Here is a 52,329-nt window from a genome sequence, read left to right as displayed (position 1 = left end):
GGGTTTACCCGCGAATGCGATGGCGCATCCCAAATCGCATTCGCGGGTAAACCCGCTCCCACAGAGCTCGCGTAGCGGCCTTATTCGATGAAGGTCACGACCCCACCTTCCAGCGACTTCACCCGAGCCAGCGATTCGACGCGATAGCCCTGGCTGTCCAGCTCGGCGCGGCCGCCCTGGAACGATTTCTCGATGACGATCCCCAGGCCCGCCACAGTGGCGCCGGCCTGCTTGATGATCGAAATCAGTGCCTGCGAAGCCTTGCCGTTGGCCAGGAAGTCATCGATCACCAGCACGCGATCACTGCTGTTGAGGTGACGCGGCGAGATGGCCACGGTGTTCTCGGTCTGCTTGGTGAAGGAATACACCGAAGCGGTCAGCAGGTTCTCGGTCAGAGTCAGCGACTGATGCTTGCGGGCGAAGATCACCGGCACGCCCAGCTTCAGGCCGGTCATCACCGCCGGGGCGATGCCCGACGCCTCGATGGTGACGATCTTGGTCACGCCCGAGTCTGCGAACAGGCGGGCGAACTCGTCACCGATCAGTTGCATCAGCGCAGGGTCGATCTGGTGGTTGAGAAACGCGTCGACTTTGAGAACCTGATCGGAAAGCACGATGCCTTCTTCGCGAATCTTCTGCTGCAGTGCTTCCACTGTGTATTCCTCGATGTAGCAAAGGTGGCCGCATCCAGAAGGTCGCGGCAAAGGTTTAAAGAGTAATGGTTGGTCAGCGTTTGAGCATGGCCCGGATGTCGGCCAGCGCGTTATTGCCTCGCGCCGCCTTCACCTCCACAGGCGCATCCTCCAGGCCTTCCCAGGCCAGGTCGTCCGGCGGCAGTTCATCCAGGAACCGGCTGGGCGTGCAGTCGATGATCTCGCCGTACTGCTTGCGCTTGGCGGCGAAGGTGAAGGCCAGGGTCTGACGGGCGCGGGTGATGCCCACGTAGGCCAGGCGGCGTTCTTCCTCGATGGTGTCGGCTTCGATGCTCGAGCGGTGGGGGAGGATTTCTTCCTCCATGCCCATGATGAATACGTAGGGGAATTCCAGGCCCTTGGAGGCGTGAAGGGTCATCATCTGCACACCCTCGGCGTTTTCTTCCTCTTCCTGCTGGCGCTCGAGCATGTCGCGCAGCACCAGCTTGCCGATGGCGTCCTCGATGGTCATGTCACCCTCTTCGTCCTTCTCGAGGGTGTTCTTCAGCGCATCGATCAGGAACCAGACGTTGCCGATGCGGAAATCCGCCGCCTTGTCGCTGGCGGTGTTCTGGCGGATCCAGTTCTCGTAGTCGATGTCCTTGACCATCTCGTGCAGCGCAGCGATCGGGTCTTCCAGGGCAACCTTGTGACGCACGCCGTCGAGCCAGTGCTTGAAGCGCTGCAGGCGCTCGGTGTAGCGCGCATCGAGGTGCTCGCCCAGGCCCAGCTCCTCGCTTGCCGCGTACATCGACACGCCGCGCTCGGTGGCGTAGTTGCCGAGCTTTTCGAGCGTGGTCGAGCCGATCTCGCGGCGCGGCACGTTGATCACCCGCAGGTAGGCGTTGTCGTCGTCCGGGTTGACCAGCAGGCGCAGGTAGGCCATGAGGTCCTTGACCTCCTGGCGACCGAAGAAGCTGTTGCCGCCCGAGAGGCGATAGGGCACCTGGTGGTGCTGCAGCTTCAGTTCGATCAGCTTGGCCTGGTAGTTGCCGCGGTAGAGGATGGCGAAGTCGCTGTACGGGCGGTTGGTGCGCAGGTGCAAGGTGAGGATTTCCATGGCCACGCGCTCGGCCTCGGCTTCCTCGTTCTTACAGCGGATCACGCGGATCTCGTCGCCTACGCCCATCTCGCTCCACAACTGCTTCTCGAAGTCGTGGGGGTTGTTGGCGATCAGTACGTTGGCGCAGCGCAGGATGCGGCTGGTGGAGCGGTAGTTCTGCTCGAGCATCACCACTTTCAGGGAGGGATAGTCCTCCTTGAGCAGCATCAGGTTTTCCGGGCGCGCGCCGCGCCAGGCGTAGATCGACTGGTCATCGTCGCCAACCACGGTGAACTGGTTGCGCATGCCGATGAGCATCTTCACCAGCAGGTACTGGCTGGCGTTGGTGTCCTGGTATTCGTCGACCAGCAGGTAGCGCACGCGGTTCTGCCAGCGTTCCAGCACGTCGGTGTGCTCCTGGAACAGCTTGACCGGCAGCAGGATCAGGTCGTCGAAGTCCACCGCGTTGTAGGCCTTGAGCGTGCGCTGGTAGTGGGTGTAGACGATGGCAGCGGTCTGCTCGCGCGGGTTGCGCGCTTTTTCCAGGGCTTCGGCGGGCAGGATCAGATCGTTCTTCCACGAGCCGATCATGTTCTTGATCTCGTCCAGCCCGTCGTCGCCGGAATATTCCTTCTGCATGATGTCCGACAGCAGCGCCTTGATGTCGGACTCGTCGAAGATCGAGAAGCCCGGCTTGTAGCCCAGACGCTGGTGTTCCCGGCGGATGATGTTCAGGCCCAGGTTGTGGAAGGTGCACACCGTCAGGCCCCGGCCTTCGCCTGGACGCAGCAGGGTGCCGACCCGCTCCTTCATCTCGCGCGCGGCCTTGTTGGTGAAGGTCATGGCGACGATGTACTGGGCACGGATGCCGCAGTTCTGGATGAGGTGGGCAATCTTGCGCGTGATCACGCTGGTCTTGCCGGAGCCTGCACCGGCGAGCACCAATAGAGGGCCGCCGACGTAGTCTCGGGCTTCCTGTTGCCGGGGATTGAGTCGGGACATGCTAGAAACCGGGAGTAACCAGAAAATAGCCGCGCATTCTAGCAGGCATGGGTCGGTTATGGCGCGACCGTCTGACAGTGTGATGCAGCGCACCATTCAGATTTGCGGGCGTTGCGACTTTCGCGCAGGATGCACGGCAAAATCCGTCGAGATGCGGGGCAGGGAACGCCACATATAAAAGTGAGAATCATTTCCACTTGTCGGTTAGGATACGGCACATCCTCGGTCACACTGTTCGAGCCCTAAGGAGCCCGCTTGTCCACGCCCGTCGAACCGTTGCGCTTGCTGCTGTTGGCCGATGAGCCGGAATGGGCTGCGTTGCTGCGCGAATGTGTCCAGCCGCTGGCTGGCAGCGCGGTACTGTTGACTGCGCCGAACTGGGAGGCGGTGGACAGCCTGTTCGTTCACGATCGCCAGGCCGTGGTACTGGCCACGCCCGACCTGCAGCCAACACCCGGGCGCTGCGACCTGCCGACCATCCTGCTGCTGGAGCACGAGCCCGAAACGCCTCCGGTGGGCGTGAGTGACTGGCTGGTGCGTGGGCAACTGAGCAGTGATGCGCTGCGCCGCTCGTTGCGTCATGTGCGTGAACGCGGTGTGCTGGTCGCCACCTTGCAACGCCTGGCCGAGCAGGACCCGCTCACCGGCATCGCCAATCGCCAGGGCTTCCAGGCACTGCTCAGCGCACGCCTGGCGGAGAACGCAGGCCGCGGCCTGGCCCTCGGTCACCTGGACCTGGACAACTTCCGTCACGTCAACGACGCCCTGGGGCACCAGGGCGGTGATCGCCTGATCCTGCAGGTGGTCAACCGACTCAAGCAGCAGCTGGAGGCCGGTGATCAGTTGGCGCGCCTGGGCAGCGATGAGTTCGCGCTGCTGATCGACACCCGCCGCGACCCCAGCCGCGCCGAGCGCACCGCCGAGCGTATCGTCGAAGCCCTGGCCGAGCCGTACTGGATCGATGGCGAAAGCCTGCTGCTTGGCTGCAGCCTGGGCCTGGCCCATGCCCGTGCGCAAGCGGGCGCCGATCCGTTGATGTGGCATGCGCACATCGCCATGCGCCAGGCCAAGGGCAGCCAAGGCTGCACGTATCACGTGTTCAACGAGCGGATAAACAGCAACGCCCGCAGCCTCGCCGATCTGGAAAGCGAGCTGCGTCGGGCCCTGCGTCGTGACGAGCTTGAACTGCACTACCAGCCACGCTTGAACCTCAAGGACGGCACCATCGTCGGCCTCGAGGCACTGGTGCGCTGGCGGCATGCCGAGCGTGGCCTGCTGCCGCCCAGCGAATTCGTGCCGCTGGCCGAGCAGAGCGGGCTGATCGTACCGCTGGGCTACTGGGTGATCTCCCGCGCCCTGCGTGACATGCAGGCCCTGGGCGAGCACGGCCTGGCGCCGCTGCACATGGCGGTGAACCTGAGCTTCCGCCAGTTCCAGGACAGCCAGCTGTTGGCGACCCTGAGCCGGCTGATCGTCGAACACGGCGTCGATGCGCGTTGGCTGGAGTTCGAGCTGACCGAGACCGCGGTGATGCGCCGCAACGAAGTGGTGCGCCAGACCATGGATGCATTGGGGCGCCTGGGTGTGCGTTTCTCGCTGGATGACTTCGGCACCGGCTTTTCGTCGTTCGTGCACCTGAACAGCCTGCCCATCACCTTGCTCAAGGTCGATCGCAGCTTCGTCGCCGGCATGGAGCAGCGCGAAGAAAACCGCAAGCTGGTGCACGCGATGATCAACCTGGCGCACAACCTCAACCTGGAAGTGGTGGCCGAAGGGGTGGAAAGCGACGAGCAACTGGGTCTGCTGCGTGATTTCGGTTGCGACCAGGTGCAAGGGTTCCTGGTGAGCCGGCCGCTGCCGATCGATGAGCTGATCGTCTACCTGTTCCAGGCGGCCAAACCGCAGTTGGTGAGTGTTTAACCTGTAGCGGCCCGCAATAGGGCCGCCACTGATTTCAGGCCGAAACCGCCGCCCCCACGGCCGCCTTGCCCAGCAACCGCTTCATCCGCCATTCGAATGCCAGCGTCAGCGCCACTGCCGCACACGCCAGCCCCAGCGCCAAGCCCCACCAGATACCCACCGCACCCCCGCCGAGCGTGAAGGCGAACACCCAGGCGCAGGGCGCGCCCACCAGCCAGTAGCACAGCAGACCGATCACGAACGTGGTCTTGGCGTCCTTCAGGCCGCGAATCGAGCCCATGGCGATGGTCTGCGTGCCGTCGAACAGCTCGAACCAGGCGGCCACCATCACCAGTTGCACGGCGAGCGCGAAGATGGCGGCGAACGCTGGGTCATTGCGGTCGACCAACAGCCCCACGAAGGTCTCCGGGAACAGCCAGAACAGCACCGCGAAGGTGAACATCACCACCGCGCCCAGGCCGATCCCGATGCGCCCGGCGCTGCGCGCGGCCAGCAGGTTGCCTGCGCCGTAGTACAGCCCGACTCGCATGGTCACCGCATAGGACAGCCCGGTCGGCACCATGAACGCTGCCGAAATGATCGGCAGGGCGATCTGGTGGGCGGCCAGCTCGGTATCGCCCAGTACACCCATGCACAGCGCGGCGAAGGCGAACAAGCCGACTTCCACGATGTAGGTACCGCCGATCGGCAGGCCCAGCCGCCACAACTCGCGCAGTGCATCGAGCGATGGATGTGACAGGCCCTTGCGCAGCGGATAGGCGTCGTATGCACGGTGCCAGTGGATGTATAGAGCCAGCGCGATGGCCATGCCCAGCGACACCACGGCCGTGACCAGGCCGATGCCCATCAGGCCCAGCTTGGGCAGGCCGAACATGCCTTCGATCAGTGCGTGGTTGAACAGGTAGTTGAGTACCGTGCCCACCAGGCTGATGACCATCACCGGCGTCGAATGGCCCAGGGCGCTGGTGAAGCCGCGCAGGGCCATGAAGGTCAGGTAGCCGGGCAGTGCCAGGGGTAGCAGGGTAAGGAACTGCATAGCCATGTCGACGTTGTCGGGACGCTGGCCGAACAGCAGCAACAAAGGTTTGAGGTTCCACAACACCAGGGCCGCGCCCAGCGCCAGGCCCCAGGCCAACCACAGGCCGTTCTGCGCCAGGCGCGTGGCACCGGCGATGTCACCTGCGCCCTTGCGGAAGGCCACCAGGGTGCCGACCGCGGCGATCACGCCCAGGCAGAAGATCGACACGAACGAGTAGCTCGCCGCGCCCAGGCCGCCCCCTGCCAGCGCCTGTGGGCTGATGCGCGCCATCATCAGGGTGTCGGTGAGCACCATCAGCATGTGCGCCAATTGCGAGGCGACCAGGGGGCCGGCCAGGCGCAGCAGAGCCTTGAGTTCGGTGGTGGGCGCGACATGCATGGGGCGAAGTCCTTGGGTGTGGGTCCTACAGAAAGAGCCCACGATTCTGAGGCTTCGGTCAACATTGCACAAAAAGATAAAAGCGATCATTGGCATGAGTTGAACTCATGGAGGTATGCTTCTGCCGAATTGCCTCATGCGCCCGTATGACAGGTGCCCCATGTCTCGTCAGCTACCACCGTTGTATGCCCTGCGCGCATTTGAAGCCGCCGCGCGGCTGAGCTCCTTCACCCGCGCCGGTGAGGAGCTGTCCATCACCCAGAGCGCGGTCAGCCGCCACATCCGCACGCTTGAAGATCACTTCGGCTGCCGCCTGTTCGTGCGCAACGGTCGTAATCTGCAGCCCACCGAGGCGGCGCGGATGCTGTTGCCCGGTGTGCGCGACGGTTTCTCGTCACTGGAGCGGGCCTGCAATACCTTGCGCGGCGAAGACGACATCCTGCGCATGAAAGCCCCCTCGACCTTGACCATGCGCTGGCTGCTGGCGCGCCTGAGCCGCTTTCGCCACCTGCAGCCGGGCAACGAGGTGCAACTGACCAGCGCCTGGATGGACGTCGACCATGTGGATTTCAATCAAGAGCCTTTCGATTGCGCCGTGCTGCTCAGCGACGGCAACTTTCCGGTGGACTGGGAGGTGCGTCGGCTGTTCGCCGAGCTGCTGATCCCGGTCGGCGCTCCGGACCTGCAGGCCGAAGCGCCGTGGGATGCGCGCAGGCTGGCCAGTGTCGAACTGTTGCACCCGACGCCCGATCGTCGCGACTGGCGCAGTTGGCTCGCGCGCATGGGCCTGAGCGAAACGGTGTCGCTCAAGGGCGGGCAGGTGTTCGATACCCTGGAGCTGGGCATGATCGCCGCTGCTCGGGGTTATGGGGTGTCGATGGGTGACCTGCTGATGGTCGCCGAAGACGTCGCCCAGGGGCGACTGAGCCTGCCATGGCCGACGGCGGTGGCCAGCGGCCTGGACTATTACCTCGTATGGCCGCGCACCCGCCCGGGCGGCGAGCGGTTGCGGCGTTTGAGTGCCTTCTTGCAGGAGGAGGCGGCGGCGATGGACTTGCCTGAGGTGGAGATCCTGGGAGCGTCTTGAGTGGGCCGATCAGGACGTATTCGTTGCAAGATTTTTCATGAAATCCGCCCGCGAACCTTGAGCAAGTCGAAGTGGAAGTGAACAATGTTCGCTTTCGTATTCTCGCCGAGATCGCCCCATGATTCCCCGTTCCCGTCCGCTCGCGTGGTTGCCGGCCTTGTTGCTCGGCCCGGTGCTGGCGCTGTGCAGCACCCTGGCGCAGGCCGAAGCCCCTGCCGACGCCACCAAGGCGTTGCACCTGCTGGACTATATCGGTGCCGACTACCCGCCGACCGTAGAGGGCGGCAAGGTGGTGGATGAAGGTGAATACCGCGAACAGCAGGAGTTCAGCGGGGTGCTGGCCGAGCTGGTCAATGGCTTGCCGGCCAACCCCGAACGCGACGCTCTCGAGCAGGGTGTGCAGGCGCTGCGCCAGGCCATCGAGCAACGCCAGGACGGCAGCGCCGTGGCGCACCAGGCTCGGCAGTTGGGCGCGCGGCTGGCGGTGGCCTACGAGGTCAGCCAGGCGCCGGTGATCACGCCGGATCCGGCACGCGGTGCTGCGTTGTACGCGCAGAACTGCTCGATCTGCCACGGTGACACCGGTGCCGGGGACGGCCCGGCGGGTGTCGGCCTGGAGCCTGCGCCGGCCAACCTGCGCGACGCCCAGCGCCTTGACCAGTTGAGCCTGTTCGACCTGTACAACACCCTCGGCCTGGGTATCGAGGGCACCGAGATGCCGTCGTTCGCCGACCAGCTCGACGAACGCCAGCGCTGGGATGTGGCCGCCTACATTGCCAGCTTCACCGCCGACCCGCAGGCGGCCAAGGGCGACAAAACCTGGAACATCGCCGACCTGGCCCGCCAGACTCCGGCCGAAGTCGCCGCCAACGAAGGCGCCGAGGCCGTTGCCGCATTCCGTGCCCAGCGCGCCCAGCCACCGCAGGTCAAGCGTGGCCCGGCACAGTTGCTCGAATACACCTCCAGCACCCTGGACAAGAGCCTGGCGGCCTACCGCGAGGGCGATCACGACCAGGCCTACGACCTGTCGGTGGCCGCATATCTCGAAGGTTTCGAGCTGGTGGAGAGCTCGCTCGACAACATCGACGCGCAGGTGCGCAAGGATACCGAGAAGTCGTTGATGGCCTACCGGCAGTCGCTGCAGGATGGTCTGCCCGCCGAGCAGGCTGCGCAGCGCCTGGCCGAGGCCAAGGTCAAGCTGGAGCAGGCGGCGAAACTGCTGGGCAGCGATGGTCTGAGTTGGTCGTTGAGCTACATCTCCGGGCTGCTGATCCTGCTGCGCGAGGGCCTGGAGGCGATCCTGGTGCTGGCCGCGATCCTCGCCTTCCTGCGCAATACCGGGCAGCAGTCGGCGGTACGCAGCGTCAACATCGGCTGGGGCCTGGCATTGGTGGCAGGTTTCGCTACCTGGGCCCTGGCGGCCTACGTGATCGATGTCGGCGGCGCCCAGCGCGAGTTGCTCGAGGGCTGCACGGCGCTGTTCGCTGCGGTCATGGTGCTGTGGCTGGGGGTCTGGATGCATGACCGGCGCCACGCCGCAGCCTGGCAGGACTACATCAAGAGCAGCCTGCTCAGTGGTGGCGGGCGCTTCGGCTTTGCCATGCTGGCGTTTTTCTCGGTGTACCGCGAGCTGTTCGAGGTGATCCTGTTCTACGAAACCCTGTGGTTGCAGGCCGGGCCTGCCGGGCACCAGGCGGTGCTGGCCGGTGGCGCTACCGCGCTGGTGTTGCTGGTGGGGTTGGCCTGGGTGATTCTGCGTGGATCGGCGAAGCTGCCACTGTCGCTGTTCTTCAGCATCAACGCTGCGTTGTTGTGCGCGCTGTCGGTGGTGTTCGCCGGGCACGGCGTCAAGGCGCTGCAGGAGGCTGGGGTACTGGGCACGCGACCGGTGCCGTTCTTCGAGTTCGATTGGCTGGGGATTCATGCCGACGCTTATTCGTTGAGTGCGCAGGCGGTGGCATTGCTGGCTATCGTGGTGCTTTACGGACGCTCGCGCATTGCCGAAAAACGCAGGGCTGCAGCGAACTGAGGCCGGGGCTGGCACACTATTTCTTTTCGAATTACGGAAACATCGTCATGCGCATATGGATCGACGCCGACGCCTGCCCCAAGGCGGCCAAGGACCTGATCGTCAAATTCGCCCTCAAGCGCAAGCTGGAAGTGGTGATGGTGGCCGGCCAGGCCGTGGCCAAACCGGCCTTCGCGATCGTGCGGCTGATCGTGGTGCCCAGCGGCATGGATGCCGCCGACGACTACCTGGTGGAGCATGCAGAGCCCGGCGAGCTGGTGATCTGCAGCGACGTACCGCTGGCAGATCGTCTGATCAAGAAGGGTGTGGCGGCGCTGGACCCGCGTGGTCGCGAGTTCGACGAGCGCAACATGGGGGATCGACTGGCGGTGCGCAACCTGTTCACCGAGTTGCGTGAACAGGGGCAGGTCGGCGGCGGGCAGGCGCCCTATGGCGAGCGGGAGAAGCAGGCGTTTGCCAATTCGCTGGATCGGATCCTCACGCGGTTGACGCGTTGACCTTTTCGCGGCGGTTCGGCGCTCCGACTTGCCCGCGAAAAGGCCTGCCCTGATGCGCTTCAGTCCTTCTCGTGAGTCAGCTCCAGCACCCGGTCCACCAGTTTGTAGATCCCACCCGCCGCTTCGCTGATCGACTTGGCCAGCATGTAGGCCGGGGTGGTCACCAGCTTGCGCTGGGTGTCTTCGACGATGTCATGCACATCGCATTCTTCATGGGTGCCGCCCATCTTCACCACGGCTGCGCTGGTGTCGGCATCGTTGCCGATGGTGCAGACCACGCCTGGGCCGTAGATCTTCGCGGCCAACGCCGGCGAGATGCAGATCAGGCCGACCGGCTTGCACGCCGCGGCGAAGGCCTCGGCCAGTGCCAGTACCTCGGGGTTCACGCTGCAACTGGTGCCTTCGACGGCGAAATTCGACAGGTTCTTGGCCGCGCCGAAACCGCCAGGGACGATGAGTGCGTCGAAGTCCTCGGCCTTGGCTTCGCGAATATCCTTCACTTCACCGCGGGCGATGCGCGCCGACTCCACCAGTACATTGCGCGACTCGGACATTTCTTCGCCGGTCAGGTGGTTGATCACGTGCATCTGCGCGATGTTCGGCGCGAAACACTGCACCTGGGCGCCGCGCTGGTCGAGGCGCAGCAGGGTGATCACGCTTTCGTGGATTTCGGCGCCGTCATACACGCCACAGCCGGAAAGAATCACCGCTACCTTTTTCGTCATGCTCATTACTCCAGTGTCGAGGCGCTAAATGTCCTCTAGTTTGGCAGATGTGGCCATAAGGGTTGTGCCCGACGCGGCCTAATCTCTGTGGATAACGCTTGGGATCGTCACCATGGACCTGATTCTGCTGGCCGTGCCGTTCTTCTTCGTGCTGATTGCCGTAGAGCTGGTCGCCGACCGGCTGCGCGGGCAGCGCAACTATCGCCTGGCCGATTCGATAAACAGCCTGAGCACCGGGGCGCTGTCGACCAGCACGGGACTGTTGACCAAGGGCGTCGGGCTTGTGAGCTACGCGCTGGCCTGGGAGCACCTGGCCCTGCTGCGCCTGCCGGACGGTGCGGTCTGGGTCTGGTTGCTGGCGTTCGTGCTCTACGACTTCTGCTACTACTGGCTGCACCGCCTCGGCCATGAGCGCAACGTGTTGTGGGCGGCGCATTCGGTGCATCACCAGAGCGAGGAGTACAACCTCACCACCGCCCTGCGCCAGACCAGCAGCGGCTTTCTCTTCTCGTGGATCTTCTATCTGCCGCTGGCCCTGGTCGGCGTGCCGCCGCTGGTATTCGTCACCGTGGCATCGCTGAACCTGCTGTACCAGTTCTGGGTGCATACCCGGCACGTGCCCAAGCTGGGCTGGCTCGAATGGGTACTGATCACGCCGTCCAACCATCGCGTCCACCATGCGCAGAATCCTTTGTACTTGGATCGCAACTACGGCGGCGTGTTCATTCTCTGGGACCGCCTGTTCGGCACTTTCCAGGAGGAGGACCCGCGCGAGCCCGTGGTGTTCGGCGTGACCACGCCGCTGGCGAGCTGGAATCCGCTGTGGGCCAACCTGCAGTTCTATGCCCAGCTCTGGCGCGATGCGCGGCGCACTCGCTGTCTGTGGGACAAGCTGCGGATCTGGTTCATGCCCACCGGATGGCGACCGGCGGATGTGGAGGCGGTTTATCCACAGGCCAAGGTTGATCTGGCGCAGTTTCGCAAGTTCGAGATACCGCTGGGGCGAGCCCAGCAGTTGTATGTGGCGCTGCAGTTCGCCGTGTACGCAGGTTTGGGGAGTTACCTGATGGAGGTGGCCGAGCGCGTGCCGCCAGCGGCGCTGGTGCTGGGCTGGACACTGATGGCGTTTGGCTTGTTCGTGCTTGGGGTGGCGCTGGAGAACCGGCCTTGGGCCGCGCGCCTTGAACTGCTGCGGCTGGCGTCCAACGGGCCGGCGCTTTATCTGGGTGGGGTGTTGGGCCTAGGGGCGGTCACGCCCTTGGCCTGGCTCCTGCTCGGGCTCTACAGCCTGTTCAGCCTGTGCGGCCTGGCTTTCTGCCGCCGCCTTGCGCTCCGCACGCAAGTTGCGGAAACGTCGGCGCAGCCAGAGCAGCCCGCCCAGCACCAGCAGGCCGCCGAGCACCCATAGCTCGTATTTCTTCACGTTGCCCAGCAGGCCTTCGAGGATGGCGCCGAAGTGATAGGCCGCCGCGCCCAGGGCCAGGGCCCAGATCGCCGCGCCAATACCGTTGAGCAGCAGGTAGCGCCGCGGGGGATAGCCCGACAGGCCGATGGCCACCGGCATCACGGTGCGCAGGCCATAGACGAAACGGAAGCTCAGTACCCAGATGTCGGGGTGGCGGCGGATATGTTCCAGCGCGCGGTCGCCCATCGCCTGCCAGCGCGGTTTGCGCGCGAGGATCTTGCGCCCGTGGCGACGGCCCATGAAATACCAGAGTTGGTCACCGGCATAGCTGCCGAAGAACGCCACCACCACGACCAGGCTGATGTCCATGTATCCACGGAACGCGAGAAATCCTGCAAGTACCAGGATGGTCTCGCCTTCGAAGAAGGTGCCTAGAAAGAGGGCGAAATAGCCGAAATCCTGCAGGAATTGTTGAAGCATTTTCTGAGGTGCTGGCGAAATGAACGCGCAGCCTACCCCTTCGCGCGCCTGGGGGAAAGTGTCCAAATGTGTCTCGACGTGAACAATTCCTACAAGGACAATGCCTGCGGCCACAAGTCGCAGGGTTGCCCTTCCCTGTAACCTAGGCGTCATAATGGGCGCTTATAACTGTCGCGCTAGCCCGCCTGCGCGGGCTCAGGAGTCTGCCGTGAGCTTTACCCCCGCCAACCGCCTGTTTCCTGCTACCCGCCTGCGTCGCAACCGCCGGGACGAATTCTCCCGTCGTCTGGTTCGCGAGAACACCCTGACCGTCGATGACCTGATCCTGCCGGTATTCGTGCTGGACGGCGAAAATCGTCGCGAGGAAGTGCCGTCGATGCCGGGCGTCGAGCGCCTGTCGATCGACCTGCTGCTCGAAGCCGCACAGGGTTGGGTCGAGCTGGGGATTCCGGCGCTGGCGCTGTTCCCGGTGACCCCGGTGGAGAAGAAATCCCTCGACGGTGCCGAAGCCTGGAACCCGGATGGCATCGCCCAGCGTGCGACCCGCGCCCTGCGTACGCGCTTCCCGGAACTGGGAGTGATCACCGACGTCGCACTCGATCCCTTCACCACTCACGGCCAGGACGGCATCCTCGACGAAGAGGGCTACGTGCAGAACGACATCACCGTCGACGCCCTGGTGCGTCAGGCGCTGTCGCATGCCGAAGCCGGTGCCCAGGTGGTGGCGCCGTCCGACATGATGGACGGTCGTCTGCAGGCCATCCGCGAGGCCCTGGAGCTGGCCGGCCACGTGAACGTGCGCATCATGGCTTACTCCGCCAAGTACGCCAGCGCCTACTACGGCCCGTTCCGCGATGCGGTCGGCTCGGCGCTGAACCTGGGCAAGGCCAACAAGGCCTCCTATCAGATGGACCCGGCCAACAGTGACGAGGCCCTGCATGAAGTGGCCACCGACCTCGCCGAGGGCGCTGACATGGTCATGGTCAAGCCGGGCATGCCGTACCTGGACATCGTTCACCGCGTCAAAACCGAATTCCGCGTGCCGACCTTCGTGTATCAGGTCAGCGGCGAATATGCCATGCACATGGCGGCCATCCAGAACGGCTGGCTGAGCGAAGCCGTGATTCTCGAATCCCTCACCGCTTTCAAACGGGCCGGCGCCGATGGCATCCTCACCTATTTCGCCGTGCGTGCCGCTCAATTGTTGAGAGGGCAGTAACGCCCTCACAGGAACGTCAGATGAATAACGAAGTGCTCACTGCTGTCGAGATCAAGGAAGCCAAGGCCCTCCCGGAGGAACTGGTCCAGACCCCACCGGACCTGCCGGCGGCACCTGAGCCGGAGCCTGCGCCTGTCGTCGAGGCCGCCGCCCCGGCGCCGGCCCCGGCGATTCCGGTGCCGGGCCTGGACGACAGCAGCCTGTACATTCATCGTGAGCTCTCGCAGCTGCAGTTCAACATCCGCGTGCTGGAGCAGGCGCTGGATGAGTCCTACCCGCTGCTTGAGCGTCTGAAGTTCCTGCTGATCTTCTCCAGCAACCTCGATGAGTTCTTCGAGATCCGCGTCGCGGGGCTGAAGAAGCAGATCAATTTCGCCCGGGAACAGGCCGGCGCCGACGGCCTGCAGCCGCATCAGGCGCTGGCGCGGATCAGCGAGCTGGTGCACCTGGAGGTGGACCGCCAGTACGCGATCCTCAACGACGTGTTGCTGCCGGAGCTGGAGAAGCATGCGATTCGCTTCATCCGCCGCCGCTACTGGACGCCCAAGCTCAAGACCTGGGTGCGTCGCTACTTCCGCGACGAGATCGCCCCGATCATCACCCCGATCGGCCTCGACCCGACCCACCCGTTCCCGCTGCTGGTGAACAAGAGCCTGAACTTCATCGTCGAGCTCGAGGGCGTCGATGCCTTCGGTCGCGACTCGGGCCTGGCGATCATCCCGGCGCCGCGCCTGCTGCCACGGGTGATCCGTGTGCCGGAAGAGGTTGGCGGCCCCGGCGACAACTATGTCTTCCTGTCGTCGATGATCCACGCCCATGCCGACGACCTGTTCCAGGGCATGAAGGTCAAGGGCTGCTACCAGTTCCGCCTGACCCGAAACGCCGACCTGGCGCTGGACTCCGAAGAGGTCGACGACCTTGCCCGTGCCCTGCGTGGCGAGCTGTTCTCGCGCCGCTACGGCGACGCCGTGCGCCTGGAGGTTGCCGACACCTGTCCGAAGCACCTCTCCGACTACCTGCTCAAGCAGTTCAGCCTGAGCGAGAGCGAGCTTTACCAGGTCAATGGCCCGGTCAACCTGACTCGTCTGTTCAGCATCACTGGCCTGGACAGCCACCCGGAGCTGCAGTACACGCCGTTCACCCCAGCGATCCCGAAGATCCTGCAGAACGCAGACAACATTTTCAGCGTCATCAGCAAGCAGGATGTGTTGCTGATGCACCCGTTCGAATCCTTCACTCCGGTGGTCGACCTGCTGCGCCAGGCCGCCAAGGACCCGCACGTGCTCGCCGTGCGCCAGACCCTGTACCGCTCCGGGGCCAACTCGGAGATCGTCGACGCGTTGGTCGATGCCGCGCGTAACGGCAAGGAGGTCACTGCGGTGATCGAGCTGCGCGCGCGTTTCGACGAAGAGTCCAACCTGCAGATGGCCAGCCGCCTGCAGGCGGCCGGTGCGGTGGTGATCTATGGCGTGGTCGGCTTCAAGACCCACGCCAAGATGATGCTGATCCTGCGCCGCGAGCAGGGCGAGATCGTCCGCTACGCGCACCTGGGTACTGGCAACTACCACGCCGGCAACGCCCGCCTGTACACCGACTACAGCCTGCTGACCTCCGATGACGCGCTCACCGAGGACGTCGGCAAACTGTTCAGCCAGTTGATCGGCATGGGCAAGACCCTGCGCATGAAGAAGCTGCTGCATGCGCCCTTCACCCTCAAGAAGGGCATGCTCGACATGATCGCCCGCGAGACGCAGTTCGCGCTCGATGGCAAGCCGGCGCACATCATCGCCAAGTTCAACTCGCTGACCGATGCCAAGGTCATCAAGGCCCTGTACAAGGCGAGCCAGTCGGGCGTGCGCATCGACCTGGTGGTGCGTGGCATGTGCTGCCTGCGTCCGGGCATCCCGGGGGTTTCGCACAACATCAATGTGCGCTCGATCATCGGCCGCTTCCTTGAGCACACGCGGGTGTTCTACTTCCTCAACGGCGGTGAGGAGCAGATCTACCTGTCCAGCGCCGACTGGATGGAGCGCAACCTCGACAAACGCGTCGAGACCTGCTTCCCGGTGGAGGGCAAGAAGTTGCTGCTGCGGGTGAAGAAGGAGCTTGAGGGCTACCTGACCGACAACACCCAGGCCTGGACCCTGCAGCCAGATGGTCGTTATGTGCGCAGTACCCCGACCGGCAACCAGAACCCGCGCAGCGCCCAGGCGACCCTGCTGGAGCGCCTGAGCAACCCGGTGCTGAACGTACGCTAGAAACGCTGTAGGCGCGGCACAAGGCCGCGCCTACATAGGGTCAGCGTCGGGGCTCAGCGCACGCTCAGCACGAACCCGACCCGCGCCAGCCACTCCGCCTCGTTGGCGAAGTCGGCCTGGGTAAGCGGATGCTGCTCGAGCCAGCCCTCAGGGAACACCACTTCCAGACTGTCGTCGGCAGCCTTGAGCTCAACCTTGGGCATTTGCTGGGTGCCGCGGATGTGGTGGAAGAGGATGGCGAAGCGCAGCAGCACGCACAGGCGGATCAGCTTGACGCCTTCGTCGCCGAACTCGGCGAACTTGTCCTTGGGGATGTTGCGGCGATGGCCGCGTACCAGCAGGGCCAGCATCTGCTGGTCCTCGCGGGAGAAGCCCGACAAGTCGGAGTGTTCGATCAGGTAGGCGCCGTGCTTGTGGTAGTGATAGTGGGCGATGTCCAGCCCGACTTCATGCACCTTAGCCGCCCAGCCCAGCAGATCGCGCCAGTTGCCGTTTTCCAGATCCCACGCCTTGGCCACCTGGTCGAAGGCGTGCAACGCCTTGCGCTCCACGCGCGCGGCCTGGCCTTGATCGACGTGATAGCGCTCCATCAACGAATTCAGTGTGCGCTCACGCACGTCCTCGTGATGATGGCGGCCGAGCAGGTCGAACAGTACGCCCTCACGCAGGGCGCCGTCACAATGGTCCATGCGCTGCAGTTCGAGGGCGTCGAAGATCGCCTCGAGAATCGCCAATCCCGCAGGGAAAATGGTGCGCCGGTCCGGTTTGACGCCGTCGAAGTCGATCTTGTCGACTTCGCCCAGCTTGAACAGCTTGCGCTTGATCACGGCCAGGCCTTCGGCATTGACCTCGCCGTTGCCATGGCCGTTGGCCTTGATCGCGGCGCCGATGGCGCGGATGGTGCCCGACGAGCCGATGGCCTCGTCCCAGGTCAGGCGGTGCAGAGCGTTCTCGATGCTCATCAGCTCAAGGCGCGCGGCAGTATAGGCCTGGGCGTAGCGTGCCGGCGTGATCTTGCCGTCGCGGAAATAGCGCTGGGTGAAGCTTACGCAGCCCATCTGCAGGCTTTCGCGCAGCAGTGGCTCGAAACGTTGACCGATGATGAACTCGGTACTGCCGCCGCCGATGTCGGCGACCAGGCGTTTGCCGGGGGTGTCGGCGAGGGTGTGCGACACGCCCAGGTAGATGAGGCGCGCCTCTTCACGACCTGAAATGACCTCGACCGGATGGCCGAGAATGGCTTCGGCACGCAGGATGAAGTCATTGCGGTTGCGAGCTTCACGCAGGGCGTTGGTGCCGACGATGCGCACAGCGCCGGCCGGCATGCCATTGATCAGCTGGGCGAAACGCTTGAGGCATTCGAGGCCCCGCTGCATGGCTTCTTCGCTGAGCTGGCGATCTTCGCTGATGCCCGCAGCCAGCTGAACCTTCTCCCCCTGCCGTTCGAGAATGCGGATCTCGGTATGGTGGGCCTTGGCCACGACCATGTGGAAACTGTTGGAGCCAAGGTCGATGGCGGCGATCAGAGACAGGTTCTTCGCGGTGGTTTGCGGCATGATCTGGATGTTCTCGGTCGATAACCCGGCAATCCTGCCATGATCGCGGGCATACGCCAACGCGCGACATGGCGAGGATTGATGCAGGGCAATGTGCGGGTGGCCTGGATGACTGATCAACAAAGGCCTCGGACAAATCCTATGACGCTTGTATGACAGTTTCGATTCGTGGCGTCTTGCACAACTATAGTTACACTCAATCGGCCGTGGCTTCCTGTAGGGCGTGGGTGCGGCTATGATGGGCAACGTTTTTTATGCTTACGACCTGGAGAACTCCATGAGCAGCGATCTGATCAAACACGTCACCGACGCCACCTTCGATGCCGAAGTGCTGCAGGCTCAAGGCCCGGTGCTGGTCGACTACTGGGCTGAATGGTGCGGTCCATGCAAGATGATCGCTCCGGTCCTGGACGATATCGCCCAAACCTACGAAGGCAAGCTGACCGTCGCCAAGCTGAACATCGACGACAACCAGGAAACCCCGGCCAAGCACGGCGTGCGTGGTATCCCGACGCTGATGCTGTTCAAGAACGGCAACGTCGAGGCGACCAAGGTCGGCGCGCTGTCCAAGTCCCAGCTGGCCGCGTTCCTCGACGCCCACCTGTGATGTGAAAGAGCCCCGCAAATGCGGGGCTTTTTTTGCCCCCGAGGCGCGATTTCCCCTGTCAAAACCACTAGACGCCGAAAAAAGCAAGTGTTACATTCGGCCTCGCACTGCTTCTCCAGTGCCCTTCGCACGCCGTCGCCGACGCACTCCCAATTCGAATCAGTACGCGATCCTGTCGCCAATCTAGCGGCGCGGCCTCATTAAGCCAGAAGCTTAATTCTCCCCCCTTCTTACATGATTACGTCACTCCCCTTATGAACCTGACAGAACTCAAGCAAAAGCCGATTACCGATCTGCTGGAAATGGCCGAACAGATGGGCATCGAAAACATGGCCCGTTCGCGCAAGCAGGACGTGATTTTCGCCCTGTTGAAAAAACACGCGAAGAGCGGCGAAGAGATCTCGGGTGACGGCGTGCTGGAGATTCTCCAGGATGGATTCGGTTTCCTGCGTTCGGCAGATGCCTCGTATCTGGCCGGCCCTGACGATATCTACGTCTCGCCCAGCCAGATCCGCCGCTTCAACCTGCGCACCGGCGACACCATCGTCGGCAAGATCCGCCCGCCGAAGGAAGGGGAGCGTTACTTCGCCCTGCTGAAGGTCGACACCATCAACTTCGACCGTCCGGAAAACGCGAAGAACAAGATCCTGTTCGAAAACCTGACGCCGCTGTTCCCGAACCATCGCCTGAAGATGGAAGCCGGTAACGGTTCCACCGAAGACCTCACCGGTCGCGTCATCGACCTGTGCGCACCTATCGGCAAGGGCCAGCGCGGCCTGATCGTCGCTCCGCCGAAAGCGGGCAAGACCATCATGCTGCAGAACATCGCGGCCAACATCACTCGCAACAACCCCGAGTGCCACCTGATCGTCCTGCTGATCGACGAGCGCCCGGAAGAAGTGACCGAGATGCAGCGCACCGTGCGCGGCGAAGTGGTCGCCTCGACCTTCGACGAGCCACCGACCCGCCACGTGCAGGTTGCCGAAATGGTGATCGAAAAGGCCAAGCGCCTGGTCGAGCACAAGAAGGACGTGGTCATCCTGCTCGACTCCATCACCCGTCTGGCGCGTGCCTACAACACCGTGATCCCGAGCTCCGGCAAGGTCCTGACCGGTGGTGTCGACGCCCACGCCCTGGAAAAGCCCAAGCGTTTCTTCGGCGCTGCCCGTAACATCGAGGAAGGCGGCTCGCTGACCATCATCGCCACCGCGCTGGTCGAGACCGGTTCGAAGATGGACGAGGTCATCTACGAAGAGTTCAAGGGTACCGGCAACATGGAGCTGCCGCTGGACCGCCGCATCGCTGAGAAGCGTGTGTTCCCGGCCATCAACATCAACAAGTCCGGTACCCGCCGCGAAGAGCTGCTGACCGCCGACGACGAGCTGCAGCGCATGTGGATCCTGCGCAAGCTGCTGCACCCGATGGATGAAGTGGCGGCCATCGAGTTCCTCATCGACAAGCTCAAGCAGACCAAGACCAACGATGAGTTCTTCCTGTCGATGAAGCGCAAGTAAGCGTTTCCGTCGGTACAGCGAATTGGGGCTGCTGCGCAGCCCATCGCGGGACAAGCCCGCTCCTACAAGGATCACGCCAGACCTGTAGGAGCGGGCTTGTCCCGCGATGGGCCGCATAGCGGCCCCAAGTCATTGATGCGCCCTACGAATGAGCGCATTGCACTCTGCCATTTGGCTATCAAAGCCCGATCGGCGCTACACTCTGCACCCCGACCGATACAGCCAACACGAGGCTCACGCATGCAGTATCGCGATTTGCGCGACTTTATCCGTGGCCTGGAGCAGCGCGGCGAACTCAAGCGCATCCAGGTTCCGATCTCGCCCGTCCTGGAAATGACCGAAGTCTGCGACCGCACCCTGCGGGCCAAGGGCCCGGCGCTGCTGTTCGAGAAGCCCACCGGCTTCGACATCCCGGTGCTGGGCAACCTGTTCGGTACCCCCGAGCGTGTGGCCATGGGCATGGGCGCCGAGTCGGTCGGCGAGCTGCGTGAAATCGGCAAGCTGCTGGCCTTCCTCAAGGAGCCCGAGCCGCCGAAGGGCCTGAAGGATGCCTGGTCGAAGCTACCGATCTTCAAGAAAGTCGTGTCCATGGCGCCCAAGGTGGTCAAGGACGCGGTGTGCCAGGAGGTGGTGGTCGAGGGTGAGGATGTCGACCTGTCCCAGTTGCCGATCCAGCACTGCTGGCCGGGTGACGTGGCGCCACTGATCACCTGGGGCCTGACGGTGACTCGCGGGCCGAACAAGGACCGCCAGAACCTCGGCATCTACCGCCAGCAGGTCATCGGTCGCAACAAGGTCATCATGCGCTGGCTGAGCCATCGTGGCGGCGCGCTGGATTACCGCGAATGGTGCGAGAAGCACCCAGGCCAGCCGTTCCCGGTGGCCGTCGCGCTGGGCGCAGACCCGGCCACCATCCTGGGCGCCGTGACGCCGGTGCCCGACACCCTCTCCGAGTACGCTTTTGCAGGGCTGCTGCGCGGCAACCGCACCGAGCTGGTCAAGTGCCGCGGCAGCGATCTGCAGGTGCCGGCCACCGCCGAAATCATCCTCGAAGGTGTGATCCATCCGGGTGAAATGGCCCCGGAAGGCCCTTACGGCGACCACACCGGCTACTACAACGAGGTGGACAGCTTCCCCGTGTTCACCATCGAACGCATCACCCATCGGCAAAAGCCGATCTACCACAGCACCTACACCGGCCGGCCGCCAGATGAGCCGGCAATCCTGGGCGTTGCGCTGAACGAAGTGTTCGTGCCGATCCTGCAGAAGCAGTTCCCCGAGATCGTTGATTTCTACCTGCCGCCGGAAGGCTGTTCCTACCGCATGGCGGTAGTGACCATGAAAAAGCAATATCCGGGGCACGCCAAGCGCGTGATGCTGGGTGTGTGGTCGTTCCTGCGACAGTTCATGTACACCAAGTTCGTTATCGTCACCGACGACGACGTCAACGCCCGCGACTGGAACGACGTGATCTGGGCCATCACCACGCGCATGGATCCCAAGCGTGATACGGTGATGATCGACAACACGCCGATCGACTACCTCGACTTCGCGTCGCCGGTATCGGGCCTGGGGTCGAAGATGGGCCTGGACGCCACGCACAAGTGGCCGGGCGAGACTACACGCGAATGGGGCCGGGTCATCGTCAAGGACGATGCCGTCACCCGCCGTATCGATGAGCTGTGGGACCAGTTGGGAATAGATTGATGCAGGTGACCTTGCAGCCGTCCGGCGCGGTGCTGTCCATCGAGGCGGGCGAGAGGATTCTGGATGCAGCGCGGCGCCTGGGCTACGAGTGCCCGAGCAGCTGTCGCAACGGCAATTGCCATGTGTGTGCGGCGTTGCTGGTGGAAGGGCGGGTGCGGCAGGACGGTGAGGTCCGCGATCACGGTGAACTGTTCACCTGCATCGCCGAACCGCTGGAAGATTGCGTGCTGCTGTGGGATGGCGTGCTGGCCTTGGGCGAGTTGCCCGTGCGCAAGCTGGCCTGCACCGTCAGCGAGTGCGTCGAGGTAGGCGGGGATGTCTGGCGCGTGCGCCTGCGCGCGCCCGCCGGCAAGCCGCCGCGCTACCACGCTGGGCAATACCTGATGATCGAGCGGGAGGGGGCCGACAAGGCTGCGTTCTCGCTGGCGTCTGCCCCGCATGCTGGTCGCGATCTCGAGCTGCATGTGCTGGCCCGTGAAAGCAGCGCGGTAAAGCTGATCGAGCAGTTGCAACGCAACGGCATGGCCCGCATCGAACTGCCATTCGGTGACGCACACCTGGCCGAGCTGCCGGACGGACCGCTGGTGCTGATCGCTGCCGGGACCGGCATGGGCCAGATGCACAGCCTGGTCGAGCATTGCCGCGCCAACGGCTTCAAGCATCCGGTGCACCTGTATTGGGGTGTACGCCGGCCCGAGGAGTTCTACACCCTCGAGCACTGGGCCGAATGGGAGCGTCTGCCCAACCTGTTCCTGCACAAGGTGGTCAGCGACCTGTGTGGCTGGGAGGGGCGTTGCGGCCTTTTGCACGAGGCCGTGTGCGAGGATATCGCCGACCTGAACAGTGTGCATGTCTATGCCAGCGGTTCACCGAACATGGTCTATGGCACGCTCGATGCGCTGGTCGAGGCGGGCATGGATGCGCACCGCATGCGCGCCGACGTGTTTGCCTACGCTCCACGCGGCTGAGTAACCAGGTATTCATGAGAGCCTGCGGCGCGCTGCAATGGCGCGCCGTGATTAATAACCAAAGTTATCGTCGTCGATTATAAGCAGTGAATTATTACCCGCCGGGTTAATAACTTTTACTATGCTTATAACAACACTTTCCAGTCGTCGGTATCGCGCGTGAAACTTTGCCAAAAGGGGTTGAGGTTTCGCCGTCATATGTCTTACGGTAGGCACATCGTCATCAACCTCTTGCGGTACAGGCCCCGCAGCATTGGGTGCGGGCTCGCAGGCGAATGCGTCGATCGCAATACAGCACTCCGGTAGTTACACAGGAAATAATGGCGGCAGCCTATGTCGGCACTTGAAAGTTCTTCGTGGCAGGTTTCTTACCCTCCGTCGCTCGACTTCGGTCAACAACTGACCCCTGAGCAATTGCAGCACTCCATGACAACGACCATGTCCCGTCATGACGGTGGGCCTGTGTGGTTGTTCGCCTACGGTTCGTTGATCTGGCGTCCGGAGTGCAACTCGGTAGAGCGTCAGCGTGCGCGGGTGCACGGTTATCATCGTGGGCTTTACCTGTGGTCCCATGAGCACCGCGGTACACCAGAATGCCCAGGGCTGGTGTTCGGCCTGGATCGTGGTGGTTCGTGCAGCGGCTTTGCCTATCGCCTGGACGAGAGCTGCCTGGACGACTCGCTGATGGCCCTGTGGCAGCGGGAGATGCCTTATCCGGCCTATCGTCCGCATTGGCTGACCTGCCGACTCGATGACGGCAGCAAGGTGCAGGCCTTGGGCTTCGTGCTGGAGCGTCACTTGCCGTGCTATGCCGGCAACCTGCCGGACACCCTGTTCAGCCAGATTCTGGCCAGCGCCAAGGGGCGTTACGGCACTACGCGCGAGTACGTGGAGCAGACGCTGAATGCCCTGCGCAGCCACCAGATGCCTGACCGGGAGCTGGAAGCGCGGTTTCAGCGCTGCCACAACCTGCGCGAGGTTTGACTGCGCCGGCCTCTTCGCGGCAAGCCCGCTCCTAAAGAGCCGGTACAGTTTGTAGGAGCGGGCTTGCCCGCGAAGAGGTCATCACCGAATCACCTGGTCAACACCACCAGCTTGCCCACCGCCTGCCGTTGCCCCAACCGTTCGATAGCCGCACCCGCTTCGCCTAGCGCGTAGGTCTGCGACACCAGCGGTTTCAACTTGCCCTCGGAATGCCACGCAAACAGCTGGCGGAAGTTGGCAGCGTTGTCTTCTGGTTGGCGCTGGGCGAACGCGCCCCAGAACACCCCCAGCACCGCCGCGCCCTTGAGCAGCACCAGATTGGCTGCCATCTGCGGGATGGTGCCACTGGCGAATCCCACCACCAGCAGCCGGCCGTTCCAGGCCAGGCCTCGTACGGCCTGGTCGAACAACTCGCCGCCGACCGGGTCGTAGATCACATCCACACCCTGGCCGTTGGTCAGGCGCTTGATCTCTTCCTTGAGGCTGGCCTGGCTGTAGTCGATCAGCTCATCCGCCCCGGCTGCCTTGGCCACGGCGAGCTTCTCGGCGCTGCTGGCCGCCGCGATGACCCGTGCACCCAGTGCCTTGCCGATTTCCACCGCTGCCAGACCCACGCCCCCTGACGCGCCGAGCACCAGCAGGGTTTCCCCTGCCTTGAGCTGGCCACGCTGGGTAAGTGCGTGCATCGAGGTGCCGTAGGTCATGCCGAAGGCGGCCGCCGTGGTGAAATCCATGCCTGCCGGGATGGGTAGCACATTGTAATAAGGCACCGCGACCTGCTCGGCGAAGGCGCCCCAGCCGGTGAGGGCCATGACCCGGTCGCCGACCTTGAAAGCCCCGGCCTTCTCGCCGACCGCCGCCACCACGCCGGCCGCTTCACCGCCGGGCGAAAAGGGTAGAGGAGGTTGAAACTGGTATTTGCCTTCGATGATCAGGGTGTCGGGGAAGTTGACCCCGGCGGCATGCACCTCGAGGAGGATCTCGTTCTTTTTCGGCACGGGGCCTGCGACCTCTTCCAGCACCAGGTCCCGTGCCGGGCCCAGGGTTTTGCACAACACAGCTTTCATCGGGCTATTCCTTTGCGGGTGATGGCCGATAAGTGTAGGAGGACGAAGGGGTGGGTCAACGAGCATGGCCTGCTCTGATGAGCCGGCATAAGCCCGGGCTTGGGTTTGAGCGATGCGCTGGGTAAGCTGGCGTCAATTGTATTGAGGAGCGATTTCGTGAAAGCGTGGATCTTGATGGTGCTGGCCCTGATGCTGCCCGTGGCGGCCATGGCCGAAGAGAGCAAGGAAGGCCAACCGAAGGTTGCCTACATCAACCTGAGCCCGCCTCTGGTCGGCAACTACGCCCTGGATGGCGGCCCCAAGCTGCGCGTCTACAAGGCCGACGTGGCCCTGCGCGTGACTGGCGATGCCGCTGCCGCGGCGGTCAAGCACCATGAGCCGCTGATCCGCAACCAACTGGTGGCGCTGTTCACCCAGCAAGGTGTGGACAACATGAGCAATGTCGAGGCCAAGGAAGCGTTGCGTCAGGAAGCCTTGAAGCAGGTCCAGCAGGTGATGGAAACCGAAGAAGGCAAGCCTATCGTCGAGGACCTGCTGTTCAACAACCTGATCGTGCAGTGAGGTCCCTGACGGGCGCCCACACATCGGCTGCCTGGATCACCTCGCCAGTGCGCAGATCGCCTGCCATTGCTCCGGGGTCACCGGCATTACCGACAAGCGGCTGCCCTTCTGTACCAGTGCAAGCGCTTCCAGCGCCGTCTGCTGCTTGAGCAAGCCGAGGCCAAGCACCTGGCCGAAAGTACGCACATGCTCGACATCCACTGCGCTCCAGGGGTTCTTCTCGGCACTGGCCTTGGCGTCGAAGTAGTGGCTTTGCGGGTCCAGCGCCGTCGGGTCGGGGTAGGCGCCGGCCTTGATCCGGGCGATCCCGGCGATGCCCGGTTGCGGGCAACTGGAGTGGTAGAAGAAGAATTCGTCGCCTACGCTCATGTTCCGCAGGAAATTGCGTGCCTGGTAGTTGCGCACCCCGTCCCAGCGCGCCTGGCCGAGACGGGCCAAGCCTTCGATGGAAAGTTCGTCGGGCTCGGATTTCATCAGCCAGTAGGCCATAGGTGCTGCTCCTGACAAGGTTTGAAATAAGATGTTGCATCAAACCGACAGCCGGTTGGCGTCAACGTTTGCGTGCCGCGTCACGTTGTCGGAAAATGCGCCGATTTTAAAGCTATACGCTCCGGTAGCACCAAGAAGGCTGCCGAGCCTGAACAGTTTGCCTAGGGGGGCAACGATGAACAAACGCAAACCGGACCTGCTGTGGATCCTGGCCTTCATCTTCGGTCTGGGTGTCGTCACCACGGGTTATGCGCAGGGTCTGTGGGAGCGAAAGCTGGACGCCGCCTATCAGGCGCCGGCCGTATCCGCCCAACAGCAACGCTGAATTTCTGCGGCGCGCGGCCTGACTTTCAGGCCGGCGCCAGGTACCAGTCACGGTCCGAGACCGTTCCGCGCAAGGGTACGTCCCAACTGGCCTGCGCCAGTCGTTCCACCTTCTGGCATTCATGTGCCAGCCCCAGCAGCAGCGGTTTCTTCCACGCCTTGCGCCGCCCCTGATAGGCCAGGCTGCGATCATAGAAGCCGCCGCCCATCCCCAGCCGTCCGCCCACTTCATCGAAACCCACCAGTGGCAGCAGGATCAGGTCGAGCGACCAGACCGGCCGCTGACGCTTGCGCTCGATGAGCGGTTCAGGAATACGGAAGCGATTACGTCGCAGTTTTTCGCCCTGTTCGAAGCGTTGGAACACCATGCGCGTGCGCGGCCATGCATGCAGCACTGGCAGGTAGGTGCGCTTGCCGCGCCGCTGGGCTTCGCGCAGTAGCAGGCTTGGGTCGATCTCGCCGTCGTTGGGCAGGTACAGGGCGATATGCCGCGCGCGGCGAAACAGCGGGTGCTGGGCCAGTTGCCGGTACAGTCCGACGGCGGCCTGGCGTTGCTGGGCGGGCGTCAACGCGCGTCGTGTGTTGCGCAGCACGCGGCGAAGTTGTGGGCGGGTGAGCGGCACGGTGTCGGTCATGGCACAGGCGATCCCGGATGCTGGCCGCCGACGGCGGCGGCACAAACGAAATGCCCGCCGGTAAAGGCGGGCATTGGGAATTCAGGCTCCCCGACAAGACCGCTATCGGTGTAGCCCTTGAACCCGAAAGTTCAAGGTGGAGATTGCAGGAGGCGTTAAGGCTTTCCGTCGAGCGGACATGCACACCTGCCCCACGTGCAACCCCCGTGGTTGTGCGTATCGGCTCAGGGACATAACCGACTGGCGCATCCCCCAGGGAGTGGCGCCAGTATACCAATCTCAATCGTTTTTGCTAACCGCGTCGTCGGACAGTGCCTGGTCGACACGCTCGAGCAGGTCGCGCACCTGCTCGCGGGTGGTGCCGCCGCTGGCGACGTCAGGGCGCTCCTGGCGGTGCAGCAGTTCATGGGTGATGTTCAGTGCTGCCATTACCGCGATGCGGTCGGCACCGATCACCTTGCCGCTGCTGCGGATCTCGCGCATCTTGCCGTCCAGGTAGCGCGCGGCACCGACCAGGTTGTTGCGTTCTTCCGGCGGGCAGATGATCGAGTATTCCTTGTCGAGAATCTGGACGGTGACGCTATTGCTTGAACTCATGAGTCTTGCTCCAGGGCCTTCAGACGCAAGATCATCGACTCGATCTTGTGCCGGGCGATCTCGTTCTTTTCGATGAGGTGGGCGCGCTCTTCGCGCCAGGATTTTTCCTGAGCTACTAGGAGTGCATTTTGCCGTTTTAGTTGCTCGACGCGCTCGATCAGCAACTCGAATCGGCTCATCAGCGCTTGCAGGTCATTGTCTTGCATGGGTTGCACTCGATCCGCTCCTTCGTCGATCGCCTGGCGATCATGCCTCTGCCCGAGCCGCGACGGCCAGCGCAGATGGTCTTGGCGCGCCTGCCGGTGCTAGGATACAAGGTCTTCATTCTAGTCATATGCGCCGTCTGGCGCCTAGCCGCCCATGCCCAATACCCAATCGCCTTACACCGCCTTCGCCATGCTGCTCTCCAGCAATGGCCATCCCGCCACCCCTGCCGAGCTGCACGGCCTGCTGATCGGCCGCAGCTGCGCCGGTGCCGGCTTCGATGCCGACGCCTGGCTGGCCGACGCCGCCCAACTGCTTGAAACCGAGCCCGGTGACAACGTCCGCAACGCCCTGATCGGCCTGCAGGAGATGGTCAAGGCCGAGCTGACCGGCGAAGACGTCGCCATCGTGCTGCTGCTGCCGACCGATGATGCCGCCCTGAGCGATCGCGCCACGGCACTGGGCCAATGGTGCCAGGGCTTCATTACCGGTTTTGGCCTGAACGCGGGCGGCAAGGACCTGTCCACCGATGCCAAGGAAGTGCTCCAGGACCTGGTCGCCATCTCGCAAGTGCAAGAAGCGCTGGAAGAGTCCGAGGACGGCGAGAGCGACTACATGGAAGTCATGGAGTACCTGCGCGTCGCACCGCTGCTGCTGTACACGGAGCTGGCCGCGCCTGTTGCGCCGGCACCAAAACCATCGCTGCATTGATCGACCCGGGGGTCGTTTGCCCATGAGCCACATACCCAAGGCAGAGTACGCCCGTCGGCGCAAGGCGCTGATGGCGCAGATGGTCCCCGACAGCATCGCCATCCTGCCGGCGGCGGCCGTCGCGATCCGTAACCGCGACGTCGAGCACGTCTATCGCCAGGACAGCGATTTCCAGTACCTGAGCGGTTTCCCGGAACCCGAGGCGGTGATCGCCCTGATCCCCGGTCGCGAGCACGGCGAGTACGTGCTGTTCTGCCGCGAGCGCAACCCCGAGCGTGAGCTCTGGGACGGCCTGCGTGCCGGCCAGGAGGGTGCGATACGCGACTTCGGCGCCGACGATGCCTTCCCGATCACCGATATCGACGAGATCCTCCCCGGCCTGATCGAAGGTCGCGAGCGGGTCTACAGCGCCATGGGCAGCAACCCCGAGTTCGACCGCCGGCTGATGGACTGGATCAATGTGATCCGTTCCAAGGCACGCCTTGGCGCGCAGCCGCCGAACGAGTTCGTTGCCCTGGATCATCTGCTGCACGACATGCGCCTGTATAAATCGGCAGCGGAAGTGAAGGTGATGCGTGAGGCCGCGGCGATTTCCGCGCGCGCCCATGTAAGAGCTATGCAGGCCTGCCGCGCCGGTCTGCACGAATACAGCCTGGAGGCCGAGCTGGACTACGAGTTCCGCAAGGGTGGCGCGAAGATGCCGGCCTACGGCTCGATCGTCGCCGCCGGGCGCAACGCCTGCATCCTGCACTATCAGCAGAACGATGCGCCGCTCAAGGACGGTGACCTCGTACTGATTGACGCCGGTTGCGAGATCGACTGCTACGCCAGCGACATCACCCGTACCTTCCCGGTCAGCGGGCGGTTCTCGCCGGAGCAGAAGGCGATCTACGAACTGGTGCTCAAGGCCCAGGAAGCCGCCTTTGCCGAGATTGCGCCAGGCAAACACTGGAATCACGCCCATGAAGCGACGGTGCGGGTGATCACCCAGGGCCTGGTCGAACTGGGGCTGCTCAAGGGTGAGGTGCAGGCGCTGATCGACAGCGAAGCCTACCGCGCGTTCTACATGCACCGTGCCGGACACTGGCTCGGCATGGATGTGCACGATGTAGGTGAATACAAGGTCGGCGGTCAGTGGCGGGTGCTCGAACCGGGCATGGCGCTGACTGTCGAACCAGGTATCTACATCGCAGCCGACAACCAGAGCGTGGCGAAGAAGTGGCGCGGCATCGGGGTGCGGATCGAGGACGACGTGGTGGTCACCAGAAAGGGCTGTGAAATTCTTACTTCGGGTGTGCCGAAGACAGTCGACGAAATCGAGGCACTGATGCTCGACGCGCGCAAGGACGTGGCATGAGCCGGGTCAACCTGGCGATCATCGGCGGCGGCCTGGTCGGTGCCAGCCTGGCGCTGGCGCTGCAGGCCGGGGCCAAGGCGCGCGGCTGGAAGATCCTGCTGATCGAGCCGTTCGCCCCCGGCGACAGCTTCCAGCCCAGCTACGATGCACGCTCCTCGGCGCTGTCCTTCGGCACTCGGCAGATCTACGACCAGCTTGGCCTGTGGCAGGGCATCGAGCGCCGCGCCGAACCGATTCGGCAGATCCAGGTGTCCGACCGCGGTCGCTTTGGCGCCACCCGCCTGGATGCCCAGGAAGAAGGTGTGCCTGCGCTGGGTTATGTGGTCGAGAACGCCTGGCTCGGCCAGTGCCTGTGGCAGGGGCTGGACAGCGAGGTGGTGAGCTGGCGCTGCCCGGCCGAAGTCAGCGCCATGCAGCCTGTCGAGGGCGGTTATCGCCTGCAACTCGACGATGACACCAGCCTTGAATGCGACCTGGCGATTCTCGCCGACGGCGGCCGCTCCGGCCTGCGCGAGCAGTTGGGCATTCATGTGCGCCGCACGCCCTATGACCAGAGCGCGCTGATCGCCAACATCTCTCCAGGCGAGGCCCATCGTGGCCAGGCCTTCGAACGATTCACCGAACAAGGCCCGATGGCCTTGCTGCCACTGCCGGAAAACCGCTGCGCGCTGGTCTGGACGCGGCAGGGCATGGACGCACGGCGTCTGGCCGATATCGACGAGCGCGCCTTCCTGCGCGAACTGCAGGACGCGTTCGGCTACCGCCTCGGCGCTCTGCGCCAGGTCGGCGCACGGCATCTCTACCCGTTGGCGCTGGTCGAAGCCGACGAGCAGGTACGCCCGCACCTGGTGGTGCTGGGCAACGCGGCGCACAGCCTGCACCCGATCGCAGGTCAGGGGTTCAACCTGTCGCTGCGCGACGTGCAGGCACTGGCCGAGGCCCTGCTCGCAGGCCCGCAGCAGCCGGGCGACCTGGCAACACTGCAGGGGTATCGCCAGCGCCAACGTCTGGACCAGAGCCTGACCATCGGCTTTTCCGACCAGGTCACCCGCCTGTTCGGCAGCGCCCAACCGCTGCTCGCTGCGGGGCGCAACCTCGGCCTGCTGGGCCTGGACCTGCTGCCACCGGCCAAGAGCTGGTTCGCCCGCCAGGCCATGGGCCTGGGAACCCGCCCCGACCCGCGGGGCCGCGCATGAAGGACGCCCGCAAGCTCGCCCGTCGGGCCCGCATGTTGCGCTGGTTGCTGAATTTCTACCCGCCCTACCTGGGGGCGGGTATCCGCGTACAGCACATCAGCCCCGACATGCGCAGCGTCAAGGTGCGCATGAACCTGACCCGCTGGAACCGCAACTATGTCGGCACCCAGTTCGGTGGCAGCCTCTACTCGATGGTCGACCCGTTCTACATGCTGTTGCTGATCGAGCAACTGGGCCGCGAGTACATCGTCTGGGACAAGGCCGCCAGCATCGACTTCATCGCACCGGGCAAGGGCCCGGTGTTCGCCGAATTCCACATAGATGACGCACTGCTGGACGACATCCGCCAGCAGACGGCCGGTGGCAAGAAGTGCCTGCCGCGTCTGCAGGTCGATATCCGCGATGGCGCCGGCGAGCTGGTGGCGCGGGTCGACAAAACCCTATACGTGCGGCTCAAGCCGCAAGCGAGGCAGGCGTAAGGCATGGACATGCGCGCGGATCTGTTGATTGTCGGTGCCGGTATGGTCGGCAGCGCCCTGGCCCTGGCGTTGCGCCACAGTGGCCTGGAGGTGCTGCTGCTCGATGGCGGGCCGCTGTCGGTCAAGCCTTTCGATGACGCCGCGCCCTTCGAGCCGCGGGTCAGTGCCCTGTCGGCGGCCAGCCAGCGCATTCTCGAGCGTCTTGGCGCCTGGGAGGGCATTGCCGGGCGCCGCGTGACGCCCTATTCGGATATGCAGGTCTGGGACGGCAGCGGTACCGGTCAGATTCATTTCTCGGCCGCCAGTGTGCATGCCCAGGTGCTTGGCCACATCGTCGAGAATCGTGTGGTGCAGGACGGCCTGCTGGACCGTCTGCACGACAGTGACGTCGGGCTGCTGCCCAATGCTCGCCTGGAGCAGTTGCGCCGCTCCGGCGATGAGTGGCTGGTGACCCTGTCCGATGGCCGTCGCCTGCGTGCGCCGCTGGTGGTCGCCGCCGACGGCGCCAATTCGGCCGTGCGGCGCCTGGCGGGCTGCGAGACGCGCGAGTGGGATTACCTGCATCACGCCATCGTCACCAGCGTGCGCTGCAGCGAGGCGCACCGCGCCACGGCCTGGCAACGCTTCACCGACGAAGGGCCGCTGGCTTTCCTGCCGTTGTCGCGGGATGACGGGCAGCACTGGTGCTCGATCGTCTGGTCCACTACCCCGGAGCAGGCCGAGCAGGCCATGGCGTTGGATGACGCGGCGTTCTGCCAGGCGCTGGAGCGCGCCTTCGAAGGCCGCCTGGGCCAGGTGCTGCATGCCGACCGCCGTGTCTGCGTACCGCTGCGCCAGCGCCATGCCAAGCGCTATGTGGATGAAGGCCTGGTGCTGATCGGCGATGCTGCCCACACCATCCACCCCCTGGCGGGGCAGGGCGTCAACCTGGGCTTTCTCGATGCGGCAGTGCTGGCCGAGGAGCTGATGCACGCGTGCGAGCGTGGCGAGCGCCTGGCGGATGTGAAGGTGCTGAGTCGCTACGAGCGTCGACGTATGCCGCACAACCTTGCCCTGATGGCGGCGATGGAGGGCTTCGAACGCCTGTTCCAGGCCAATCCTCTGCCGCTGCGCTGGCTGCGCAACACGGGCTTGAAACTGGTGGAAGGGATGCCCGAGGCCAAGGCAGTGTTCGTGCGCCAGGCCTTGGGGTTGAGCGGCGACCTTCCAGACCTGGCCAAGGCGTGAGGGCCCTATCGCGGGGCAAGCCCGCTCCTACAGGTACGCCACCTGCTTGAAGAACGGGGTGGTGCTGTAGGCGCGGGCGTGCCCCGCGATTGCTTTGCAACATCCGGTAACTGCTTCCAGGGTGAGTGGGAAAATGGGATTCACTACCATTTGCATCTCTTTAACCCCGAGGAGCATCCACCATGTCGCCCCGCAAGCCCCTACTGGCCGCCCTGGCCCTGACCCTGTTCGCCGGTTCCGTCCAGGCGGCGGATGATGAAGTGGTGGTGTACTCCTCGCGCATCGACGAACTGATCAAGCCGGTATTCGATGCCTACACCGCCAAGACCGGGGTGAAGATCAAGTTCATCACCGACAAGGAAGCGCCGCTGATGCAGCGCATCAAGGCCGAGGGCCAGAACGGCGTCGCCGACCTGCTGCTCACCGTGGATGCCGGCAACCTCTGGCAGGCCGAGCAGATGGGCATCCTGCAGCCGATCAAGTCGGACATCATCGACAAGAACATTCCGCCGCAGTACCGCGCTTCTTCCCACGACTGGACCGGCCTGAGCCTGCGTGCGCGGACCATCATCTACTCCACCGAGCGGGTCAAGCCCTCGGAACTGAGCACCTATGAAGCCCTGGCCGACAAACAGTGGGAAGGCCGCCTGTGCCTGCGCACCGCGAAGAAGGTCTACAACCAGTCGCTGACCGCCACCTTGATCGAGACCCATGGCGAGGCCGAGACCGAGAAGCTGGTCAAGGGCTGGGTCAACAACCTGTCCACCGACGTGTTCTCCGACGACAACGCAGTGATCCAGGCCGTTGCCGCGGGCCAGTGTGACGTGGGCGTGGTCAACACCTACTACTACGGGCGCCTGCACAAGGCCGACCCGAAGCTGCCGGTGAAGATTTTCTGGCCCAACCAGGGCGACCGTGGCGTGCACGTCAACCTCTCGGGTATCGGCCTGACCAAGCATGCCCCGCACCCGGAAGCGGCGAAGAAGCTGGTCGAGTGGATGACGGGCGAGGAAGCGCAGAAGCTGTTCGCCGACATCAACCAGGAATTCCCGGCCAACCCCAAGGTCAAGCCATCTGATGAAGTCGCGGCCTGGGGCAGCTTCAAGGCCGACAGCCTGCCGGTGGAAGTGGCCGGCAAGCGCCAGGCCGAAGCCATTCGCCTGATGGATCGGGCTGGCTGGAACTGAGTTTCACAGCTTATCCTCTCGGGGCCTTCCTGGGCCCCTTCGCCTGAAGCCGCTCCCACAGGTTGGAAGCGGCTTCAGCTGCGAACGACCGCACAGCGGTCGCAACCTGCAACCGAGATACCTGCCTTGCCCCACTCCCCCCAACGCCGCTGGTACCTTCCGGTCAGCCTTGTCGCCGCCCTGGTGCTTCTGCCCCTGAGCGTACTGGTGCTGTCGTGGCAGTCGATCGACACGCAGATCTGGTCGCACTTGCTCGACACCCAGATGAGCCGCCTGCTGGGTAACACCTTGACCCTGGTGCTGGGCGTGGGTGTCGGCGTCACCGTGCTGGGCGTCAGTCTGGCCTGGCTCACCAGCCTCTGTGAGTTCCCCGGCCGGCGCTGGCTCGACTGGGCGCTGATGCTGCCCTTTGCCATCCCCGCCTATGTGCTGGCCTTCGTCTTCGTCGGCCTGCTGGACTTCTCCGGCCCGGTGCAGAGTGCCTTGCGCGAGGTGTTCGGGCCGATGCGCCTGCCCCGGGTACGTTCGACCGGCGGGGTCATCATCGTGCTGGTGCTGGTGTTCTACCCCTATGTCTACCTGCTGGCGCGCACGGCGTTCCTGGCCCAGGGCAAGGGCCTGATGGAGGCCGCAAGGGTGCTGGGGTTGTCGCCGTTGCAGGCGTTCTGGCGGGTGGCGCTACCGATGGCGCGGCCGGCCATTGGCGCGGGCATCGCCCTGGCGTTGATGGAGACGCTGGCGGACTTCGGTGCGGTCTCGGTGTTCAACTTCGACACCTTCACCACCGCCATCTACAAGACCTGGTACGGATTCTTCAGCCTGTCCGGTGCGGCGCAACTGGCCAGCCTGTTGCTGCTGGCCGTGATGCTGGTGCTTTATGGAGAACGCCGCGCCCGTGGCGCCAGCCGTAGCGGCAACGAGCGTCCGCGCGGGCAGGCGCTCTATCATCTGCGCGGGCTCAAGGCGCTTGCGGCCAGTGGTTGGTGCCTGCTGGTGTTCGCCTGCGCCTTCGTCATCCCGCTGCTGCAGTTGCTGGCCTGGTTCTGGCAGCGTGGCCGACATGATCTGGACGAGCGCTATGGCGCGTTGATCCTGCACACCCTGTACCTGGGCACGATGGCGGCGTTGATCACCGTCAGTGTGGCGCTGCTGCTGGCCTTTGCCCGGCGTCAGGCGCCCACGCCATCGATTCGTGTCGGCGTCGGCTTGGCCAACCTGGGCTACGCCTTGCCTGGCTCGGTGCTCGCGGTGTCGATCATGCTGGCGTTCAGCTATCTGGACAATCAACTGGTGATTCCGCTTTCCACCTGGCTGGGCGGCGCCGGCAAGCCGCTGTTGCTGGGCAGTGTGTCTGCGCTGTTGCTGGCCTATCTGGTGCGCTTCATCGCGGTGGCCTACGGGCCGCTGGAAAGCAGCCTGGAGCGGATCCGCCCGTCGCTGCCGGAGGCTTCGCGCAGCCTCGGCGTGGCGGGGCCGAGATTGTTTTTCAAGGTGTATCTACCGCTGCTGGTGCCGGGTGCGCTCAGTGCCGCGCTACTGGTGTTTGTCGATGTGCTGAAGGAGATGCCGGCCACGCTTCTGATGCGGCCGTTCGGCTGGGACACCCTGGCCGTGCGGGTGTTCGAGATGACCAGCGAGGGCGAATGGGCGCGCGCTTCGCTGCCGGCCCTGACCCTGGTGCTGGTGGGGCTTTTGCCGGTCATCGGCCTGATCCGCCGCTCTGCCTCTCGTCCTGGGCATCCTCGCTGAGGGTGCCAGTCCCCGCCCTTGCGGCTACAATGCGCGGCATTCGTAGAGGTGGGTCCTACAAGATCAGGTGTTGATTCAACAGCACCGACCGCCTCTGCTTCGCCACGCCCGGAAGGAGAAACCCATGGGACAGCGCACGCCCCTGTACGACCTGCATCTGGCGCTTGGCGCCAAGACGGTCGATTTCGGCGGTTGGGACATGCCCCTGCATTACGGCTCTCAGGTCGAAGAACATCATCAGGTCCGCAGTGATTGCGGCGTCTTCGACGTTTCCCACATGACAGTCATCGACATCGACGGTGCCGACGCCACCCCCTGGCTACGGCGCCTGCTGGCCAACGACGTGGCCCGCCTCCAAAGCCCCGGCAAAGCCCTCTACAGCCCGTTGCTCAATGAGCAGGGCAGGGTCATCGACGACCTGATCGCCTACCGCACCGAAGACGGCTATCGACTGGTGGCCAATGCTGCCACCCGCGACAAGGTACTGGCATGGCTTGAGGCCCAGAGCGAAGGCTTTACCGTAGGCATCGAGGCTCGCCCCGAGCTTGCGATCCTCGCCATCCAGGGGCCCCACGCCCGTGAGAAGGTCGCCGCGTTGCTCAGTGTTGCGCGTGCGGCGCTGATTCGCGAGCTGCGCCCGTTCGAGGGCGTCGCCGAAGGCGACTGGTTCGTCGCCCGCACCGGCTACACCGGCGAAGATGGGCTGGAAATCATCCTGCCGGGCGATCAGGCCGCAAGCTTCTTCTACGACCTGGTCGGCGCCGGCATCGCCCCCAGCGGCCTTGGTGCTCGTGACACGCTGCGCCTGGAGGCCGGCATGAACCTGTACGGCCAGGATATCGACGAAGCCCACACACCGCTGACCTCCAACCTGGGTTGGAGCGTTGCCTGGGAGCCTGCTGAACGCGATTTCATCGGCCGCAGCGGCCTGCTGGCGGAAATCGAGCGTGGTGTGCAGGACAAACTGGTCGGCCTGGTACTGGAGGAGCGGGGTGTTCTGCGTGCCCACCAGACAGTTCGTGTTGCCGGTATTGGCGAAGGAGAGATCACCAGTGGTAGTTTCTCCCCTACGCTAAGCAAGTCCATTGCCTTGGCGCGCGTGCCCATCGCCACTGGCGACCGCGCCGAAGTAGAGATTCGTGGCAAGTGGTATCCGGTGCGGGTGGTCAAACCGACCTTCGTGCGCCACGGCAAGACCCTGATCTGAACACTCAATTACCGGCGGTAGACCGCTGAGCCAACCGAGGAATACGACACATGAGCAATATCCCCGCCGACCTGCGTTTTGCTGAAAGTCATGAATGGGCGCGCCTGGAAGCCGACGGCACCGTGACCGTGGGTATCAGCGATCACGCCCAGGAAGCTCTGGGTGATGTAGTGTTCGTCGAACTGGCCGAAGTCGGCAAGGTGTTCGCCGCGGGCGACGCTGCGGGGGTGGTCGAGTCGGTCAAGGCCGCATCCGACATCTACGCCCCGGTCGGCGGCGAAGTCATCGCCGTCAACGAGGAGCTGGCCGACAGCCCTGAGCTGCTCAATGAAGAGCCCTACGAATCGTGGATCTTCAAGCTCAAGCCGAGCGACAAGGCCGAGCTGGACAAACTGCTGGACGCGGCAGGCTACAAGGCTGCCATCGGCGAGTGATGGCGTGCGGCCGAGGCCGCACACAGGGGCTGCCTGGCAGCCCTATTCCAGCGTAACGCCCAAGGCCTGTGCACAGGCTTGCAGCGAACGTCGTTCGCTCTGGGCGTACAGCGCAAGTTCGTCCTGCACCTTGAGTCCCAGCGCTGCCTCGAAGGCGTCGCGGTTGGCATTGCTGCCATAGTCGGCCTGGGCATCGTCGCCCAGATTCGACTGGAAGATCCCTGCGGCACTGACCGGCAGGAAATCCTCGTACACCAGCGCCTCGAAATGCACATGCCCAGCGTCGATCAGGCCTTGCAGCGTGGACGGTCGATCCTGGCGACCTCGTTCGGCCAGGCCTTTTTCGGTGGCGAAGTAACGGAAGTACGCCAGCCCCTGCTCGCGCATCTGCGTCAGATCATCCGGGAATTCGGCAAAGTGTTGCGCCAGCAGCGTCTTGTAGTGCTCGGCATTGGTTTCGGCCGGTACGCCGTTGAGGGCGGCCCGGGTCGCGTCGAGCAGGCGGTCGTAGAGCGCCCGGCCTTTCGGCGTCAGCGCCGCCCCGCGTTGCTCGATCTCGCCGAAGCGCGCGGTGTGGCTGCCCTGGGCATCGCTGAACGCGACCATTTCCTGCAACGCCTTGAAGCTGGTCTGACGCAGCAGTATCGGGTGACGCCGAGTGGGCGGGCCTTCGACCACGGCCTTGGGCGGAATGCCCTTGGCCGGCATGCCGACCTGGATCGCATCGATGTCCAGCGTGCGTGGCGTCAGGTGATTGATATGCGGGCCCTTGAAGGCCACCACATCGGCGATCAGGCGGTGCTGATCGTGCAGTTGCTGGTACTGTTCGGCGGTGACCGTGGCTTGCTGGTGCCAGCGGAAAGTGTGCAACGCCTCCTGTACGAAGGTTTCGGCATCGGCTGCGTTCAGGCCGCCGTCGCGTTCGCGTTGGGCGATCAGTTCGAGCACGCGCGGGGTGAAGATCTGGCGTTTGGCCAGGATGTCCTGGGCCAATGCGCGCAGGGGCGGGTTATCGATCAGCTCCAGGCGCAGCAGCGAGGTGAACACGCGGAACGGGCTGATGTGCAGCGCCTGTTCGTGCACCGCGCGAAAGGCGGTGGAGTGCACCGGGACGCCGGCCGAGCTCAGATCGTAGTAGCCAACCGGCTGCATGCCCATGACGGCGAACAGGCGGGCGATGGTCGCCAGCTCTTCGGCGGTGCCGACGCGGATCGCGCCATGGCGCTCCTGATCCAGGCGTTCGACTTCACCGGTCCAGCGCAGGGCCTGGGCGACCTCAGGCTGCTGGGCCATGACCTGCTGGTTGATTTCGCTCACCAGCGCCAGCAGCGTGCCGTACAGCGGCACTTCCTGTTTGTACATGAGCGACATGGCGGCAGAGAACTGCGCGCGGATGCTGTCGGGGCTGACGAAATCGTGGGCGGGCATCGCTAGCTTCCTGAAGGTCAGTAGATACCCTTACATGAAAGCGGGGAATGGACTTTGTCCACAAGCGAAAAAAAGTGTGAGGGTCATTCCTTTTGCTATTGAATTTGCCGGCCCTATCGCGGGGCAAGTCGCAGCGGCGAACCGCCGCTCCCACAGGCCCCCGCCGACTCTGAGACCAGCGGGGTGCCTGTGGGAGCGGCGGTTCGCCGCTGCGACTTGTCCCGCGATTGGGCCCGCCGCGCCAGCACATCACCCTGGCAACTGTGCCCGAATCCACTCCACCAACGCCCGCACCTTGGGCACCTCCGCGGCATGTTCGGCGAACGCCAGGTAGTGCTTGCCGTTGCTCGGCATCGAATGGTTCCAGGCCACCACCAGGCTGCCCTCGGCCAACTCCTTGGCCGCCAGGTAGCGCGGCACCAGGGCCACGCCGCAGCCGGACTGTGCGGCACTGAGGGCCATGTAGAAGGTATCGAAGCGCGGACCATGGTAGCTGTTGTCGGTGTGCAGCCCCTGTTCCAGGAACCATTCATGCCAGGCCTCCGGCCGCGAAGTGCTTTGCAGCAGCACTTGCCCGGCCAGCGCGCCGGGGCTGTCCAGCACTTGTCCGGCCAGTAGCTCCGGGGCGCATACCGGCACCACTTCTTCGCCGAACAGTTCCACGCAGGTCGCACCCGGCCAGGTGCCCTGACCGAAGAAGAACACCACGTCGGCCGAGCCCTGCAGCAGGGCGAAGGGCTCCATTTCGTTGCGGATGTCCAGGTGGATGTTCGGGTGGCGTTTGCCAAAGCCCTTGAGCCGAGGAATCAACCAGCGCACGCCAAAACTCGGTTGAGTGGCTACTTTCAATACTTCGGTCTGTTCGCCATAGGTGAGGACATAGCGGCTGGACATGTCCACCTGGGTGAGGATCTTGTTGACCTCGGCCAGGTACAGCGAGCCCGCCGGCGTGAGCTGCAGGCGCCGGCGGATGCGCAGGAACAGGTGGTGACGCAGCATCTCTTCGAGCTGTGCCACCTGCTTGCTGACAGCGCTCTGGGTCAGGTGCAGCTCTTCGGCGGCGCGGGTGAAGTTCAGGTGGCGGGCGGCAGCCTCGAAGCACTGCAAGGCCGTCATCGACGGAACCAGGCGTTTGGACATGGCACTCTCTACGGCAGCGATACCATTCCGCAGGGGAATGATAAGAGGAATAAAGGTCGTTTGTTGCAGCAATGTAATCGGATTAATACTGATCCCCATCACCTTTTCAACCCTTCACCCGATGTAGGAGAAGCACAATGGTTGCTGCATTGCTCGAGCGCCTCGGCGTCGCCGCCGCGGATCACACCCAGGGCGACTACCCTGTTCACACGCCGATCGACGGCAGCCAGATCGCCTCGGTGAAATTGCTCGGCAAGGCCGAGACCATCGCCCGCATCGACCAGGCGCAAACAGCCTTCGAAGCCTGGCGCAACGTACCGGCCCCGCGTCGCGGCGAGCTGGTACGTCTGTTTGGTGAAGTGCTGCGTGCGCACAAGGCTGACCTTGGCGAGCTGGTGTCCATCGAAGCCGGCAAGATCACCCAGGAAGGCCTGGGCGAAGTGCAGGAGATGATCGACATCTGCGACTTCGCCGTCGGCCTGTCGCGTCAGCTCTACGGCCTGACCATCGCCTCCGAGCGTCCGGGCCACCACATGCGTGAATCCTGGCACCCGCTGGGCGTGGTTGGGGTGATCAGCGCCTTCAACTTCCCGGTTGCGGTATGGGCATGGAACACCACGCTGGCGCTGGTAGCTGGCAACTCGGTGGTGTGGAAACCGTCGGAAAAGACCCCGCTGACCGCACTGGCCTGCCAGGCGCTGTTCGAGAAGGCCCTGAAAGCCTTTGGTGAGGCGCCGCAGGGCCTCAGCCAACTGGTGATCGGCGGGCGTGAAGCCGGTGAAGCCTTGGTCGATGATCCGCGCGTACCGCTGGTCAGCGCCACCGGTAGCACCCGCATGGGCCGCGAAGTAGGCCCACGGGTTGCGGCGCGCTTCGGCCGCAGCATCCTCGAACTGGGCGGTAACAACGCCATGATCCTTGCCCCGAGCGCCGACCTCGACCTGGCCGTGCGCGGCATCCTGTTCTCGGCCGTGGGTACTGCTGGCCAACGCTGCACCACGCTGCGCCGCCTGATCGTCCACCGTTCGATCAAGGACGAAGTGGTCGCCCGCGTCAAAGCCGCCTACGGCAAGGTGCGCATCGGCGACCCGCGCAAGGACAACCTGGTCGGCCCACTGATCGACAAGCTGTCGTTCGACGCCATGCAGGGCGCGCTGGCCAAGGCACGCGACGAGGGTGGGCAGGTCTTCGGTGGCGAGCGCCAATTGGCCGACCAGTACCCCAATGCCTATTACGTATCGCCTGCCATCGCCGAGATGCCTGCGCAGAGCGAGGTGGTGCGCCACGAAACCTTCGCGCCGATTCTCTACGTGCTGGCCTACGATGACTTCGAAGAGGCCCTGCGCCTGAACAACGAAGTGCCACAGGGCCTGTCGTCGTGCATCTTCACCACCGACATCCGTGAGGCCGAGCGCTTCCAGAGCGCCTCGGGCAGTGATTGCGGTATCGCCAACGTCAACATCGGCACCAGCGGCGCGGAAATCGGCGGCGCCTTCGGTGGCGAGAAGGAGACGGGTGGTGGCCGTGAGTCCGGTTCGGATGCGTGGAAGGGCTACATGCGCCGTCAGACCAATACCGTGAACTACTCGCGTGAGCTGCCGCTGGCGCAGGGGATCGTGTTCGACTGATGTAATGGCCGGGGGCCTTGGCCCCCGGTTCGCGGGACAAGTCGGGGCGCCGAACCGCCGCTCCTACAAGGATCGCGCAGGCGATGGGGATCCCTGTATGAGCGGGCTTGTCCCGCGATTGGGCGGCATGCCGCCCCAACTGCAACAAGAACAATATTGCTGGAGCCGGGCCATGTCCGAACTGCGTCAAGAATGTCTGTGGGAATCGATCACCCAACCGACCGTTGCTTCACAGGCCCTGGCCGGTGAATACAAGGCCGATGTCTGCGTGATCGGCGCAGGAATCACCGGGCTGTCGGCGGCGATCCACCTGCTCGAACAAGGCAAGTCGGTCGTCCTGCTGGAGGCGTGGAAGGTTGGGCATGGCGGTTCCGGGCGCAATGTCGGGCTGGTCAACGCCGGGACCTGGATTCGCCCTGACGACGTCGAGGCAACCCTGGGCGTCGAGCAGGGCGGGCGCCTGAACAAGGTGCTGGGCGAGGCGCCCGGTGAAGTCTTCGCCATGATCGAACGCCTGGGCATCGACTGCCAGGCTCAGCACAAAGGCAACCTGCACATGGCGCACAACGCCACGGGCCTCGCCGACCTCGAAGCACGCCACGAGCAATGGCGCCGCCGTGGTGCCGACGTGGAACTGCTGCGGGGGGCCGAGTGCCAGGAATACTGCGGTACCGACAAGATTTCCGCCGCGCTGCTCGACCGCCGCGCTGGCACCATCAACCCCATGGGCTACACCCAGGGTCTGGCCGCCGCGGTGCAGCGTCTGGGGGGTAAGCTGTTCCAGCAATCGCCGGTCGAAGGCCTGACACGTGATGGCGACGGCTGGCGAGTCGCCACCGACCGTGGCAGCGTGCGCGCGGACAAGGTGGTGATTTCCACGGGCGCCTACACCGAGGGCGACTGGAGCCATTTGCAGAAGCACTTCTTCCGCGGCTACTACTACCAGGTCGCCTCCAAGCCACTGCAGGGGGCGGCGGCCGACAGGATCCTGCCCCATGGCCAGGGCTCGTGGGATACCCGCACCGTACTCAGCAGCATCCGCCGCGATGATCAAGGTCGCCTGCTGCTCGGCAGCCTGGGCCGGGTCGACAACAAGCCGGCGTGGTTCGTGCGCAGTTGGGCCGATCGAATCCAGAGCCATTACTTCCCTGAACTGGGCAAGGTCGAGTGGGAGGTGCACTGGACCGGTTGCATCGACTTCACCCCCGACCACCTGATGCGCCTGTTCGAGCCAGCGTCGGGGGTGGTGGCGGTGACGGGCTACAACGGTCGTGGCAATACCACGGGCACGGTGATTGGGCGGGCCCTTGCGGAGTTTCTGCTCAAGGATGATCCCGACCACCTGCCGATCCCGTTCTCGCCGATGAAACCGGTGAGTGCGCCTTCGTTGCGCACGGCCTTCTACGAGTCGGGCTTCTCGCTGTATCACGCTGGGCAGTGCTTGCGCGTGGTGTTGTGATTGCGCTGGCCCTTCCGCGGATAAGCCCGCGAAAGGGCCCGTTTATTTGTGCAGCCAGCTCAGGAAGCCACCCTTCTTCACCGCTGCCGGTTTCTGCAGCAGCAGTGACTCCCGGCTCTGCAGCCTGAAGCGCTGCAGCTTGTTCAACGCCTGTACCACTTCGCCGCGCTCGGCCAGGCAACTGCGCACCTGCTCCTTGTCGATCCGGTACAGCAGGCAGCCAGTCAGGGTGCGGAACTCGGCGAACGAGCTGTCCTCGTCCATGATGCCCTCGATCCCCAGCACTTCCCCCGGCCCCATGCGCCCGGCCTCCACCTGCTTGTCGCCATTGCGGATCGATGCCTGGACCACGCCGCTGCCGATCACCAGCAGGTGATCGGACTGTTCGCCGACATCCAGGATCACCTGGTCGGCCAGATACTCCACCGCCATCATGCGCTGGCTGAGGGCATCGCGCTCCTCGCTGCTCAGCGAACGGAACACCCGCACTTCGTCGAGCAGCTCACGCTGTCGGCTGCGTGGGGTCACGGCGAGGTCGAGGTTCCACATCACGCCGCTGGCCTCGAGATGGCGGTGGGCGAGGTCGAACAGCTGGTTGCGTACTTCGGTCTTGTGCGCCGCGTCGGCGATGAAGCCGCTGGCCTCGTATTCCACCGATTCCAGTGTCGAGGCTTTCACCGACACCTTCGCTGCGGGTGACGGGAGCAGGGCGCTGGTGCCTTGCAGGGCTTTTTCCAGCGCATCGAACACCCGCTTGGGGCGGATTCTGGCGGGTACCACCACACTGATCGAAACTCCGTGGCGGTCGGCAGGCCGGCTGTGGTTGAGCAGGCGCGCCTTGGCTGCCACCGAGTTGGGAATCACCGCCAGGCTGCCGGTGCCGGTGATCAGCCGCGTGGCGCGCCAGTCGATATCCACCACCTTGCCCTCGGTGCCGTCGATCGAGATCGAGTCACCGATCTGGTAGGGCCGCGTGGTGTTGAGCACGATGCCGGAAAACACGTCGGCCAGGGTGCTCTGCAGCGCCAGGCCGATGACGATGGCCATCACCCCGGAGGTCGCCAGTAGCCCCTTGACCGGCAGTTGCAGGACATAGGCTGCCGCTGCCACGGCCGCGGCGAGAAAGATCAGCGCTCCCACGACATCCTGCAGCAGGCGTCCGCCGTGACTGCCGCGGGCGATCATCAGTAGACCGAACACCACCGTCACCGTGCGCGCGCCGAACAGCCACCAGCCGATGGTCAGCACCGTCGCGATCAGGTTGCGCGCGACATCGTCCGCCCATGGCGGCGGTTGCAGCGGGCTCATGCCGGCAGCCAGCAGAACCGCGCTGAAGATGACGAAGATGCCCAGGCGCGTGACGATACGCCAGGCGCGACGCTCCAGCGGGATCAGTTGCCAGAGCAGCAGGTCGAGGAAGATCAGGCAGGTACCCAGCAGCAGGGGATAAGACTGGATGAAGGCCAGCATGGTGGTCTCGGGGGGCTAGGGGAGGGCTGAGGGGTAGTAAAGAGCAGGTTGGTTGCCCAGGCAATGGGGCATCTGTGGGAGAGGGTTTGCCCGCGAACAGGACTGCACCGATTTGATCGTTCCAAAAAAGGAACGCTAAGGCTGTTTTTCACTATCTACCGCAAGAAATGCAATGTTTTTAATCTGTGCCCATGCAGTCGAGACAACAACCCAACCCATCCGAAGGAGCACGACCATGAGCCAATTCACCTACAACCGCCTGAACAAAGACGACGCCGCCGTACTGCTGGTCGACCACCAGGCAGGCCTGCTGTCGCTGGTTCGCGACATCGAGCCGGACAAGTTCAAGAACAACGTGCTGGCGCTGGCCGACCTGGCCAAGTTCTTCAACCTGCCGACCATCCTCACCACCAGCTTCGAGCAAGGCCCCAACGGCCCGCTGGTGCCAGAGCTCAAGGCGCTGTTCCCGGACGCGCCCTACATCGCCCGCCCTGGCCAGATCAATGCCTGGGACAACGAAGATTTCGTCAAGGCGGTGAAGGCCACCGGCAAGAAGCAGCTGATCATCGCCGGTGTCGTGACTGAAGTGTGCGTGGCCTTCCCGGCACTGTCGGCCCTGGCCGAGGACTTCGAAGTGTTCGTGGTGGCCGATGCCTCCGGCACCTTCAACGAGATGACCCGCGATGCCGCCTGGCGCCGGATGGAAGCTGCCGGTGCGCAACTGATGACCTGGTTCGGCGTGGCCTGCGAGCTGCACCGTGACTGGCGCAACGACGTCGAAGGCCTGGCCGCGCTGTGCTCCAACCACATCCCCGACTACCGCAACCTGATCACCAGCTACAACGCCCTCACCGCGGGCAAGTGAGCCGCCCCGCCAGGCGCCCTCTGCGGCGCCTGGTCAACTTTTGCTCAGGTATTCAGCAATGAACAACAGCAGCGTGGTCACCCTGGTGATCCAGCACAAGGTCCGGGCCGATGCCCTGGCGCACTACGAGACCTGGTTGCGTCATACCGTCGGGGTTGCCCGCCGCCAACCGGGTCATCTGGACGTGAACGTGATCCGCCCGGACGACAATGGTGGTCAGTTCACCACCGTGGTGCGTTTTGCCGATGCAGGACAACTGCGTGCCTGGGTCGATTCACCGGAGCGCCAGCGCCTGGTCGCCGAAGTGCTGCCGCTGCTGGAGGAGGGTGACCAGACCCGTATCCACGATGACCCGGAGTTCTGGTTCACCCCATCCAGCACGGCAGCTACACAGCCTGCGCGCTGGAAGCAGGCGGTGCTGACTTATCTGGTTATCTGCCCGATGACCTTGCTGGTGCCCCTGTTGCTGGCGCCGCTGTTCGCAAAGGTGCCGCCGCTGGGCGGGCCGTTGGCGAGCAACTTGCTGGTCAACCTGTGCGTCATCCTCCCGGTGGTGTTCTTCATCATGCCGTGGGTGACGCGCCGCTGCGCCGGATGGCTGCGCCGTTGAGCGCACGCCTGACGATCCACTGCTAGCGTTCAATCGCCCGATCACCCCACCGGACGGAGAGCACCATGAATCAGGACCCCACCGACAAGAGCCGCCGCCGTTTCCTCGCCAGCAGCACCCTGCTCGGTGCGGCTGGCGCGCTCTGGTCCGCACTGCCCTTCACCGATTCCGCCCATGCCGACATTTCAGGAGATCCCATGACCGCCGACCTCATTCTGTTCAACGGCAAGCTGCACACCGTCGACCGTGAAAAACCGACCGCCACTGCCGTGGCCATCAAGGACGGGCGCTTCGTCGCCGTGGGCAGCGATGCCGAAGCCATGGCCCACAAGGGCAACAGCACGCAGATCATCGACCTGAAGCAGCGCACGGTGATCCCGGGTCTGAACGACTCGCACCTGCACCTGATCCGCGGCGGCCTTAACTACAACCTTGAACTGCGCTGGGAAGGCGTGCCATCGCTGGCCGATGCCCTGCGCATGCTCAAGGAGCAGGCCCTGCGCACACCAACGCCGCAATGGGTGCGAGTGGTGGGTGGCTGGAACGAATTCCAGTTCGCCGAAAAACGCATGCCTACCCTTGAAGAAATCAACCAGGCTGCGCCTGACACGCCGGTGTTCATCCTTCACCTGTACGATCGGGCGCTGCTCAACCGCGCGGCGTTGCGTGCTGTCGGCTACACCAAGGACACACCCAACCCGCCCGGTGGCGAAATCCAGCGCGACAAGTTCGGCAACCCGACCGGCATGCTCATCGCCCGTCCCAACGCGACCATCCTCTACGCCACCCTGGCCAAGGGGCCGAAGTTGCCGTTGGAGTACCAGGTCAACTCGACCCGTCAGTTCATGCGTGAGCTCAACCGCCTCGGCCTGACCAGCGCCATCGACGCAGGTGGCGGCTACCAGAACTTCCCGGACGACTATTCGGTGATCCAGCAACTGGCCGACAACGACCAGCTGACCGTGCGCATCGCCTACAACCTGTTCACCCAGAAACCCAAGGAAGAGCTGGACGACTTCAAGAAGTGGACCTCCAGCGTGAAAGTTCACAGCGGCACCGACTTCCTGCGCCACAACGGCGCTGGCGAGATGCTGGTGTTCTCCGCTGCCGACTTCGAGGACTTCCTCGAGCCGCGTCCGGACCTGCCGCAGACCATGGAAGAAGAGCTGGAGCCGGTGATCCGTCACCTGGTCGAGCAGCGCTGGCCGTTCCGCCTGCATGCCACCTACGACGAGTCCATCTCGCGCATGCTCGATGTGTTCGAGAAGGTCAACCGCGACATCCCGTTCAACAACCTGCCGTGGTTCTTCGACCACGCCGAAACCATCTCGCCGAAGAACATCGAGCGGGTGCGGGCGTTGAATGGCGGGATTGCCATCCAGGACCGCATGGCCTTCCAGGGTGAGTATTTCGTCGACCGCTACGGCGCCAAGGCCGCCGAGAAGACCCCGCCGATCCAGCGCATGCTCGCCGAGGGTGTGCCGGTCGGTGCCGGCACCGATGCCACCCGAGTATCGAGCTACAACCCGTGGACGTCGCTGTACTGGATGGTCAGCGGCAAGACCGTTGGCGGCCTGGAGCTGTATCCGGAAGGCCTGAGTCGCGCCACGGCGCTCGAGCTGTTCACCCATGGCAGCGCCTGGTTCTCCAGCGAGCAGGGCAAGAAGGGGCAGATCAAGGTCGGGCAATTGGCTGACCTGGCGGCGCTGTCGCTGGACTTCTTCAGCGTCGAGGAAGAGGCGATCAAGAGCATCGAGTCGGTGCTGACGGTGGTGGATGGCAAGGTGGTGTACGGCGCGGCGGAGTTCGACAAGCTCGGCCCGGCGCAGATTCCGGTGGTGCCCGAGTGGTCGCCGGTGGCCAAGGTGCCGGGCCACTGGCAGGCCGGTGCGCCGCTGGCTGCGACGGTACACCAGTGCGTCGGGCCGTGCGGGGTGCATGCGCACAGCCATGAGAAGGCACGCCATTCCAGCGTGCCGGTGAGCGACTATCAGGGCTTCTGGGGAGCGCTGGGCTGTTCCTGCTTCGCGTTCTGAAACTCAAGCCATATCACTGACCGCAAACTCCTCGGCCAGATGGTCGATCAGCGAGCGTACCGAAGGCAGCAGCCCGCGCCGCGACGGGAAGATCGCATGGACGATCCCGCAGCGCGGCTGCCACGCCGGCAACATCTCCACCAGGCGCCCCTGGGCCAGGTCCTCGCGCACCGCCACCCGCGGCAAGTGCGCGATGCCCACCCCCGCCACCACGAAATGCCGCAGCGCGAACAGATCATCGGTGACCATGCGCGGCGTGTGCGTGATCACCAGCTTGCGCGCCATGTCCTCCCCCTGGAACAACTCCCATTGATACTTCTGCTGCGCCGCGCCCCAGTGCAGGCTTGGCAGCGAGCTCAGTACCTGCGGTTCGAAACCTTCGGGCAGTTGGGCGAGAAACGATGGATGGCCCACCAGGCATTGGGTGCTGTTGCTCAGCACCTTCATCACCATGTCGGTGTTCTCCAGCGGCGGGAAGCGCACCCGTAGCGCCACATCGAAGCCTTCATGCAACAGGTCGACGCGACGGTTGGTGCTCTCGATGAACAGCTCCACCTGCGGGTACTTGAGCATGTAGCGGGTGAGCATCGGCCCGACCCAGGAGTTGAGCAGGGTGGTGGGGCAACTGATTCGCACCAGACCACGTGGTTCGCTGCGGTTGCGCTCGATGATCTCTGCCGCGCCCTCGGCTTCCACACGCATGGCCAGGCAACGGTTGTAGTAGGCCTGGCCGATCTCGGTCAGCGAACAGTGGCGGCTGGTACGGTGCAGCAGGCGAACGCCAAGACGGTCTTCCAGGTCGGCGATGCGCCGACTGAGTTTCGACTTGGGCATGTCCAGCGCCCGGCCCGCCGGGGCAAAGCCGCCATGCTCGACGACCTGGGTGAAGAAATAGAGGGAATTCAGGTCTTCCAAGATCGTTCTCCAAACAGAACGCTACAGACAATTTTTGCAGTCTACCGCATCAAAGGTGATGTTTTTAATCTGTACTCATCAACGCGCAACACCCCACTTACCGCACATCGAAGACACATTGGGAGTACAGACCATGAGCCAATTCACCTACAACCGCCTGAACAAAGACGACGCCGCCGTACTGCTGGTCGACCACCAGGCAGGCCTGCTGTCGCTGGTTCGCGACATCGAGCCGGACAAGTTCAAGAACAACGTGCTGGCGCTGGCCGACCTGGCCAAGTTCTTCAACCTGCCGACCATCCTCACCACCAGCTTCGAGCAAGGCCCCAACGGCCCGCTGGTGCCAGAGCTCAAGGCGCTGTTCCCGGACGCGCCCTACATCGCCCGCCCTGGCCAGATCAATGCCTGGGACAACGAAGATTTCGTCAAGGCGGTGAAGGCCACCGGCAAGAAGCAGCTGATCATCGCCGGTGTCGTGACTGAAGTGTGCGTGGCCTTCCCGGCACTGTCGGCCCTGGCCGAGGACTTCGAAGTGTTCGTGGTGGCCGATGCCTCCGGCACCTTCAACGAGATGACCCGCGATGCCGCCTGGCGCCGGATGGAAGCTGCCGGTGCGCAACTGATGACCTGGTTCGGCGTGGCCTGCGAGCTGCACCGTGACTGGCGCAACGACGTCGAAGGCCTGGCCGCGCTGTGCTCCAACCACATCCCCGACTACCGCAACCTGATCACCAGCTACAACGCCCTCACCGCAGGCAAGTGACCCAGCCAAAGGCCGGTCGTTACGCCTCGTGACCGACCGGCCAGCCGCGCGATGGAATGTTCCTCGCGCCCCGCACTCAAGATCCAGACCTACCCGACTTTCAGGAGATTCCGACATGAGCACACTAGTTACCCGCGATGGCACCGCGATCTATTACAAGGACTGGGGCAGCGGCAAGCCCGTGCTGTTCAGCCACGGCTGGCCGCTGGACGCCGACATGTGGGATGGCCAGATGGAGTTCCTGGCCAGCCGCGGCTATCGCACTATCGCCTTCGACCGCCGCGGCTTCGGGCGTTCCAGCCAGCCGTGGAACGGTTACGACTACGACACCTTTGCTGATGACATCGCCCAGTTGATCGAGCACCTGGACCTGCGTGACGTCACCCTGGTCGGCTTCTCCATGGGCGGTGGCGATGTCACCCGCTACATCGCCAAGCAGGGTAGCGAGCGCGTGGCCGGGCTGGTGCTGCTGGGTGCGGTGACGCCCCTGTTCATCAAGACCGCCGACAACCCCGAGGGTGTCGACAAGTCGGTATTCGACGGTATTCGCGACGGCCTGCGTGCCGACCGTGCGCAGTTCATTTCCGACTTCGCCGCGCCGTTCTATGGCATCAACCATGGGCAGAAAGTCTCCCAGGGCGTGCAGGCCCAGACCCTGAACATTGCCCTGCTGGCCTCGCTCAAAGGCACCATCGACTGCGTGACGGCGTTTTCCGAAACGGATTTCCGCCCGGACATGGCCAGGATCGATGTACCGACACTGGTGATCCACGGCGATGACGACCAGATCGTGCCGTTCGAGACCACCGGCAAGAAAGCCGCCGAGATGATCGAGGGGGCGCAGTTGAAGGTGTATCAGGGTGCACCACACGGCTTTGCCGTGACCCACGCGCAGCAATTGAACGACGACTTGCTGGCGTTTCTGGCGAAGTGACTGGCTGAGGCCGGGCCTGCGCAACTGCGGGATTGAGGGCGACTGGAGACAGTCGCCCTTTTTGCTGTTTGTGTGGTGGGTTTTCGTAGGTATCAGATCACGCCAGTGGATCGGAAGGCTCTCACGCCTTAGGCGGAAAGCTGAAACTCCCCTCCGGAACGCCTTCCCTCCAGAATTGTGCAGTCTGTGTAGAGGGGCTGGTGTTTCGCTTTGTCGGCACTGATGCAGAGCTTGTGGACTATCTGGACTATCACTAGGAGGCACTGTCATGCCCATGCATAACCCCCCCCATCCAGGTGAAGCGTTGCGCGAGGATGTCCTGCCGGCGATTGGCCTGAGTGTCTCTGCGCTTGCTCGTCATCTCGGTTATTCCCGAGGTCAACTGTCCACTGTGATGAACGGGCGCGCAGCTATCTCCGCCGATCTTGCGTACCGGCTTGAATTGGCTGGTCTGGGCCGTGCCCGCCAATATCTGGCAGAGCAGGCGGCGTATGATCTATGGCAGGCTGCTCATCGTGAGCACCCGCCTATCGTGCGGCTGGGATTTGCTTGAGCCTAAGCTGATTTTGATCCTTCCTGGCACGGCGTCGAGCAGGTGCCGTGTCGCCGCAGGGGCGGCATGGAGGCCCCTGCGGCATACAGCTCAGTCGCTATCCGATTCGAACAACCGCTCCAGCTCCACCCTGGCCTCCTTGGCCGTCTGCATCACCTTCGCCCGGTCATCGCGAACCCGCCCCTGTGCTTCCAGCACCTGCTGGTCATGCTCGGTGAAGCGCTGAATGCGGTCTGCCGCCTGGGCCTCGCTCAGGCCAAGGCCGATCAGGGTCAGGCGGGTCATCTCCAGGCTCGAGTAGAAGGTCTCGCGAATCGGCTCGGCGCCGACGTCGAGCAACTTGTGCACGTGCTGGCGGTTACGCGCCCGGGCGATCACCTTCAGGTGCGGATACTCATGCTTGACCCGCTCGGCGATGCGGATGGTCGCTTCCGGATCGTCGGTGGTGATGACGAAGTACTCGGCCTCGCCGACCTTGGCCGCATGCAGCACCTCGGGGCGCATCGGGTCGCCGTAGAACACCGGGGCCTGTTCGAAGGTGCGGGTCATCTCGATGGCATCGACCGAGGTGTCCAGGGCGATGAAGGAGACTTTCTGGGCCCGCAGGATACGCGCCACGATCTGCCCCATGCGGCCCATGCCGATGATCACCACGCGCGGGGCGTCGGCCTGGATCGTGCGGTATTGCTCTGGCACTTCGCGGGCTGGCGCCGGGCGCTTGATCAGGCGCGAGCTGGCCAGCAGCAACACCGGCGTCAGGGCCATCGACAGGGTGATTGTCATCAGCAGCAGATCGTAGGTGTAGGTGTCGAACAGGTTCTGGTCCTTGCCCAGCTTGAACACCACGAAAGCGAACTCACCGCCCGCCGCCAGCACCAGCCCCAGGCGCAGCGCGCTCAGGTTGCTCAGGCCGCCCACCGCACGGCCGACCAGCATCAGCAGTGGCAGTTTCACCGCTACCAGCAGCAAGGTCAGGCCCAGCAACAGCGCGGGTGCCTCCAGCAGCAGGCCAAGGTTGGCGCCCATGCCAACGCTGATGAAGAACAGCCCCAGCAGCAGGCCCTTGAATGGCTCGATCTGCGACTCCAGCTCGTGCCGGTATTCCGAGTCGGCCAGCAGCAGGCCCGCGAGGAACGCGCCCAGTGCCATGGAAATGCCGGCTTCCTCCATCAGCCAGGCGGTGCCGATCACCACCAGCAGCGCGGTGGCCGTGGACACCTCCGGCAGGCCGGTACGGGCGACGATGCGGAACAGCGGGCGCAGCAGGTAGCGCCCGCCGACGATGACGATGGCGATGCTGCCGAACACCCGCAGGCCATGTTCGATGCTGTCGCCGTGGCTGGTGTCCGGGCCGCTGGCCGCCAGCAGCGGCACCAGCGCGATCAGCGGGATTGCCGCGATGTCCTGGAACAACAGGATGGCAAAGGCCAGGCGCCCATGGGGGGCGTTCAGTTGCTTGCTTTCGGCCAGACTCTGCAGGCCCAGCGCGGTAGATGACAACGCCAGGCCCAGGCCGAGCACCACGGCTGCTGGCAGGGACTGGGCAAAGCCGAACAGGGCGATGGCACCGATGATCGCGCCAGTCAGCACCACTTGTGCCAGGCCTACGCCGAACACCGCCTTGCGCATCAGCCACAGACGTCGTGGGGAAAGTTCGAGGCCGATGATGAACAGCAGCAGGACTACGCCCAGTTCAGAAATGTGCGCCACGCTCTCGGTGTCGCGGATCAGGCCCAACGCTTGTGGTCCGATGGCCACGCCGGCGAGCAGGTAGCCGATGACGGCACCCAGTTGCAGGCGCTTGGCAAGGGGCACGGCGACGACGGCGGCAAGCAGGAAGATCACTGCGGTCTGCAGGATGCTGCCTTCATGTGGCATGGGTAGAACTCCAGGAGGCTTGGATGAAGCGCTGTGTGAGCAGGCGCCGGGGACGGTAGGCATTTTCGTCTCGGCGGGGGGAGGGGGCAGCGGGGCGAGCGGGGGGGGGGGGGGGGG

General features: G+C 64.1%; 46 protein-coding genes, 1 other RNA gene and 1 pseudogene. 31 read left to right on the top strand and 17 right to left on the bottom strand.

The window, feature by feature from the left end; translation table 11 throughout:
* Window positions 1-80 precede the first annotated feature (80 nt).
* Both IAE40_RS22185 and rep read right to left on the bottom strand, forming a co-directional pair.
* The gene (locus IAE40_RS22185; protein ID WP_011536381.1) at window positions 81-653 is read right to left on the bottom strand and encodes a xanthine phosphoribosyltransferase; all 573 of its coding nucleotides are present in this window, start codon (window positions 651-653) and stop codon (window positions 81-83) included.
* A 73-nt stretch (window positions 654-726) separates the two neighbouring features.
* Window positions 727-2,736 (bottom strand): DNA helicase Rep, encoded by a 2,010-nt coding sequence (rep, locus tag IAE40_RS22180; protein WP_054894105.1) that lies wholly within the window; start codon window positions 2,734-2,736, stop codon window positions 727-729.
* Window positions 2,737-2,991: 255 nt separating this feature from the next.
* On the opposite strand from rep, the gene IAE40_RS22175 reads away from it, so the two are divergent.
* The gene (locus IAE40_RS22175) at window positions 2,992-4,656 is read left to right on the top strand and encodes a putative bifunctional diguanylate cyclase/phosphodiesterase (RefSeq protein ID WP_054894104.1); all 1,665 of its coding nucleotides are present in this window, start codon (window positions 2,992-2,994) and stop codon (window positions 4,654-4,656) included.
* A 34-nt stretch (window positions 4,657-4,690) separates the two neighbouring features.
* Here IAE40_RS22175 and IAE40_RS22170 read toward each other — a convergent pair whose 3' ends face one another.
* Window positions 4,691-6,073, bottom strand: coding sequence for a NorM family multidrug efflux MATE transporter (locus IAE40_RS22170; RefSeq protein ID WP_054894103.1), 1,383 nt, complete (start codon window positions 6,071-6,073; stop codon window positions 4,691-4,693).
* Window positions 6,074-6,233: 160 nt separating this feature from the next.
* Between IAE40_RS22170 and IAE40_RS22165 the strand changes: the two genes are divergently transcribed.
* From IAE40_RS22165 to IAE40_RS22155, 3 genes are all read left to right on the top strand, one after another.
* Complete coding sequence (locus IAE40_RS22165; RefSeq protein ID WP_054894102.1) at window positions 6,234-7,160, top strand: LysR substrate-binding domain-containing protein; 927 nt, start codon at window positions 6,234-6,236, stop codon at window positions 7,158-7,160.
* Between the two features lie 118 nt (window positions 7,161-7,278).
* On the top strand, window positions 7,279-9,189 hold the full coding sequence (locus IAE40_RS22160) for a cytochrome c/FTR1 family iron permease (RefSeq protein ID WP_153772885.1): 1,911 nt from the start codon (window positions 7,279-7,281) through the stop codon (window positions 9,187-9,189).
* A gap of 47 nt (window positions 9,190-9,236) precedes the next feature.
* Window positions 9,237-9,686 carry a YaiI/YqxD family protein gene (locus IAE40_RS22155; protein ID WP_054894100.1) on the top strand — a complete coding sequence of 150 codons (450 nt, stop codon included), beginning with the start codon at window positions 9,237-9,239 and terminating at the stop codon, window positions 9,684-9,686.
* Between the two features lie 59 nt (window positions 9,687-9,745).
* On the opposite strand, the gene elbB is transcribed toward IAE40_RS22155, so the two are convergent.
* Window positions 9,746-10,411 (bottom strand): isoprenoid biosynthesis glyoxalase ElbB, encoded by a 666-nt coding sequence (elbB, locus tag IAE40_RS22150; RefSeq protein ID WP_200603870.1) that lies wholly within the window; start codon window positions 10,409-10,411, stop codon window positions 9,746-9,748.
* A gap of 112 nt (window positions 10,412-10,523) precedes the next feature.
* On the opposite strand from elbB, the pseudogene IAE40_RS25790 reads away from it, so the two are divergent.
* Window positions 10,524-11,102, top strand: a pseudogene (locus tag IAE40_RS25790) (sterol desaturase family protein); the annotation flags it as partial.
* 549 nt (window positions 11,103-11,651) lie between these two features.
* Here IAE40_RS25790 and IAE40_RS22140 read toward each other — a convergent pair.
* A complete protein-coding gene (locus IAE40_RS22140) occupies window positions 11,652-12,296 on the bottom strand; it encodes a DedA family protein (RefSeq protein WP_172964798.1) in 645 nt (214 codons plus the stop codon).
* 208 nt (window positions 12,297-12,504) lie between these two features.
* Between IAE40_RS22140 and hemB the strand changes: the two genes are divergently transcribed.
* Window positions 12,505-13,515 (top strand): porphobilinogen synthase, encoded by a 1,011-nt coding sequence (hemB, locus tag IAE40_RS22135; RefSeq protein ID WP_197893415.1) that lies wholly within the window; start codon window positions 12,505-12,507, stop codon window positions 13,513-13,515.
* 20 nt (window positions 13,516-13,535) lie between these two features.
* Entirely contained in the window at window positions 13,536-15,773 is a 2,238-nt protein-coding gene (ppk1, locus tag IAE40_RS22130) for a polyphosphate kinase 1 (protein WP_200603869.1), read from the top strand.
* Window positions 15,774-15,826: 53 nt separating this feature from the next.
* On the opposite strand, the gene ppx is transcribed toward ppk1, so the two are convergent.
* Window positions 15,827-17,329: an exopolyphosphatase gene (gene ppx, locus IAE40_RS22125; RefSeq protein WP_112897073.1), complete on the bottom strand. Its 1,503-nt coding sequence runs from the start codon at window positions 17,327-17,329 to the stop codon at window positions 15,827-15,829.
* A gap of 277 nt (window positions 17,330-17,606) precedes the next feature.
* On the opposite strand from ppx, the gene trxA reads away from it, so the two are divergent.
* The 5 genes from trxA to IAE40_RS22100 all read left to right on the top strand — a co-directional run bounded on the left by trxA (window position 17,607) and on the right by IAE40_RS22100 (window position 23,109).
* Window positions 17,607-17,936, top strand: coding sequence for a thioredoxin TrxA (gene trxA / locus IAE40_RS22120; RefSeq protein ID WP_197893417.1), 330 nt, complete (start codon window positions 17,607-17,609; stop codon window positions 17,934-17,936).
* Between the two features lie 254 nt (window positions 17,937-18,190).
* Window positions 18,191-19,450 carry a transcription termination factor Rho gene (rho, locus tag IAE40_RS22115; protein ID WP_039581904.1) on the top strand — a complete coding sequence of 420 codons (1,260 nt, stop codon included), beginning with the start codon at window positions 18,191-18,193 and terminating at the stop codon, window positions 19,448-19,450.
* 240 nt (window positions 19,451-19,690) lie between these two features.
* Window positions 19,691-21,157, top strand: coding sequence for a 4-hydroxy-3-polyprenylbenzoate decarboxylase (gene ubiD / locus IAE40_RS22110; RefSeq protein ID WP_197893418.1), 1,467 nt, complete (start codon window positions 19,691-19,693; stop codon window positions 21,155-21,157).
* Window positions 21,157-22,125 carry a CDP-6-deoxy-delta-3,4-glucoseen reductase gene (locus IAE40_RS22105; protein WP_197893419.1) on the top strand — a complete coding sequence of 323 codons (969 nt, stop codon included), beginning with the start codon at window positions 21,157-21,159 and terminating at the stop codon, window positions 22,123-22,125. Before ubiD ends, IAE40_RS22105 begins: the two co-directional genes overlap by 1 nt.
* A 333-nt stretch (window positions 22,126-22,458) precedes the next feature.
* A complete protein-coding gene (locus IAE40_RS22100) occupies window positions 22,459-23,109 on the top strand; it encodes a gamma-glutamylcyclotransferase (RefSeq protein ID WP_054894090.1) in 651 nt (216 codons plus the stop codon).
* A gap of 89 nt (window positions 23,110-23,198) precedes the next feature.
* Here the strand turns inward: IAE40_RS22100 and IAE40_RS22095 are convergent, their stop codons facing one another.
* Window positions 23,199-24,176 (bottom strand): NADPH:quinone oxidoreductase family protein, encoded by a 978-nt coding sequence (locus IAE40_RS22095; protein WP_153772879.1) that lies wholly within the window; start codon window positions 24,174-24,176, stop codon window positions 23,199-23,201.
* A 156-nt stretch (window positions 24,177-24,332) separates the two neighbouring features.
* Here IAE40_RS22095 and IAE40_RS22090 point away from each other — a divergent pair, with 156 nt between their 5' ends.
* Window positions 24,333-24,737: a flagellar basal body-associated protein FliL gene (locus IAE40_RS22090; protein ID WP_063542054.1), complete on the top strand. Its 405-nt coding sequence runs from the start codon at window positions 24,333-24,335 to the stop codon at window positions 24,735-24,737.
* Window positions 24,738-24,773: 36 nt separating this feature from the next.
* Here IAE40_RS22090 and IAE40_RS22085 read toward each other — a convergent pair whose 3' ends face one another.
* On the bottom strand, window positions 24,774-25,226 hold the full coding sequence (locus tag IAE40_RS22085) for an EVE domain-containing protein (protein ID WP_125931031.1): 453 nt from the start codon (window positions 25,224-25,226) through the stop codon (window positions 24,774-24,776).
* A 175-nt stretch (window positions 25,227-25,401) separates the two neighbouring features.
* Here IAE40_RS22085 and IAE40_RS22080 point away from each other — a divergent pair, with 175 nt between their 5' ends.
* Window positions 25,402-25,551, top strand: coding sequence for a hypothetical protein (locus IAE40_RS22080; RefSeq protein WP_172964797.1), 150 nt, complete (start codon window positions 25,402-25,404; stop codon window positions 25,549-25,551).
* Window positions 25,552-25,576: 25 nt separating this feature from the next.
* Here the strand turns inward: IAE40_RS22080 and IAE40_RS22075 are convergent, their stop codons facing one another.
* From IAE40_RS22075 to IAE40_RS22060, 4 genes are all read right to left on the bottom strand, one after another.
* Window positions 25,577-26,185 (bottom strand): 5-formyltetrahydrofolate cyclo-ligase, encoded by a 609-nt coding sequence (locus tag IAE40_RS22075; protein WP_197893420.1) that lies wholly within the window; start codon window positions 26,183-26,185, stop codon window positions 25,577-25,579.
* Between the two features lie 83 nt (window positions 26,186-26,268).
* Window positions 26,269-26,447, bottom strand: a non-coding RNA gene (ssrS, locus tag IAE40_RS22070) — 6S RNA.
* Window positions 26,448-26,464: 17 nt separating this feature from the next.
* Complete coding sequence (locus tag IAE40_RS22065) at window positions 26,465-26,782, bottom strand: cell division protein ZapA (RefSeq protein WP_054894085.1); 318 nt, start codon at window positions 26,780-26,782, stop codon at window positions 26,465-26,467.
* A complete protein-coding gene (locus IAE40_RS22060) occupies window positions 26,779-26,988 on the bottom strand; it encodes a TIGR02449 family protein (protein ID WP_054894084.1) in 210 nt (69 codons plus the stop codon). Before IAE40_RS22060 ends, IAE40_RS22065 begins: the two co-directional genes overlap by 4 nt.
* A gap of 154 nt (window positions 26,989-27,142) precedes the next feature.
* On the opposite strand from IAE40_RS22060, the gene IAE40_RS22055 reads away from it, so the two are divergent.
* From IAE40_RS22055 to gcvH, 9 genes are all read left to right on the top strand, one after another.
* A complete protein-coding gene (locus IAE40_RS22055; RefSeq protein ID WP_112897075.1) occupies window positions 27,143-27,697 on the top strand; it encodes a YecA/YgfB family protein in 555 nt (184 codons plus the stop codon).
* 22 nt (window positions 27,698-27,719) lie between these two features.
* Window positions 27,720-29,054 (top strand): Xaa-Pro aminopeptidase, encoded by a 1,335-nt coding sequence (gene pepP / locus IAE40_RS22050; protein WP_054894082.1) that lies wholly within the window; start codon window positions 27,720-27,722, stop codon window positions 29,052-29,054.
* Window positions 29,051-30,250, top strand: coding sequence for a 2-octaprenyl-6-methoxyphenyl hydroxylase (gene ubiH, locus IAE40_RS22045; RefSeq protein WP_200603868.1), 1,200 nt, complete (start codon window positions 29,051-29,053; stop codon window positions 30,248-30,250). The genes pepP and ubiH overlap by 4 nt, the downstream gene beginning before the upstream one ends.
* Window positions 30,247-30,729, top strand: a complete 483-nt coding sequence (locus IAE40_RS22040; protein ID WP_054894080.1) for a DUF4442 domain-containing protein — start codon at window positions 30,247-30,249, stop codon at window positions 30,727-30,729. The genes ubiH and IAE40_RS22040 overlap by 4 nt, the downstream gene beginning before the upstream one ends.
* 9 nt (window positions 30,730-30,738) lie before the next feature.
* Window positions 30,739-31,956: a 2-octaprenyl-3-methyl-6-methoxy-1,4-benzoquinol hydroxylase gene (locus IAE40_RS22035; RefSeq protein ID WP_178117524.1), complete on the top strand. Its 1,218-nt coding sequence runs from the start codon at window positions 30,739-30,741 to the stop codon at window positions 31,954-31,956.
* A gap of 182 nt (window positions 31,957-32,138) precedes the next feature.
* Window positions 32,139-33,143 (top strand): extracellular solute-binding protein, encoded by a 1,005-nt coding sequence (locus tag IAE40_RS22030; RefSeq protein WP_112897078.1) that lies wholly within the window; start codon window positions 32,139-32,141, stop codon window positions 33,141-33,143.
* Between the two features lie 126 nt (window positions 33,144-33,269).
* On the top strand, window positions 33,270-34,892 hold the full coding sequence (locus IAE40_RS22025; RefSeq protein ID WP_200603867.1) for an ABC transporter permease: 1,623 nt from the start codon (window positions 33,270-33,272) through the stop codon (window positions 34,890-34,892).
* Window positions 34,893-35,016: 124 nt separating this feature from the next.
* On the top strand, window positions 35,017-36,099 hold the full coding sequence (gene gcvT, locus IAE40_RS22020; protein ID WP_200603866.1) for a glycine cleavage system aminomethyltransferase GcvT: 1,083 nt from the start codon (window positions 35,017-35,019) through the stop codon (window positions 36,097-36,099).
* 50 nt (window positions 36,100-36,149) lie between these two features.
* The gene (gcvH, locus tag IAE40_RS22015) at window positions 36,150-36,533 is read left to right on the top strand and encodes a glycine cleavage system protein GcvH (RefSeq protein WP_054894075.1); all 384 of its coding nucleotides are present in this window, start codon (window positions 36,150-36,152) and stop codon (window positions 36,531-36,533) included.
* A gap of 42 nt (window positions 36,534-36,575) precedes the next feature.
* On the opposite strand, the gene hglS is transcribed toward gcvH, so the two are convergent.
* Entirely contained in the window at window positions 36,576-37,961 is a 1,386-nt protein-coding gene (hglS, locus tag IAE40_RS22010) for a 2-oxoadipate dioxygenase/decarboxylase HglS (protein ID WP_197893425.1), read from the bottom strand.
* A 249-nt stretch (window positions 37,962-38,210) separates the two neighbouring features.
* On the bottom strand, window positions 38,211-39,101 hold the full coding sequence (locus tag IAE40_RS22005; protein WP_153775023.1) for a LysR substrate-binding domain-containing protein: 891 nt from the start codon (window positions 39,099-39,101) through the stop codon (window positions 38,211-38,213).
* 137 nt (window positions 39,102-39,238) lie between these two features.
* Here IAE40_RS22005 and amaB point away from each other — a divergent pair, with 137 nt between their 5' ends.
* Together amaB and amaA are read left to right on the top strand one after the other, a co-directional pair.
* Window positions 39,239-40,729, top strand: coding sequence for an L-piperidine-6-carboxylate dehydrogenase (amaB, locus tag IAE40_RS22000; protein ID WP_054893714.1), 1,491 nt, complete (start codon window positions 39,239-39,241; stop codon window positions 40,727-40,729).
* A 172-nt stretch (window positions 40,730-40,901) separates the two neighbouring features.
* Window positions 40,902-42,188, top strand: a complete 1,287-nt coding sequence (amaA, locus tag IAE40_RS21995) for an L-pipecolate oxidase (RefSeq protein WP_112897084.1) — start codon at window positions 40,902-40,904, stop codon at window positions 42,186-42,188.
* A 42-nt stretch (window positions 42,189-42,230) separates the two neighbouring features.
* On the opposite strand, the gene IAE40_RS21990 is transcribed toward amaA, so the two are convergent.
* Complete coding sequence (locus IAE40_RS21990) at window positions 42,231-43,658, bottom strand: mechanosensitive ion channel family protein (protein ID WP_065861741.1); 1,428 nt, start codon at window positions 43,656-43,658, stop codon at window positions 42,231-42,233.
* A gap of 235 nt (window positions 43,659-43,893) precedes the next feature.
* Between IAE40_RS21990 and ycaC (IAE40_RS21985) the strand changes: the two genes are divergently transcribed.
* From ycaC (IAE40_RS21985) to IAE40_RS21975, 3 genes are all read left to right on the top strand, one after another.
* Complete coding sequence (ycaC, locus tag IAE40_RS21985; RefSeq protein WP_054893711.1) at window positions 43,894-44,523, top strand: isochorismate family cysteine hydrolase YcaC; 630 nt, start codon at window positions 43,894-43,896, stop codon at window positions 44,521-44,523.
* Between the two features lie 58 nt (window positions 44,524-44,581).
* Entirely contained in the window at window positions 44,582-45,133 is a 552-nt protein-coding gene (locus IAE40_RS21980; RefSeq protein ID WP_054925746.1) for an antibiotic biosynthesis monooxygenase, read from the top strand.
* Window positions 45,134-45,330: 197 nt separating this feature from the next.
* Entirely contained in the window at window positions 45,331-47,169 is a 1,839-nt protein-coding gene (locus tag IAE40_RS21975) for an amidohydrolase (RefSeq protein ID WP_200603871.1), read from the top strand.
* A 3-nt stretch (window positions 47,170-47,172) separates the two neighbouring features.
* Here IAE40_RS21975 and IAE40_RS21970 read toward each other — a convergent pair whose 3' ends face one another.
* Window positions 47,173-48,084 (bottom strand): LysR substrate-binding domain-containing protein, encoded by a 912-nt coding sequence (locus IAE40_RS21970; RefSeq protein WP_063542074.1) that lies wholly within the window; start codon window positions 48,082-48,084, stop codon window positions 47,173-47,175.
* A gap of 133 nt (window positions 48,085-48,217) precedes the next feature.
* Between IAE40_RS21970 and ycaC (IAE40_RS21965) the strand changes: the two genes are divergently transcribed.
* The 3 genes from ycaC (IAE40_RS21965) (at window position 48,218) to IAE40_RS21955 (ending at window position 50,334) form a co-directional block, all read left to right on the top strand.
* A complete protein-coding gene (gene ycaC / locus IAE40_RS21965; RefSeq protein ID WP_054893711.1) occupies window positions 48,218-48,847 on the top strand; it encodes an isochorismate family cysteine hydrolase YcaC in 630 nt (209 codons plus the stop codon).
* A 115-nt stretch (window positions 48,848-48,962) separates the two neighbouring features.
* Complete coding sequence (locus IAE40_RS21960; RefSeq protein ID WP_153772509.1) at window positions 48,963-49,781, top strand: alpha/beta fold hydrolase; 819 nt, start codon at window positions 48,963-48,965, stop codon at window positions 49,779-49,781.
* Between the two features lie 268 nt (window positions 49,782-50,049).
* The gene (locus IAE40_RS21955; RefSeq protein ID WP_200603865.1) at window positions 50,050-50,334 is read left to right on the top strand and encodes a HigA family addiction module antitoxin; all 285 of its coding nucleotides are present in this window, start codon (window positions 50,050-50,052) and stop codon (window positions 50,332-50,334) included.
* A 90-nt stretch (window positions 50,335-50,424) separates the two neighbouring features.
* Here the strand turns inward: IAE40_RS21955 and IAE40_RS21950 are convergent, their stop codons facing one another.
* Complete coding sequence (locus IAE40_RS21950) at window positions 50,425-52,212, bottom strand: monovalent cation:proton antiporter-2 (CPA2) family protein (protein ID WP_200603864.1); 1,788 nt, start codon at window positions 52,210-52,212, stop codon at window positions 50,425-50,427.
* Window positions 52,213-52,329 lie beyond the last annotated feature (117 nt).

Source organism: Pseudomonas sp. S44 (genome assembly GCF_016624805.1).
Lineage (GTDB): Bacteria > Pseudomonadota > Gammaproteobacteria > Pseudomonadales > Pseudomonadaceae > Aquipseudomonas > Aquipseudomonas machongensis.
This window is presented reverse-complemented; position numbering and strand designations above follow the sequence as displayed.

Bases quoted from the DNA above. Each gene is read 5' to 3' on its own strand.
- IAE40_RS22065 (WP_054894085.1), bottom strand. From the start codon at position 26,782: ATGAGTTCAAGCAATAGCGTCACCGTCCAGATTCTCGACAAGGAATAC.
- gcvH (WP_054894075.1), top strand. From the start codon at position 36,150: ATGAGCAATATCCCCGCCGACCTGCGTTTTGCTGAAAGTCATGAATGG.
- IAE40_RS22095 (WP_153772879.1), bottom strand. From the start codon at position 24,176: ATGAAAGCTGTGTTGTGCAAAACCCTGGGCCCGGCACGGGACCTGGTG.
- IAE40_RS22075 (WP_197893420.1), bottom strand. From the start codon at position 26,185: ATGACCGACACCGTGCCGCTCACCCGCCCACAACTTCGCCGCGTGCTG.
- IAE40_RS22040 (WP_054894080.1), top strand. From the start codon at position 30,247: ATGAAGGACGCCCGCAAGCTCGCCCGTCGGGCCCGCATGTTGCGCTGG.
- IAE40_RS22100 (WP_054894090.1), top strand. From the start codon at position 22,459: ATGTCGGCACTTGAAAGTTCTTCGTGGCAGGTTTCTTACCCTCCGTCG.
- IAE40_RS22005 (WP_153775023.1), bottom strand. From the start codon at position 39,101: ATGTCCAAACGCCTGGTTCCGTCGATGACGGCCTTGCAGTGCTTCGAG.
- IAE40_RS21950 (WP_200603864.1), bottom strand. From the start codon at position 52,212: ATGCCACATGAAGGCAGCATCCTGCAGACCGCAGTGATCTTCCTGCTT.
- IAE40_RS22035 (WP_178117524.1), top strand. From the start codon at position 30,739: ATGCGCGCGGATCTGTTGATTGTCGGTGCCGGTATGGTCGGCAGCGCC.
- ppx (WP_112897073.1), bottom strand. From the start codon at position 17,329: ATGCCGCAAACCACCGCGAAGAACCTGTCTCTGATCGCCGCCATCGAC.
- IAE40_RS22155 (WP_054894100.1), top strand. From the start codon at position 9,237: ATGCGCATATGGATCGACGCCGACGCCTGCCCCAAGGCGGCCAAGGAC.
- elbB (WP_200603870.1), bottom strand. From the start codon at position 10,411: ATGACGAAAAAGGTAGCGGTGATTCTTTCCGGCTGTGGCGTGTATGAC.
- IAE40_RS21960 (WP_153772509.1), top strand. From the start codon at position 48,963: ATGAGCACACTAGTTACCCGCGATGGCACCGCGATCTATTACAAGGAC.
- ubiH (WP_200603868.1), top strand. From the start codon at position 29,051: ATGAGCCGGGTCAACCTGGCGATCATCGGCGGCGGCCTGGTCGGTGCC.
- trxA (WP_197893417.1), top strand. From the start codon at position 17,607: ATGAGCAGCGATCTGATCAAACACGTCACCGACGCCACCTTCGATGCC.
- IAE40_RS22080 (WP_172964797.1), top strand. From the start codon at position 25,402: ATGAACAAACGCAAACCGGACCTGCTGTGGATCCTGGCCTTCATCTTC.
- ubiD (WP_197893418.1), top strand. From the start codon at position 19,691: ATGCAGTATCGCGATTTGCGCGACTTTATCCGTGGCCTGGAGCAGCGC.
- IAE40_RS21980 (WP_054925746.1), top strand. From the start codon at position 44,582: ATGAACAACAGCAGCGTGGTCACCCTGGTGATCCAGCACAAGGTCCGG.
- rho (WP_039581904.1), top strand. From the start codon at position 18,191: ATGAACCTGACAGAACTCAAGCAAAAGCCGATTACCGATCTGCTGGAA.
- ycaC (WP_054893711.1), top strand. From the start codon at position 48,218: ATGAGCCAATTCACCTACAACCGCCTGAACAAAGACGACGCCGCCGTA.
- IAE40_RS22140 (WP_172964798.1), bottom strand. From the start codon at position 12,296: ATGCTTCAACAATTCCTGCAGGATTTCGGCTATTTCGCCCTCTTTCTA.
- IAE40_RS22160 (WP_153772885.1), top strand. From the start codon at position 7,279: ATGATTCCCCGTTCCCGTCCGCTCGCGTGGTTGCCGGCCTTGTTGCTC.
- IAE40_RS21955 (WP_200603865.1), top strand. From the start codon at position 50,050: ATGCCCATGCATAACCCCCCCCATCCAGGTGAAGCGTTGCGCGAGGAT.
- ppk1 (WP_200603869.1), top strand. From the start codon at position 13,536: ATGAATAACGAAGTGCTCACTGCTGTCGAGATCAAGGAAGCCAAGGCC.
- IAE40_RS22105 (WP_197893419.1), top strand. From the start codon at position 21,157: ATGCAGGTGACCTTGCAGCCGTCCGGCGCGGTGCTGTCCATCGAGGCG.
- IAE40_RS22055 (WP_112897075.1), top strand. From the start codon at position 27,143: ATGCCCAATACCCAATCGCCTTACACCGCCTTCGCCATGCTGCTCTCC.
- pepP (WP_054894082.1), top strand. From the start codon at position 27,720: ATGAGCCACATACCCAAGGCAGAGTACGCCCGTCGGCGCAAGGCGCTG.
- gcvT (WP_200603866.1), top strand. From the start codon at position 35,017: ATGGGACAGCGCACGCCCCTGTACGACCTGCATCTGGCGCTTGGCGCC.
- IAE40_RS22170 (WP_054894103.1), bottom strand. From the start codon at position 6,073: ATGCATGTCGCGCCCACCACCGAACTCAAGGCTCTGCTGCGCCTGGCC.
- IAE40_RS22060 (WP_054894084.1), bottom strand. From the start codon at position 26,988: ATGCAAGACAATGACCTGCAAGCGCTGATGAGCCGATTCGAGTTGCTG.
- rep (WP_054894105.1), bottom strand. From the start codon at position 2,736: ATGTCCCGACTCAATCCCCGGCAACAGGAAGCCCGAGACTACGTCGGC.
- IAE40_RS22085 (WP_125931031.1), bottom strand. From the start codon at position 25,226: ATGGCCTACTGGCTGATGAAATCCGAGCCCGACGAACTTTCCATCGAA.
- IAE40_RS22165 (WP_054894102.1), top strand. From the start codon at position 6,234: ATGTCTCGTCAGCTACCACCGTTGTATGCCCTGCGCGCATTTGAAGCC.
- amaA (WP_112897084.1), top strand. From the start codon at position 40,902: ATGTCCGAACTGCGTCAAGAATGTCTGTGGGAATCGATCACCCAACCG.
- IAE40_RS21990 (WP_065861741.1), bottom strand. From the start codon at position 43,658: ATGCTGGCCTTCATCCAGTCTTATCCCCTGCTGCTGGGTACCTGCCTG.
- IAE40_RS21975 (WP_200603871.1), top strand. From the start codon at position 45,331: ATGACCGCCGACCTCATTCTGTTCAACGGCAAGCTGCACACCGTCGAC.
- amaB (WP_054893714.1), top strand. From the start codon at position 39,239: ATGGTTGCTGCATTGCTCGAGCGCCTCGGCGTCGCCGCCGCGGATCAC.
- hglS (WP_197893425.1), bottom strand. From the start codon at position 37,961: ATGCCCGCCCACGATTTCGTCAGCCCCGACAGCATCCGCGCGCAGTTC.
- IAE40_RS22030 (WP_112897078.1), top strand. From the start codon at position 32,139: ATGTCGCCCCGCAAGCCCCTACTGGCCGCCCTGGCCCTGACCCTGTTC.
- ycaC (WP_054893711.1), top strand. From the start codon at position 43,894: ATGAGCCAATTCACCTACAACCGCCTGAACAAAGACGACGCCGCCGTA.